Source organism: Streptomyces daqingensis, assembly GCF_014645895.1.
Classification (GTDB): Bacteria; Actinomycetota; Actinomycetes; order Streptomycetales; family Streptomycetaceae; genus Streptomyces; species Streptomyces daqingensis.
On the sequence record NZ_BMMP01000006.1, the window covers coordinates 288358 to 339978 of the forward strand.

Below are 51621 nucleotides of genomic sequence, written 5' to 3' on the forward strand. Positions count from 1 at the left end.
CCCGTGGTCTGCTGGCCGTCCTGGCGAAGCGGCACGGCCTGCTGTTCCCGGCGGGAGCGCTGTGCATCCTCGTCAACGGGCGGGGGTTCGGCCCGCTCTGGTTCACCGGCGTCGCACTGGTGGCGGTGAACCTCGTACTGGGCGCGTTCCTGACGTTCCGCCAGCGCCCGAAGGGCGAGCGGGAGCCGGTGCTGCTGCCGGTATCGCTCACCGGGCGCCTCATGGCCGTCAACGGACCGGGCACGAAGGTGCCGAGCCACACGCACGGCAACGCCCAGACGTACGCCGTCGACCTGCTGTTCACCCCCGCCGAAGACGATGACTCCGCGCAGGCGGCACCGCCCTCCGCACGGTTCCGCCCCCTCGCCCGCCGGCCGGACGCCTACCCCACCTTCGGGACGCCGCTGCCGGCCCCGGTGGACGGAACGGTCGTCGCGGTCTCCGAGGGGCAGCGCGACCACCTCACGCGCACCTCACTGCCCGGCATGGTCTACCTCTACCTGGAGGGGTACGTGCGCGGCGCGGGCCACCCGCGCCGCGTCTTCGGCAACCACGTCGTACTGGACGTCGGCGACGGCGTGCACGCGGTCTTCGCGCACCTGCGGCGGGACTCCGTGCGGGTCTCGGCGGGCGACCGGGTCACCGCCGGCCAGCAGCTCGCCGAGTGCGGCAACTCGGGCAACTCCTCCGAGCCGCACCTGCACTTCCAGCTGATGGACGGGCCCGACCTGGCCCTCGCGCGGGGTGTGCCCTTCGCGTGGCGCTACCGCGACGACGACGGAGCCGAACACGTGGGAGTCCCCGAGGACTTCACCCACTTCACCCCGGTCCCGGAGGTGCCGGGGACGGAGGACGGCGCCCGGCGCGAAGCGGACGAGCCCGCGGGCTGAGCCGGGGGCGGACGGTCCCTTCCGCCCCCGTCCCGCAGCCTCGGCCGCAAGCCGCCCGGGCGCGGTGCGGGGCACCTGCCCGGGCGGCGGCGGGCGCCGCGTGGGACGCGGAGCCGGGAAGGGCGTACGGCTCAGCTGCCGTTCTCGGCCTGGAACATCCAGCGGTGCTTCTCCAGGTCGCCGGTGAGCTGGATGAAGATGTCCTCCGTCACCGGGTCGGGCTCGCTCACCGACGCCATGCGTTCCCGGGCGCCCGCGATCACCGCTTCGAGGGCGGCGACCATCGTGCCGACGGCCTCGTTGTCGGGCTGCCAGCCCTCCTTGACCCGCTCGATGCCGCTCGCCGACGACACGGTGGACGAGCGGCCGTCCGGCGGCAGACCGAGCGCCGACGCCCGCTCCGCGACCTTGTCGGAGTAGCTGCGGGCTGTGTCGACGACCTCGTCGAGCTGCAGATGTATCGAGCGGAACCGCGGTCCCACCACGTTCCAGTGGATCTGCTTGGCCACGAGGGAGAGGTCGACGAGGTCGACGAGAGCACCCTGCAATGCCTCACCCACGGTCTTGAGGTCGTCGTCCGGAAGCGTGCTCTTCACTGCATACGTCACGGCTGTCTCGCTTTCTCTCGGCCGGCCCTGTGTTCCCACCGACCGTGTAACCGGATGAGCGCGGGCAATTCATACCGCAGCGGACGCCCCGGCCCTGTACTCCGCGTACTCGCCCGAGGGCAGCGGGCCACCGGCACCGGGGCTGGCCGTGCACCGGTCCCGTGACCGAGACTGAGCGGATGACCGACGACTGGACCGGCGCTCTGGACCGCACTTTCGACACCTCCTCCGGCGTCGTCCGCTGGGGCGTCCTCGGCCCGGAGGAGGGGCCGCCGGTGGTGCTCCTCCACGGGACGCCGTGGTCCTCCTACACCTGGCGCGGCGTGGCCCGCGCTCTCGCCCAGCGCTTCCGGGTCCACTTCTGGGACATGCCGGGTTACGGATCCTCCGCGAAGTACGACGGCCAGGACGTCTCCCTCGCGGCTCAGGGGCGCGTCTTCGCCGAACTCCTCGAACACTGGGGCCTGCACGGGGAGGACGCCGCAGGAAGTCGCCGTCCCGCCGTCCTGGCGCACGACTTCGGCGGCTGCGTCGCCCTCCGCGCCCACCTGCTGCACGGCGCGCGCTACGCACGGCTCGCGCTCGTCGACGTCGTGGCGCTGGCGCCCTGGGGCTCCCCGTCGTACCGGCTGCTCGGCGGCCACGCCGGGGTGTTCGAGCAGCTGCCGCCCGCGCTGCACGAGGCGCTGGTCCGGGAGTACATCACCTCGGCCAGCGCGGCCGGCCTCCACCCGAGGGTGCTGGACGGGCTCGCCGCGCCGTGGCTCGGCGAGGACGGGCAGAGCGCCTTCTACCGGCAGATCGCGCAGAACGACCAGCGCTGGACGGACGAGGTCGAGGGCCGTTACGGGGAGTTGGAGCTGCCCGTGCTGGTCTGCTGGGGCACGGACGACACGTGGATCCCCGTCGACCGGGCCCACAAGCTGGCCGGGCTGATTCCGGACGCCCGGCTGCGTTTCGTCGAGGGCGCCGGGCACCTCGTGCAGGAGGACGCACCGGCCGCCCTCACCGCGGCGCTGCTGGACTTCCTCCGCGACTGACCGTACGCACCCGCGGCCCGCAGATCCGCCGGCCCGGGCTCCGGCATCCCGGAAGGTACCCGCAACACCTCGACTCCCCCACCGGAACCGCCGCTTCACACAGAAAAACTTCACACGGCGCGGCCCGCTCCTAGCGTGCCGGTCATGCCGCGGGTCGTCGTCGAGCGGGCGCCCCTGCCCCCGCTCCGCACTGCACTGCACCTCCCCCTCCCGCACCCGGACCGCCGGAAACGCCGGACCGCCGGGTGCGGACGCCGCAGGCCGGGCCGGGCGGACGGGCCGGCGGACGCGACCCGTATCTGGACAACGCGAAGTACCTGACGGTCGTCCTCGTCGCCGTCGGGCACGTCTGGGCACCGCTCACCGAGGGCAGCCGCGTCGCCAGCGCCCTCTACTACCTGCTGTACACCTTCCACATGCCGGCGTTCATCGTCGTCTCCGGCTACCCCTCGCGCGGTTTCGAGGGCCGCCCGCGGCAGATCAGGCGGCTGGTCACGGGCGTTCTCGCCCCGTACCTCGCCTTCCAGACGCTCTACACGCTCTACGCCCGCCACGTCACGGACCCCGGCCGCGAACTGCGGTACCAGGAGCCGGGGTTCGCGCTGTGGTTCCTCGTCGCGCTCTTCCTGTGGCGGGTGACGACCCCGCTGTGGAGAGTGCTGCGCCACCCCCTGCCCGTCGCGGTGACCGTGGGCGTGGCGGCGAGCGTGACGCCCAGCGTGGACGACGACCTGAGCCTGATGCGCGTCGCGCAGTTCCTCCCCTTCTTCGTGCTGGGGCTGCTGCTGCGGCCGGAGCACCTGACGGCCGTCCGAGGGCGCCGGGTCCGCCTGCTTGCCCTGCCCGTGGCGGCGTCGGCCCTGCTCGTCTCGTACGCCGCGGTGCCGTTCATCTCCGCGGCGCCCTTGCTGCACGACCAGGACGCGCAGGGGCTGGGCCTGCCCGCCTGGGCGGGAGCCCTGATGACGCTGGGTTCCTACGCGTGCGCCCTGGTGACGACCGTCTGCTTCCTGGCCTGGGTGCCTCGGCGGCGCACGTGGTTCACCGCGCTGGGCGCGGGGACGCTCTGCGCCTACCTGCTGCACATCTTCCCGGTACGGCTCTCCGAGCATCTCGGCTGGTACGAGACGCCGTGGGCCGGCAGTCGGCTCGTGCGGATCGGCGTCACGCTCGTCGCGGGAGCGGCGATGACGGCCCTGTGCACGGCACCCGTACGCAGGGCCGTCCGATGGCTGGTGGAGCCGCGCATGGGGTGGTTCTTCGGCGGCCCGGCCCCCCTCGCCGACCCCCCGGGCGCGGCGCCGACGCGGCCCCGCGGGCATGTCCCACCGGCGCCGGCCGCGGAACCCGCGCCGCCCGGGGCCGTCCGGGCGCAGCCGCGTCGCCCCGTCCCGGCCGGAGACGGGGAGACGGCCGCCACCGGCGTCAGCTGACGCGCGGCGCGGACGCGGGGTGCGAGAGGCCCGTCCGCGGCGTCTCAGGCCTTCGCGCGCGCGAGCTGCCGCGACTGGGCCACCAGGCGGTCGGCGCTGTCCCAGATCTCCACGTCCTCCTCCAGGAAGCCCCCGGCCAGGTTCGCGGTGATGACGGAGACGCGGAGGGGCCCGGGCGCGGGACGGGCCCGGACGTGTGCCGTGAGCTCGACGGTGGGCACCCAGCCGCTGAGCCCCAGCTCGAAGGCCGTGGGCGGCAGGGCGTCCACCGCCATCAGCAGGGAGAGCGGGTCGGCGTCCCGTCCGTCGGCGAGGCCGAACCAGGCACGCATCTCGCCGCGGCCGCTGGGGGCTCCGACCGCCCAGCCGCAGGTGGCGGGGTCGAGCCGGAGGTCGAGGCGCTTGCCCATCTCGGGGCCGGCTTCCGGTCCGGCCGGGTTGTCGTGCGCGCTGAAGCACTGCTCGCGGGGCGGCATGGCCGGCGGGCGGGCGCTGGTGCGCACGTCGTCCGTGACGGTGTCCAGGTCTCCGTAGGTGGCCAGGACGCGGATGCGTTCGACTTCCCGGCCGTCGGGGCCGGCCTGGAAGAGCCCGGCCGAGCCCGAGGAGAGCGTGCGCCCTGTCCGGGCGGTCTCCGAGCGGACGACGGCGGGGCCGGGGGTGCTCGCGGAGAAGTAGTGCGCGGTGATCGTGAACGGGTCGGGGTGCGGCAGCGTCTCACCGAGGGCCCGCCCGGCGACGGCGAGCAGGTAGCCGCCGTTGAGGGCGTGGCCGATGGCCCAGCCCGCGGAGAGGTGCACGTCGTGGACACCGGGTTCGCGCAGCCTCACGGCGGTGTCCCGGTCGAACTCGCTGAGGGTGGCTTCGGTGCAGGTGTCGGACATACGAGTACCGTACACGGAGAAGTTACCAGTCAGTAAAGCTTGCGGGGTGGCGTACCCGCGCCACCGGACAGCAGACCCCGGCCGCGGCGGACCGGGCGGACCGGGCGGCCCGTCAGGTGTTGGGGCCCGCGTCCTCGACCTGTGAGCGCCGGTGCCAGGCCCGCGGAGCGCGCCAGCCGTACCGCATGGCCAGCAGCCGCACCAGGAACGCGAGAGCGGCCGCCAACGGCATCGTCGTCGCGTTGAGCGCGCCGGCACCCAGCAGCAGCGCCGTGACGGTGGCGCCGATGATCGCCGGCACCGCGTAGAGGTCGCGGTCCCAGCGCAGCAGGGACGGCACCTCGTTCGCCAGGACGTCCCGCAGCACTCCGCCGCCCGCCGCCGTGGCCAGGCCGAGCACGGCCGAGGCGAAGAGACCCAGCCCGTACTCGTGCGCCTTGACCGTCCCCACGACGCAGAAAAGCCCCAGCCCCGCCGCGTCGAAGACGTTGACCGCCTTGTTGATGCGCTCCACGTGCGGATGGAGGAAGAAGACCAGGACCGTCGCGATGAGCGGGGCGTGGAAGTAGCCGGCGTCGGTGAAGGCGGCGGGCGGCACCGCACCGATCACCACGTCGCGGAAAAGCCCCCCTCCGAGCCCGGTGACCTCGGCGAGCACGGCCATTCCGAAGACGTCGAAGTTCTTGCGGACGGCGAGCAGCGCGCCCGAGATGGCGAAGACGAAAATTCCGACGAGGTCCAGCCAGTGCTGCAGATCCGGGTCGAGAAGCTGGAGGTTCACCGGCCCATTGTTACGGGCGGCCGCCGCCCGCGGACGGCCGGGACCCGGCACCGCGGCCCCCGCCGCCACCGCCTCGCAGAGGACCCTCGGACACGCCTCCCGAACACCCCCCGGCGCCGCACTGAATGCGTGTACGGGCGGTCACCGCGCGTCGAAAACGGGCGGCCGGAATGTGAAGCGGCGCATAGGAGCCACGTCACATACCACCCCGCTTAGTAGCCCTCTTCAGGCCCCTTATGCCCGAATAGGTCGCCTCGCTCGGGATGCCCGCGTACGTACTGCCATGGCGTTTAGTACATCCCTTATTTGGACTTGGGCCGAGTGGGCTTTTACCAATGCCAGCGTCGCATTCGCCGGGGACCAGAACTCGGCACCGCAGCCGATCCGGCTCTCCGCGACAACCGGCAAGCGAAAGGTATTTGCTCCTCCATGCGTATTTCCGCTTACACGCGCCTGAACCGGAAGCAGAAGACCACGACCATCGGCCTCGCCGCCGCCGCAGGCATCACGGCGCTGACCGCGGGCATCGCTCCCGGCTCGGACGGCGGTGACGCCGGCCGAAGTCCCGCCAAGCCCGTCGCCGGCCACTCGGCGAACGCGGACGCCGCCGGCGAGAAGCAGGCCACGGCGACGAAGGGCGAGCACGCGAAGGACACCAAGTCGGTGCAGCTGGCCGGCGCCAGCGCGGGCCACCAGACGAAGGCCTACCAGGGCAAGGACGCCAAGGCCGAGCAGAAGAACGAGGCCAAGGCCGACGTCAAGGCCGAGCAGGAGAAGAAGGCCGAGGACGTCCGGGCGGACCGCGGCTCCAGCCGCGCGGCCGACCGCGCCACGAAGGCCGACAACCTGGACGGCTGGATCAAGCAGGCCCAGTCCATCATGAAGGAAGAGGGCATCCCCGGCTCGTACCACGGGATCAAGAAGAACATCATCCGTGAGTCCGGCGGTGACCCCAACGCGGTGAACGACTGGGACATCAACGCCAAGAAGGGCACGCCCTCCAAGGGTCTGCTGCAGACCATCCAGCCGACCTTCGACGCGTACCACGTCGAGGGCACCAAGAAGGACGTCACCGACCCGGTCGCCAACATCGTCGCCGCCTGCAACTACGCGGCCGACAAGTACGGCTCCATGGACAACGTGAACTCCGCGTACTGATCCGGACGGGCCACGAGCGGCACCGCGCGAGCGGTGACGGACGCGAGGACAGACGGAAGGGCGGCTGCCGCACGGCAGCCCCCCTTCCGGCGTCTCACACGCCCCGCCCGGCCGGGACGGGCTCCCGGCCGCGGCTCAGGAGCCGACAGGCTTTGCGTCCTCCGGGTGCTGGTCCGGAGCGTTCTCCGGGTGGTGGCAGGCCGCCTCGTGACCGGGGGCGAGGGCCACGAGCGGCGGCTCCTGCGTCTTGCAGATCTGCGTCGCCTTCCAGCACCGCGTGTGGAAGCGGCATCCGCTCGGCGGCTTGATCGGCGAGGGAACGTCGCCCTGCAGCAGGATCCGCTCGCGTCCGCCCTGCGCCCTGCGGCCCGGGTCGGGCACGGGGACGGCGGAGAGCAGCGCCCGGGTGTACGGGTGCTTCGGGGACGAGTAGAGCGACTGCCGGTCGGTCAGCTCCACGATCTTGCCCAGGTACATCACGGCGATGCGGTCCGAGACGTGCCGGATCACCGACAGGTCGTGGGCGATGATCACGTACGTAAGGCCCAGCTCGTCCTGCAGGTCGTCGAGGAGGTTGATGACCTGCGCCTGGATCGAGACGTCGAGCGCGGAGACCGGCTCGTCCGCCACGACCAGCTTGGGGTTGAGCGCCAGGGCCCTGGCGATGCCGATGCGCTGCCGCTGCCCGCCGGAGAACTCGTGCGGGTAGCGGTTGTAGTGCTCGGGGTTGAGCCCGACCAGGTCCAGCAGCCGCTGGACCTCCTTCCGCACGCCCCCCTCGGGCTCCACGCCCTGCAGCTTGAACGGGGCGCTGACGATGGCGCCGACGGTGTGCCGGGGGTTCAGCGACGAGTACGGGTCCTGGAAGATCATCTGGACGTCGCGCCGCATCGGGCGCATCGCCGCGACGCCCAGACGCGTGATGTCCCGTCCCTCGAACTCGATCTTGCCGGCGCTGGGATCCAGCAGCCGCGTGATGAGGCGGCCCATCGTCGACTTGCCGCAGCCGGACTCGCCGACGACGCCCAGGGTCTCCCCCGCCCGCACGTCGAAGTCGATGCCGTCGACGGCCTTCACCGCACCGACCTGGCGCTTGAGCAGGCCCTTGGTGATGGGGAAGTGCTTCTTCAGGCCGGAGACCCGCAGCAGCGCCTCGCCGGGCTCGGGGTCGGCCTTCGTCATCACCGCGGCCGGCGCCTGCTGGGATGGGATCGTCATCTGCTCGTCCTCACTCACAGCTTCGGCGCGATCTCTTCGTTCCAGATCCGCTCCCGGTCCGCCTTCTCCATGTGGCACGCGGACCGGTGGCCGCCGCCCACGTCGCGCAGTTCGGGGCGTCGGGTACGGGTGACATTGCCCTTGGGCACGTCCGCGTACGGGCAGCGCGGATTGAAGGCGCAGCCGTCGGGGACGTTGATCAGGCTGGGCGGGGAGCCCTTCACCGGGATGAGGCGCTCGGTCTGCTCGCGGTCGATGCGCGGCATCGAGCCCAGCAGGCCCCAGGTGTACGGGTGCTCGGGCTCGTAGAAGACCTGCTCGGCCGTCCCGTACTCCACGCACCGGCCGCCGTACATCACCAGGATGTCGTCGGCGAGCTCGGCGACGACCCCGAGGTCGTGGGTGATGATGATGACCGCGGAGCCGAACTCCTTCTGCAGATCGCGGATCAGGTCCAGGATCTGGGCCTGCACGGTGACGTCGAGCGCCGTCGTCGGCTCGTCCGCGATGAGCAGTTCCGGGTTGTTCACGAGCGACATGGCGATCATCGCCCGCTGCCGCATGCCGCCGGAGAACTCGTGCGGGTAGCTGTTGACGCGCTGGTCGGGCTGTGGGATGCCGACCCGGTCCAGCAGCTCGACGGCGCGCTTCTTGGCCGTCTTCTTGTCCACGTCGTGGTGGACCCGGTAGGCCTCGACGATCTGATGGCCGATGGTGAAGTACGGGTGCAGCGCCGAGAGCGGGTCCTGGAAGATCATCGCCATCTCGCGGCCGCGCAGCTTGCGCACGTGGTCCGGGTCGCTGCTCAGCAGCTCCTGCCCGTCGAGCCAGATCTCGCCGGACAGCTGTGCCTTCCGCCGCCCGTACTGGCCGACGGTGTGCAGGCCCATGATGCCGAGCGACGTCACCGACTTGCCGGAGCCGGACTCGCCGACGATGCCGAGTGTCTTGCCCTTCTCCAGGTTGAAGGAGAGGCCGTCGACGGACTTCACCAGTCCGTCCTCGGTGGGGAAGTGGACCTTCAGGTCGCGCACTTCCAGGAAGGCGCGGGGAGGACGGGCGTCCGCCACCGGCTCGCCGACCGCCGCCGTACCGCTCTTGTGCGTATCCGTCATGCGAGCCTCACTCGGGGGTCGATCACGCCGTACAGCAGGTCCACGATGAGGTTCGCGATGACGACGGCGGACGCGGTGATCAGCGTGACGCCGAGGATCAGCGGCAGGTCCTTCTCACCGATCGCCTTGAGGACCGCCTGGCCTAGGCCGGGGAGGCTGAAGGTGGTCTCGGTGAGGATCGCGCCGCCCATGAGGGCGCCGAGGTCCACTCCGAGGAGCGTGATGATGGGGGTCATCGTGGAGCGCATGGCGTGCTTGCGGATGACGACCGGCTCCCGCACGCCCTTGGCGCGGGCGGTGCGGATGTAGTCCTCACCCATCACCTCCAGCATCGTGGCGCGGGTGAGCCGGGCGTACATGGCGCCGAAGAGGAACGCCAGGGTCACCCACGGGAGGATCATCCCGCTGAACCACAGGGAGAAGCTCTCCTCCATGGGCGTGTACTCGTTGCTGACCAGCCCCAGCCCGTAGGAGAAGATCGCCAGCGACAGCAGGCCGGTGAAGTAGATCGGCAGCGAGACGCCGCTGAGCGCCATGCTCATCGCCGCGCGGTCCCAGAAGGAGCCGCGGCGCAGCGCCGAGACGACGCCGGCGCTGAGTCCGATGATGAGCCAGATGATCACGGCGCCGGCGGCCAGGCCCATGGTGACGGGCAGCCGGTCGGCGAGGATCGGCCAGACGGCCTGCTCGGTCTTGAAGGAGTACCCGAAGCACGGGGCTTCGCAGTGGTACGAGTCGCCGGCGCTGGAGTAGTCGCGTCCGACGAGGATTCCCCTGAAGAAGTCGAAGAGCTGGACGAGGATCGGGTCGTCCAGACCGAGCTTCTGCCGGATACCCTCCAGTGCCTGCGCGTCGGTCTGCTTGCCGGCGAACATCGTGGCGGGGTCGAGCCCGGTCCACTCCGGGATCAGGAAGAAGATGCCGAAGACCGCCAGCATGACGACGACGAGCATCACTGCGACGGCGAAAAGCCGCCTGATGAGATATGTGAGCACTGCTTCCGGCCGGGTGGCGGCCCGGGAACCCTCCGAGTTCGTCGGAGAGTTCCCGGGCCACCACAGCGGCCCTCACCTGCCCTTCGTGCCTAGCGGCGGGTGCGCCGGCGGAGCGGTCGGACGGTCACTTGACACCCAGCGTGGCGTAGTCGTACCTGCCACTGAACGCGTCGGTCGTGGAGATGTTCGTCAGGCGGCTGGAGCGCCAGATGATGTTCTTCTCGAACGTGAAGGGCAGGTAGTAAGCGCCCTTCATGACCTCGGCGTTGATCGCGGCGTACTTCTCCGCGGCCTTGTCCTTGTCGAGCTCCGCGATCGCGTCGGCGAACATCTTGTCGATCTTCGGGTCGTCGATCATGGCGTAGTTGTTGTTGCCGTTGTCCAGGATGTACTTGCTGTGCCACAGCGGCATGCCGTAACCCTGGCCGGACGGGAAGTCCGGGCCCCAACCCATGATGATGATCCCGTAGTTCTTCTTCTTGACGACGTCGGGGTTGCCGATGATGCCCGTCGTCTGCGCGCCGTCGTACTCGTCGACCTCGGCGGTGATGCCGATCTTCTTGAGCGACGCCTGCATGGCCTCGGCGGAGGCGACCTCGACCTGCTTGTTGTTGCGCACGGCGATGGTCGTCTTGAAGCCGTTCGGCTTGCCGCACTTCTTCAGCTCGGCCTTGGCCTTGGCGATGTCCGCCTTGCCCTCGTTCTTGGCGATGCCGTACGGGTCGTACTTCAGGTCCGAACCGGGCACCAGCGCGGGCAGCATGTTCGTGCCGATGTCACCGCCGGCGAGCGGGCCGCCGCGGGCGTTCTGTATCGACTTGTGGTCCGAGCCGTAGATCATCGCCTTGCGGCAGTGGATGTTGTCGAACGGCTTCACCGTCTGCGGGAAGACCGCGTAACGGATGTAGCCCGTGCTCGGGTTGTCGATGTTGCCCTTGTGCTCCTTCAGGGCTGTCTGACGGCCTGCCGCCTCCATGCCGGTGGCGTTGATGTCCAGGTCGTAGTCGCCGTTGATGAGACGCTTGTCCATCTCGTCGGCGTTCGTCAGCAGCGTGACCGTGATCTTGTCCGGCAGCGCCTTGCGGATGTTGTCCGAGGACTTCTTCCACTCCGGGTTGCGGACCAGCGTCAGCTTCTTGTTCGGCGTGTACGACTCGAACTTGTACGGGCCGTTGGAGAAGGGCTTCAGGCCGTACTTGGACTTGGTGTCCTTGTCCTTGCGCACCGGCGAGGCCGACGGCATCGCGAGCATCTGCTCGAAGTCACCGTTGCGCTTCGGCAGCTTGAAGACGATCTTCTTGTCGGTCGGCGTCTCGATGGCGTCGAAGCCGCCCTCGTCCTTGTAGGGACCCTTGTACTTGCCGTCCGGGTCGAGCGTGTCCTTGATGTAGATGGGACCGCCGGACAGCACGTCCTGCGCCCACTGCCGCTCGATGCCGTACTTGATGTCCTTGGAGGTGACGGGCTTGCCGTCCTCCCAGGTGATGCCGTCGCGCAGTTCGTACTCGTACGTCTTGCCGTCGTCGGAGATCTTCGCCTTCGACTTGGCGAGGTCCGGGACGAGCTCCGAGGACTCCTTGCCCGGCGCCGGCTTGCTCGTGATGAGGGTGCGGCTGTAGTAGCGCATGAAGTCCCAGGCGAAGCCGTAGTAGCCGCGCGTGGTGTCCCAGGAGTCGGCGTCCTGGGTACCGATGAACTTGAGCGTGCCGCCCTTCTTGTCCGACGCGTTGGCCAGCTTGCCGTTGGCCGCGTTGTAGCCGGGGGCCTTGCCCTCACTGTCGCTGCCGCTTCCGCCTCCGCAGGCGGCGGTGGACAGCAGCGCCGCGACCGCGACGGCCGACGCGGCGATTCTGCGCCTCGATGTGCGTTGGGTTGTCACGATCTCGAATCCTCCGTGTAGGTCACGGCCCGCACGGCTGCGCAGGCCCCGGGGGTCAGGACCTGCCGGCCCTGTGGGTGGGGGGTCAACGTGTCCCCTTGGGATCGAGCGCGTCGCGCACGCCGTCGCCGAAGAGGTTGAAGGAGAGAACGGTGATGAAGATGGCCACACCCGGCACCACCATGAACATCGGATCCGCCTCGTAGTAGCGCGTGGCCTGGGAGAGCATCTGCCCCCACGAAGCGGTCGGCGGCTTGACTCCCACACCGAGGAAGCTGAGCGCCGCCTCGGTGAGGATGTTGGTGGGGATCATCAGCGTCGTGTAGACGGTGATCGGCGCGATCAGGTTCGGCAGCAGCTCCTTGAAGAGGATGTAGCGCCGCCCTGCGCCGAGGCTGCGGGCCGCCTCCACGTACTCCCGCTCACGCAGCGAGAGCGTCTGGCCGCGGACGATGCGGCCGATGTACGGCCAGCCGAAGAAGCCGATCACCAGGATCATCACGGTCAGCCGGACCCCTGTGCCGGTGAGCCCGAACATCGAGTTCGGCACCACGGAGATCAGCGAGATGATGAAGAGCAGCTGCGGGAAGGCCAGCAGCATGTCCATCACGCGGCTGATGGCCGCGTCCAGCCAGCCGCCGAAGTAGCCCGCGAGAGCGCCCATTACGGTGCCGACGACGACGGCGACCATGGCGGAGAGGAAGCCGACGAGCAGCGAGACACGTGCGCCGTAGACGATGCGGCTGAAGAGGTCGCGGCCGTTGCCGGGTTCGACGCCGAGGAGATGGTCGGCGCTGATTCCGCCGAGCGCGCCCTTCGGGGTCTGGAAGAGCGGGTCGACCAGGTCCTCGTGGTGCTTGTCGGGCGGATGCCCCAGCACGCTCACGATGAGCGGCGCGAGCACCGCGACCGCGATCAGCAACAGGACCACGATGCCGCCGGTGAGAGCCAGTTTGTCGCGCTTCAAACGGTTCCACGCGATGCGTCCGAGAGACCGGCCTTCGATCGCCTTGCCGGTGGAATCGCCACCGAGAGCAGGATCGACGGGCGCGGTTTCCGCGGACGTGTCGTGCAGTGGTGCCGTCATCGTGGGGGACCCTCTCTCGGCCGGCGGTGACCGGCCACGCCCGCCGCTGTAGCGGCCAGTTCGCAAGCAGTGCCTACAGAAGGCCATCGGCCTCAACGGTCGGGAGTCTTCATCGGCCCCGCGATCACCCGCCAGTCCCCCTGGGGAAAGGATGCCTAACTGTGATGTGACGCGTCAGGTTCCGTTATACGAACGGAAGCTGGCGACTATCGGAGCCGGAACGGGCGGCGCACAGCACCCCCCACCTGCGGCTTCTCACCGGCCTCCGACCTCTACGCGCGTCCGCCCGCTCTCCCGCCCGGCGCCTCACGGGCCCCACGGGGCAGGGAAGTTGACCGCCGCCGCGGTCACCTCCGAACCGCTCCCGGAACGGCCTCCATTGGGACGTGGCGAGCCGTCCGGAAGCCCCTCTGCGGGTGCCCCCGGAGGGCACGAACGGGCGGAACGGATGCGCACGACGCACACGAAAACGGACACCGCCGGTGCGCCGCTCCGAGTGGCGGGCGAAGGCTCCCGGCGCGCGTGTAGGTCGCGCGTGGGCACCAGTACGTGCCCCCGGGCGCGGAAGCGCACCGGGCGACAGCGCACCCGGGGCGCCCGTGCGGGCGCGCGGGTCAGAACGGGCGCGGGTAGCCGTAGCCCTGGCCGGGGCCGGCCTGCTGGGCGGCGTGGGCCGCGGGCACGTCACGGTCGAAGAAGGGCCGGGAGTTGCGGCGGAGCCACATCGCCACCGGGTCGTAGTCGTCCGACATCGCGACGCTCGAGACGGGAAGCCCCTCGGGAACTGCGGCCACGGACTCGCGCATCATCTGCTGGGCCGACTCCACGGCGTGACGGCCCGTGTCGTAGAGATCCAGGCCGATCGCGAGATACGCGGCGCCCAGCGCGGGCTGCACCCAGCAGCGCCGCAGCGAGCGCACGGCCGGCGTGCGGTGCGCGTTCTGGCTGAGCAGCGCGTAGAACTGGGCGATGTCCAGGTTCGGTTCGGTGATGCGGAGCGGGCCGGCGGGAAGCTGGCCGAGGCCCTGGGCGACGCGGCGCAGGTCGAGCCACGGGACGCCGACACCGCCCCCCGGCGCGTGCGGGTTCAGCCAGATCCCCCACCGCTCGGGGAAGAGGGCTGTGGCGATCTCGCGGCCTGTCACCACCTCGTGCGCGCGGTCCCAGCCGGACGCCGCCAGCTCCTGCTGCGAGGTCACGCACGGCGCGTAGCCGTACCCTCCGACCTCCATGTTTCCGTACTGGGCGTCGGGGGAGCCCGGCTGGCCGTTCCAGAGCAGCATCCACACCTGGCTCTCGGCGAGCGCATCCAGCAGCGACTCGTAAGTCTCGTACCTCCCCGGCGTCACCTGCCCCAGCAGCTGCTCGAGGCCCGCACCCGCGCTCACCTGGCCGCCCTTTCTCCGCTGCCGCCCCGCCCGCTCGCCGCGCTCGCGCGGCCCGCCGGGAAGCGGTCCTGCTCGATGATCTGCTCCGGGCCCGCGCACGCGGCCCACCCCGTTGTCCCCGTCATCAAACCAGCTTACGAGCAGGGACCGACATCACGCCTCGTCCCGCAGCGCTAGACCTCAGGTGCGAGAAGCGGGTGCGGGGTGGCCTGGTACGGCCGGCGCACACGGTCTCAGGCCCGCGTGTAGAAGGGGCGCACGCACTGCCGCATCCACTCCACGACCGGGTCCTGCGCCGCGTCCAGCAGTACGAGCTGCACGAGCCATTCCACCGGGACGCGGCCCAGCGCGCGGCCCAGCGCGTCGTGGGCGGCCTGGCGGACCCCGGGGTCGAGGTCGTCCAGCTCGATGCCGATGAACAGCGCCGGGGCCTCGCCCTCGGTGCTGGCCAGGGCGCGCCGGGCGGTCCGCACGGCGGGCAGCGTCGAGAACTCGCCGGCGGCGGCGCCGAGGAAGTCCGCCGGCTCCTCCTGCCAGTCCGGCTCGAAGAGCCGCACCCGGGCTCCCCTGGCCACGCCCCAGGACGCCTGCTCGCCGGGGGTGTTGGCGCACAGCTCGGCCACCGCCTCGGGCGGCAGCGGCATCCCCACGGTGCCCTCGGGGTTCACGGCGATGCCCACCTGCGGCGGCAGCCCGCGGGCGAACTCCCGTGCGGGGGCGACCGTGAAGGACATGTGGTTCCCGACCACGTGCAGGAACTGCTGCTCGGAGCTGAAGACGGGGACGTACGGCGCCCCGTCCAGCTCGACCGTCGGCAGGTCCAGCGCGGCACTCGCGGGGCCGCCGCCCTCCGGCAGGGGCACCCAGACGCTGCTGCGGCCGAGTACTTCCAGCAGCCGGGCGCCCGCGTGGGGCACGTCGAGGGAGGCCGCGAGGGTTTCCTCCAGCTCGTTGCCTGGCCAGCCTCCGCCGTGGCCCGGTCCGTACTGCTGCGGAATGGTCATGGCGGCAACCCTAGATGAGCTTTCGAACAGCTCGGTCACAGGGAGCCGTTGTAGATCGACGGGAGGCAGTCGGACGGGTGGCGGACGCCCCTGTGCCCCCTGCGCGGAGGGCGGTCGCGGGCGAACGGGGCCGCCGTACGACGGGCCCCGTTCACGTATGGCCACCCTCCGGTTGCGCAGTGCGACGGGCCTGCGAATCGTGGGCACAGTCCCATCGCCTTGCACCGTTTTCGGAGGAACTGCACAATGCGCGCCACCAACGCGGCGTACGCCGCACTCACCCTCGCGCTCACGGGATCCCTGGCCGCCGGCCTCGCCGGCCCGGCCGCCGCCGCCCCCCACGCCCCGACCGCCTCCGGAAGCCGGGCACACGCGCCCGCGCAGCACGACGCGGAGCACGTCCACGTACTGCGCCTCCGCGCGCTGGGCGGCCTCGGCCGGCTGTCCGGGCTGGCGACCTCGTCCGTCGAGGTCCAGAACAACACCAGGGAGATGACGCCGGAGCAGCGGCGGCAGCTCGACTCGCAGCTGCGGGACGTCCGGGAGTACGTGGCCGGGTTCCGCACCGCGCGGACCCTGCCTGCGACCGGCGAGGGGCGGCAGCGCGACGAGAGGAAGGCCGTCCTCACCACCCGCGCCGCGCACGGCTTCCAGAGCTCACTGGAGCGGCTGTCGGGCCACCGCGCGGGCAGCGCGAAGGACCGCGAAGCGGCGTCGAAGGCCCTGCTCGACCGGCTGGAGGCGCTCAACACGGCGGCGCTGAAGGACCTGGGGATCGTCAGCGAGAAGGACGCCCGGGACGGTTCCGCGCCGAAGTCCGCGGTGACGCGGACGCTGATCGTCCGTCAGGCCCTCACTCCCGACCGTCTGGAGCGGTACGACGACCTGTCCGACGAGGTCGGCGATCTGCTGGAGGACGTCCAGGAATCGCCGGACGGACGGCTCTCCCGGAGGGACGCCGACGAGCACCACCAGGACATCCGGGAAGAGCTGTCGGAACTGCGCGACCGGAGCGGGGACCGCGAGTACGCGGCCCTCGAAGCGCTGGAGCTGCGCGCCGAGGCGCTGCTCGACAGCACGCGGGAAGGTGACACGCGGCGCAGCCGCGCGGAGGCCCGCCGCCTGGCGCGGGAGACGGTGCGGCTTCTCGCCACGGCTCCCGGCGGCCGGGCCGGCGCGTACGGGGACGCGGAGCGGGGCCGCCCGGACGGCTCGGACGAGCCGTCCGGTGTGGACGGCGTGCGGCAGTGGACGGGGAGGCTGCTCTCCTCGCTGCTGGACTGAGGAGGATGCGCCCGGCCGCCCCGTCGTTCCCTGCGGACGGCGGGGCGGCCGGGCGCAACGTTCGGCGGGGCGAGCGGGCGCATCGTTCACGAGCTGGGATTCAGCGCACCCGGCTCACTGCTTGACGGGGCCGCCCCCTGCCGCTCGGCTTGCTGGTCGAAGGCCACCCCGCGCAGCGCCGCGGCGGCTTCCCGGTCCAGCAGCACCACGGACGCGCACCCGCGCGGCAGGCGCCCGGCCTCGGCCTCGGCGAGGAGCTGCCGCACGGCCCTGCGGTGCCGGAGGAAGGCGTAGTCGGAGACGCGCCGCCCCCGCTGCTCCTGTCCGGCCAGGGCTGCCGACGGCGGTACGTCGAGAAGGACGAGATGCATCGCCCGGCCACGCCTGCGCGAGTCCCTTCCCAGCCAGTTGCGCACCCAGCTCTGGCTTCCGCAGTCGTGCACGATGACGCTCGCGCCGGAGGCCAGCGCGGCGCGCAGCCCCGCGTAGTGCGTGAGCCTGACCAGCGGCCGGTAGACGGCGTAGGGGAGCCAGCGGGGCAGCAGGGCCGACCAGCGCTCCCGTGCGTCCTGGGAGTCGATGCGGCGGACCGTGTCCGCCACGGCCACGACGCGGCGGATCAGCGTCGACTTCCCGCTTCCGGGGAGACCGGAGACCACCACCCTGTCGCCGGTCGGGAAGCGCAGCGTCCGTCTCGACGAGGTGCCGCGCAGATCGTGCCGGACGACCGGCGTGGACGCTTTCGTGGCGGAGGCGGCCCGCCCCTGCCGGGAGCCGGCTTGGGAGTATCCCCAGCCCGTCACCGTCGCGTACGTACTGCGCAGGCTGCCCACCTGATCGCCCTCCCCGAATAACGCCGCCGTACGGCGGCTCGCTCCGAGAGTGTCAAGAAACGGTAATGCGCATCAAGGCGGCGATTACCCCCCTGCGGGCGGCTGTTGGCCGTATGCGGCCGACCCTGCCCGCTCCCCCGCTGTTCTGCCCGCTGTCCGCACCGTCGACGCGTCTTCCGCGCCGTGCCATGATGTGCGGGCCAACTGCATACCGGCCGTTTGAATCCACGCGGGAGAGTTCCCGGCCGCGCGCAGAGCGCGGGCCCGCCGGGGCGCCGAAGGAGCAAGTCCTCCCTTGAATCTCTCAGGCACCGATACCGCGCAGGACGAGGCAGATCTGAAAAGCGGGCCGCCGTGCGGCTCCACCCAAGGTGCAAGCCACCCCCGCTCAGGGCTCGTGGCGAACCTCTCAGGTTCCGATGACAGATGGGGAGGACATCCGCGTCACCGAGTCACGGGAGCCTGACATGAGCGACACCAGCGAGACCGCCGCCGCGGGCGGCAGCCCCCGCACCACCGCCCTTGACGCCACTCACCGTGCGCTCGGCGCGACGATGACCGACTTCGCGGGCTGGGACATGCCGCTGCGGTACGGCAGCGAGCGCGACGAGCACGTCGCCGTGCGCACCCGCGCGGGGCTGTTCGACCTCTCCCACATGGGCGAGATCACCGTCGAGGGCCCTCAGGCCGGCGAGCTGCTGGACTACGCCCTGGTGGGCAACCTCTCGGCGCTGAAGACGGGCCGCGCCCGCTACACCATGATCTGCGACGGTCAGGGCGGCATCCTCGACGACCTCATCGTCTACCGCACGGGCGAGCAGCGGTACATGGTCGTGGCGAACGCCGCCAACGCCCAGGTCGTGCTGGACGCGTTGCACGAGCGCGGCACGGGCTTCGACGCGACAGTCCGCGACGACCGGGACGCCTACGCGCTGATCGCCGTGCAGGGCCCCGAGGCCGCCGGCATCCTCAAGGCGCTCACCGACGCCGACCTCGACGGCCTGAAGTACTACGCGGGCCTTCCGGGCACCGTGGCCGGGCGCGAGGCGCTCATCGCCCGTACCGGCTACACCGGTGAGGACGGCTTCGAGCTGTTCGTCTCCCCTGCCGACGCCGTCGCCGTCTGGGAGGCGCTCACCGAGGCGGGCACCCCGGTGGGGCTGGTGCCCTGCGGGCTGAGCTGCCGGGACACGCTCCGCCTGGAGGCCGGTATGCCGCTGTACGGGCACGAACTGTCCACGCGGACCACACCGTTCGACGCGGGGCTCGGCCGCATCGTGAAGTTCGAGAAGACCACCAACGACGGTTCCTTCGTGGGCCGCGAGCCCCTGGAGGCCGCCGCCGCGCGTGCCGAGGAGGCGCCCCCGCGGAAGCTGGTCGGCCTCATCGCGGAGGGCCGCCGGGTGCCGCGCGCCGGGTACGCCGTGGTCTCCGCCGCAGACGGCTCGGTCATCGGCGAGGTGACCTCCGGGGCTCCCTCGCCGACTCTCGGCAAGCCGATCGCCATCGCCTACGTCGACGCGGCACACGCCGAGCCCGGCACGGAGGGCGTCGCGGTGGACATCCGCGGCAAGCACGAGCCGTACGAGGTCGTGGCGCTTCCCTTCTACAAGCGGCAGCGCTGACCCGGCCGGGCCGGAGTCGCCGATCCCACAGTGCCGGGTGTCGTGGCCGCGGCCCCGCCTGGGAAGGATCACCTCCGTGCCCGGCCGCCCCGGTCCGCAGGTCCGCGCGTGCGGCGCCCGTCCCACTGGCCAAGACCGTTTTCCTCCGTCCCCCTCACATCCAGGAGAATCGCACCATGAGCAACCCTGAGCAGCTGCGTTACAGCAAGGAGCACGAGTGGCTGTCGGCCGCCGAGGACGGCGTCTCGACGGTCGGCATCACCGCGCACGCCGCGGACGCCCTCGGCGACGTCGTCTTCGTCCAGCTCCCGGAGGCGGGCGAGTCCGTCACCGCGGGCGAGCCCTGCGGTGAGCTGGAGTCGACGAAGTCGGTGAGCGATCTGTACGCACCGGTCTCCGGCGAGATCACCGAGATCAACCAGGACGTCGTGGACGACCCGGCCCTCGTCAACTCCGCACCCTTCGAGGGCGGCTGGCTGTTCAAGGTACGGATCTCGGACGAGCCGGAGGGGCTGCTCTCCGCCGAGGAGTACACCGCCTTCGCATCCGGCAGCTGACCGCGCGCCGCGCCCCTTCCATCCGCCCGAGTCCCCGTCCACTGCCCGCCACAGTGCCTGCCCGGCCCGCCACTAGGGATGGTTCCATGTCGCTTCTGAACAGCTCACTCCACGAGGTGGACCCGGACGTCGCCGCCGCGGTCGACGCCGAACTCCACCGCCAGCAGTCCACCCTCGAGATGATCGCCTCGGAGAACTTCGCTCCGGTCGCCGCCCTGGAGGCCCAGGGCTCGGTCCTCACCAACAAGTACGCCGAGGGCTATCCGGGCCGCCGCTACTACGGCGGCTGCGAACACGTCGACGCCATCGAGAACATCGCGCGTGAGCGCCTCAAGGAGCTCTTCGGCGCCGAGGCCGCGAACGTGCAGCCGCACTCCGGCGCCTCCGCCAACGCCGCCGCGATGTTCGCGCTGCTCAAGCCGGGCGACACGATCATGGGCCTCGACCTGGCGCACGGCGGGCACCTCACGCACGGCATGAAGATCAACTTCTCCGGCAAGCTCTACAACGTCGTCGCCTACCGCGTCGACGAGGAGAGCGGCCGCGTCGACATGGACAACGTCGAGCAGCTGGCCCGCGAGCACCGCCCGCAGTTGATCATCGCCGGCTGGTCCGCGTACCCGCGCCAGCTCGACTTCGCCGCCTTCCGCCGCATCGCGGACGAGGTCGGCGCGCTGCTGATGGTCGACATGGCGCACTTCGCCGGCCTGGTCGCCGCGGGGGTGCACCCCTCTCCCGTGCCGTACGCGGACGTCGTCACCACCACGACGCACAAGACGCTCGGCGGTCCCCGCGGAGGCGCGATCCTCTCGAAGAAGGAGTACGCGAAGAAGATCAACAGCGCGGTCTTCCCGGGCCAGCAGGGCGGTCCGCTGGAGCACGTCATCGCGGCGAAGGCAGTCTCCTTCAAGGTCGCGTCGAGTGACGAGTTCAAGGAGCGCCAGCAGCGCACCCTGGACGGCGCCCGGCTGCTCGCCGAACGGCTCATGAAGCAGGACGCGGTCGACGCGGGGATCTCCGTGCTCTCCGGCGGCACCGACGTGCACCTCGTCCTGGTCGACCTGCGCAACAGCGAACTGGACGGCCAGCAGGGGGAGGACCGGCTCCACGAGATCGGCATCACGGTCAACCGGAATGCGGTGCCCAACGACCCCCGGCCGCCCATGGTCACCTCCGGCCTGCGCATCGGCACGCCCGCGCTGGCCACCCGCGGTTTCCAGGAGGAGGATTTCCGGGAGGTCGCCGACATCATCGCCGAGGCGCTGCTGCCGACCTTCGACGAGGAGAAGGGGAAGTCGCTGATGGCACGCGTCAGCGCTCTCGCGGACAAGCACCCGCTCTACCCCGGACTGGGCAAGTAGCCGGGAGCGGGTGACCTCACGCCGTAGGGCGGCGCCGTGACGCGGCGCCGCGACCGGAGGGCACGCCGCAGGCATACCGCTGCGGCGCCCCCCGGCCGGCACCGGGGGCGGCCCCGGCCGCTGAAGCCGGGGCCTGCCGCCGCGCTCCACCGCACCGAACCGCTCCGAACCGCACGCAAGGAAAGGAGGCCGCCGCCATGGCGATCTCCGTCTTCGACCTCTTCTCCATCGGCATCGGCCCGTCCAGCTCCCACACGGTCGGCCCGATGCGCGCAGCCCGCATGTTCGCCCGGCGACTGAAGAACGAGGGCGTCCTGGCGCACACCGCGTCGGTGCGGGCGGAGCTGTTCGGTTCTCTCGGTGCGACGGGGCACGGGCACGGCACCGCCAAGGCCGTGCTGCTGGGGCTGGAGGGCGAGACCCCGCGCGACGTCGACGTGGAGACCGCCGACGAGCGGGTGGAGGCCGTCCGCTCCTCGAAGCGGCTGCGGCTGCTGGCGGCGGACATAGGGGACGCCCACGAGATCGCGTTCGACGAGCAGTCCCAACTGCTCCTGCACAGGCGCAAGTCGCTCCCGTACCACGCCAACGGGATGAAGCTCTTCGCCCACGACGCGTCCGGCGGCCTGCTGCTGGAGAAGACCTACTACTCGGTGGGCGGCGGCTTCGTCGTCGACGAGTCCGTGCTCGACGAGGGGGACGGCGCCGCCAGCCCCATCAAGCTCGACGACACCGGGCTGCGCCATCCGTTCCGCACGGGCGACGAGCTGCTCCGCCTGACCCGCGAGACGGGCCTGTCCATCTCCGGGCTGATGCTGGAGAACGAGAAGGCGTGGCGCACGGAGGAGCAGATCCGGGCCGAACTCCTGGAGATCTGGCGCGTCATGCAGGAGTGCGTGCGGCGCGGCCTCACCCGCGAGGGCATCCTGCCCGGCGGGCTCAAGGTGCGCCGCAGGGCCGCGACGGCCGCCCGCCAGCTGCGTGCGGAGGGCAGCCGCGAAGTGCACGCGATGGAGTGGCTGACGCTCTACGCGATGGCGGTGAACGAGGAGAACGCGGCAGGCGGACGGGTCGTCACCGCGCCGACGAACGGCGCGGCCGGGATCATCCCGGCGGTGCTGCACTACTACACCGAGTTCGTGCCCGGCGCCGACGAGGACGGCATCGTGCGGTTCCTGCTGGCCGCGGGAGCGATCGGGCTGCTGTTCAAGGAGAACGCTTCGATCTCGGGCGCCGAGGTCGGCTGCCAGGGCGAGGTCGGCTCGGCCTGCTCGATGGCCGCGGGCGGCCTCGCCGAGGTGCTGGGCGGCGGTCCCGAGAAGGTGGAGAACGCCGCGGAGATCGGCATGGAGCACAACCTCGGGCTGACCTGCGACCCCATCGGCGGCCTCGTCCAGATCCCCTGCATCGAACGGAACGGCATGGCCGCGGTGAAGGCCGTCACCGCCGCCCGTATGTCGCTGCGCGGGGACGGCCGCCACCACGTCTCCCTCGACAAGGCCATCAAGACCATGAAGGCCACCGGCGCCGACATGAAGGTCAAGTACAAGGAGACGGCGCGGGGCGGGCTCGCCGTGAACGTCATCGAGTGCTGAGCGGCCCGATCCCCCGGTGAGCACGGGTCGTCCGGGCGAACCCGCCACCCCCGCTCGGCTCCCTTCGCCGCTCCCTCCGCCTTCGCCTCGGCGGCGCCCGGTGCGTCCGGCCCCTTCACCTCAACGCTCCCGCCCGCCTCGGACCGCGACCGGGGCGGCTGCCGTAGAAACGGGAAGGCCGCCGCCTGCGGCACCCACGGCCCACCACACCCGGGAGAGGCGCGACATGCCGGTGCCACCACTCGACGCGAAGACCGCCGAAGCCCTCGTGGGCGACGCCACAGCGGCCCCGTCCATGCACAACGCCCAGCCGTGGCGGTTCCGTCTGCTCTCCCGCGAGCGCACCCTCCAGCTCCGCGCCGACCTCGAACGCGCCATGCCCCGGAGCGATCCCGACCACCGGGCGCTCCATCTCGGCTGCGGCGCCGCCCTGTTCAACTTGCGCGTCTCCGCCGCCCACGCCGGTCTGGATCCCCGGACCCGGCTGCTTCCCGACGACGAGGACCCCCTGCTGCTCGCCTCCGTCCGCCTGGCCGAGGCCACGGTTCCGGACGCGGGCCTCGCCCGGCTCCATCCCGCCGTCCGCCGCAGGCACACCAGCCGCTACCCGTTCGACGAGCGGGAGATCCCGGCGGCGCTGAAGGAGGCGCTAGCCGACGCCGCCCGCGAGGAGGGCGCACGGCTGGTCTTCCCCGGCCCGTGGCACGTCGAGACCCTCCTCGACCTCGTCCGCGACGCGGAAGGCCACGACACCCTGGACCCGCGCGGTTTCGAGGACGTGGCCCGCTGGACCCGCATCGGCGCCGCCGAGGCAGGCACGGCCACCGACGGCGTCCCCGAGTACGCCTTCGGCCCGCGCAAGCACGACGGCAAGGCCCCCGTACGGGACTTCGCCGGCCGGCGGCGCGTCGCCGACCGGGACACGACCACGTTCGAGCACACCCCGCAACTCGCCCTGCTGGGCACGGGCGGCGACCGCCCGGCCGAGTGGCTGCGCGCCGGGCAGGCCATGGAACGCGTACTGCTCCTGGCCACCCTCGAGGGCCTCGCGACCTCGCTCACCTCGCACGCCCTGGAACGGCCCGAACTGCGTCCCCTGGCCCGCGACTCCCTTTCCGCCGTCGGCAACGTCCAGATGGTGCTGCGCCTCGGCTACGGACCCCAGGGCCCCGGGACGCCGCGCCGGCCGGTCCGCGAGGTCCTCGACGAGCGGTGAACGCCCGGTACGGCGAACCCTTGGACCGGGCAGCCCCCGGTACGGCGAACGCCCCGCCCGGCCGCAGAACGCGGGAGCGCGCGCGATGACCCGGCCGGGGGCGTCTCCGGGTGCGGTGGACCACGCCGCGATGCAGCCTGATACCGGGCGGAACGGCGCCGGCCTCCTCCCCTCCGGCCCCGGGCAGCCGCCCGCAGGAGGGACGCCATGACCCAGTGGAACCGGCCGGACCAGCCCCCGCACCATCCGCACCGCCGCAAGAAGTCCAGCAAGGGGAAGATCCTGGGCTTCGGCTGCCTCGGCCTGATCGCGGTGATCGCCGTCATCGTCGTCATCACCGTCGTAGCCATGGGAGGCGAGGAGAGCGGCGGGCCCGCCCCGGACGAGACGTCGGCGACGCCGACCGAGCGCAGCCCCGAGCCGACGGCCGAGGACACCGCGAAGAGCTACGGCGACGGGGACTACACCGTCGGCAGGGACATCCCGGCGGGCACGTACGAGAGCGCCGGCGCGAAAGAAGACATCGTCGAGGGCTGCCTCATCACGACCGAGCCGAAGGGCGACAAGCTGCCCCAGACCAAGACCGCCGACCGGAACGAGAGGGTCGTCATCACCCTGTCGGCCGCGGACGGGACGCTCACCGTGCAGGGTTGCGAGCCGCTGCGGCGCCGGTGACACCACGGCCGGCCGGGCCCTGCGCGCCCCGTCCCGTCAGTCAGGTTTCCGACGGGACGGAGTGCGGCGCCGATCTCAGATCCAGCCGTAGCGGCGGGCGGCGTGCACGGCTTCGTGCCTGTTGGCGACCTCCAGCTTCCCCATGATGTCCGAGAGGTAGTTGCGCACGGTCCCCGGGCGCAGCGCGGCCCGCTGGGCGATCTCCCCGATCGGGGCCCCGTCCGCGGCCAGGGTGAGGATGTCCGCCTCGCGCCGCGTGAGCGGCGAGTCCCCCGAGGAGAGCGCGTCCGCCGCCATGTCCGGGTCGACGTACTGGGAGCCCCGGTGGACGTCCCTGATGATGTCCGCCAGCCGCTGCGCGGAGGTCGTCTTGGGGACGAAGCCCCGCGCTCCCGCCTCCAGCGCGGACTTGAGGTATCCGGGTGCCGCGTGTGACGTGAGCACCACGCAGCGGGTGGCGGGCACGGCGCTCTGCAGGTCGCGGGTGACGGAGATGCCGTCCTTGCCGGGCATGTGCAGGTCCAGGACGCAGACGTCGGGACTGCGGGTGCCGGCGAGCTCCAGTGCCGCCGTGCCGTTGTCGGCCTCAGCCACCACTTCGATGTCGTTCTCGAGGGCGAGCAGGGCCGAGAGGGCCCCGAGGATCAGGTTCTCGTCATCAGCCAGGAGGACGCGTATGGCCACGGCTCAGTCCTTCGGGGAGTGGGAGCGGGTGCGTTGCGATGGGAGGGCTCGATACGCGGTCGGCAGCACGGACGGCCGGCAGTGCGGTCGTCCGGCATCGTCGCCTCGCGGTCCGGCCCGGCGGTCGTGCCGTCCCCCTGGCCGATGGGGGCGGAACGCACAGCCCGGTCGGTGCCGGGTTCCCCGTGGGCGCGTCCATCCCCGGAACGTGCCGCGAGGATGCGGAGATCGGGGGTGCGGGAGAGCGGTGCTACGGCGTTCCCGCTGCGAGGAGCGCGTGCCCTCGCGTCCCGCCGCCGTGTGCCTGTGAAGGGGCGCCGCCGGCCGGAGGCCCGGCAGCGCCCCGGACGCCCGCTGGACCACCTGACGCCCTTCGCGTGGCGCCGCGGCGCTCCGGGGCGCGGGCTTGTGACGCGTGCTCAGTCTCGGTGGTTTCCACGCGTCAATTGTCGTCAACCGGCCGGATCCGGCGCGTGACGAGGTGCATCAAACGCTTGGCCGAACGTCATAACAAGACCATGACAGATGCCAGTTAACCGGAGGTAGACACTCCGCATATGGCCACGGGAGGTACGTCCAGGGGTCTGGCGTCGGCCTCATTCCGCTCCGCGAAGCGCTGCGACTGAACCTCTGGCATCTCAAATCCCATACTCGAGGCATAAGTTGACCAATGGCGAACCCTGACGCCCGTCACACGCGACCCGTGACCGGCGTCGAAAAGCGGACAGAGGCGGCCATTCGTGCCGTCATCCACGTCATACGCGCCCCAGTTCCCTTCTGCTTCACCCCCTCCGTGACCGGCGTCACGTATGACGGGCTGCTGACCAGGACCGAATACGCGATCCGTGCCGCGAGCGCCATCGCCACCACACTGAGGGACGCGGTGCGTGGCCCGGGCACGGGATGGCGTCTCGCCGGCGTCGCCATGATCGCCACCACGGTCGCCGCTCAGCAACCGCACCAGCTCTTCGACCGCATCCGCACGAAGGACCCCGTTGAGCGCCGTCCCCAACTGGCGGTTCTTCGCCCCGCATCCGGCGGTGCACGACTTCCACCTGCTCTACCGGACCCTCTCGGCCGACGACGGGACGCCGGAGTGGACGCGGCTGTCGCTGACGCCCGACCGCACGGTCCAGCACGCGATCTGGTTCCCCGGCCACAGGCTCGGCAAGGCGATCTTCGACGTGGGCGACGAGATCCTCCGCCACCAGTCGGAGGGCTTCGCGGTCCTGACGAAGCTTCCCTCGTACCGCATCCTCGTGGACTGTCTGCGCCGCGAGATCCGGGAGTCCGCGGAGAGTCCGCAGCCGAAGGGCTTCCGGTTCGCCTTCGCCCGCTCCACCGGCTACGACATGAGCGAGGAGCCGGAGATGATGTTCATCTCCCCCTATACCCCGATGGACCCGGTCCCCAGCCACGTACGGGCGGGTTGACCGGCACTCCTCGGGTAGAGGGGCGCGCGTGGCCGCGTCCCCCGCCCCCGTCGGGGACACACGGAACGCGCGCCCCGCCGGACGCAGCACGTCCAAGGCCCGCGCACGCCGGAGGCGCCGCAGGCGGGAGGCTTCGACGGCCGGCGCCCCGGGCAGGCGTCCGCGGTGCCAGGCTCCGGCCCCGCGGGCCCGTCCGGGATCGCCCCGTTCCTCCCGGTGCGCGGCCTTCACCGGCGGTGTACAGAAGAGGTATGGCGCTAAGTTTCGTTGATCTACGGCGGTCCCTGCGGGCGAGCCGGGCGGCGGTGCTCCTCCCGGTCGCACTGCTGATCACGATCGTGGTTGTCGACGTCCTCGCGCCTCCCCACATCCATCTCGGACCCCTGCTGGTCGCGGCGCCCGCGATCACGCCCGCCTTCGGCGGCCCCCGCCTCACTGCCTTCGTCGCTGTGCTCGCGGTGGCGGCACAGGCGGTCATCGCGCTGCTGCGCGACGAGCGCCAGCTCTTCTCGGCCAACCACCAGGCGCAGCTCGTCGCGCTGGTCGTGGTCGGCGCCAGCCTCGTGCTGTTCTGCCTGCTGCGCGAGCGGCGGAATCGGGAGCTGCGGCAGGTCCGCTACGTCTCCGAGACGGCTCAGCGCCTCATCCTCAGGCCGCTGCCCAGGAAGATCGGCCCGCTCAAGATCGCCTCTCTTTATCTCGCCGCGGATGCCGAAGCGCGTATCGGCGGGGACGTGTACGCGGCCGAGCGCACCGACTCCGGTACGCGCCTGCTCATCGGCGACACCCGCGGCAAAGGCATGCCCACCGCCGCCGATGCCGCGCTGCTTCTCGACGCGTTCCACCTCGCGGGGCACCGCCAGGCGCCCCTCGACGCGCTGGCGGCGCATCTGAACAGCAGCGTCACGTGGAGCCTCGCCGACAGCACCGAGAGCGACGGGCCCGGCGAAAGCTTCATCACGGCCGCGATCCTCGAGATCCCCGACGAGGACGAGACCGTCCGCATGGTCGACTGCGGTCACCCTCCGCCCATCGTCGTGCGCGACGGCCGCGTGTCCACCGTCGAGGCCCCCCGCCCGGCGCCCCCCATGGGCCTCGGCGAACTGTCCGCCGCGCACTTCCACGTGGAGGAGTTCACCCTCGGCGCCGGAGACAGGCTGCTGCTGTACACGGACGGCGTCACGGAGGCCCGCGGCCCGGAAGGGGCCTTCTATCCGCTGGCCGCACGCATGGGCAGCTGGACGGACTGCCACGTGGAGGCACTGCTGCACCACCTGAAGCGCGATCTGCTCGCCCACACCGGCGGGCGGCTCGGGGACGACGCAGCCCTCGTCGCGGTGGAGCGGCAGCGGACCTCCGCGTAGTGGCCCCGCTCGCCGGGCCGGGTGCGCGCGGGGGCGGCCCGTACGGGTGCTCACCGGCGCCGGCGGGGACCCCACCGGCAGCGTGCACGTGGTCGACCTGCCCGGCCCGGAGGCCGCCCGTGCCTTCGCCTTCGACGAGCCGGGATACCAGACGGGCGTGTACCGGGACGTGCTCCTGCGGCGGTGGCGCAACCTGCTCGGTCACACGATGTGGGACTTCCCCGGCGGGCGGAGCGGCGGGAGCCGCTGTCTGGTGCTCGGCCTCGGCGCGGGCGAGGCCGCCGACACCGCCGTACCGCCCGACCGGGACGAGCTGATCGCGTACGGGCCACTGCTGTCCGACGACGGAGGCACCTGGGTGGGCACCGCCGTACTGCTCCGGGCGCCGGGTGGTGCGGCGGCGCGCGCCGTCCTCACTCCGGACGCCTACGCGGAAGTCGGCGTGCACAGCTGGCAGTTCGGGGGGCGCCCCTCCTGACCGGGGCGTCCGTCCGGCGGCGGCGGACCCGGGGCGGGGAAGCGGAGGGCGGCCGCGCACCGGGACGGGAGTGGCCGGTGCGACCGAAGGAGCTGCTGTGTGGGTCTCGTCTCCGTACCGCAAACCCGTCTTCGTGGCCGCTGGGGCCGTGGGTACGGTGGGGCCGCAAGCGCACTGGGCCACTCGGCGCCGTCGTACCGCCACCGCTTCGGGCTGCGCGCGAGCCGGCCGCGTCTCCAGGGATCCGTGCGCGCAGCGAGACTTTCGGAACGCACCGACGAACGATCCCGAGAGGCCATGAGTTTGACGAGCGAGACCGGCACCATGCTCCGCGAGTTCCTGCGGTCGCCCATCGACACCGGCGCAGTGGCCCCCAGCTCCCGCAGACTCGCCGAAGCCGTGACGGCCCCCGTACCGGAACGCGGGGACCCCGTGGTGGTGGAGCTCGGTCCTGGCACGGGTGCCTTCACCGGAACCATCCAGGAGCAGCTGCGCGGACGCGGACGCCATCTCGCGATAGAGATCAACCCGCAGCTGGCCGGCAGGCTCAGCGACCGCTTCCCGCGTGTCGAGGTGCTCAACGCCCAGGCCGCACAGCTTCCGCAGCTGCTCGCAGAGCGGGGCCATGACAGGGCCGACGTCGTCGTCAGCGGCCTGCCCTGGGCCTCGTTCCCGCGGACAGTGCAGTCGGAGACCCTCTCGGCCATCAGCCGGGTGCTGGCGCCGGAGGGCGCCTTCACCACGTTCGGATACCTGCACGCGAGGCGCCTCGCTCCGGCGCTCCGCTTCCGGCGCATGCTCCACGAGGCGTTCGAGGAAGTCGTCGCGGGCCGCACCGTGTGGGGCAATCTGCCGCCCGCGCTCGTCTACCACGGCAGGCGTGCGCGCAAGGCGGCTCCCCTCCTCGGCGCCGCCTCCGGCGGCCCCTCCCCCGTGGGTCTCGCGCCGTTCCCCCGCCGGCACTCCCCGTCGGCCGGCTGAGCGCCCGGACGGCACCGCGCGTATGCCGGCACGCCGTATCCGTGCGGTACGAGTCCCCTCCCCGGGGCGCCGTCCACATCCGGCCGCGGAGCGGCACGACCTTCCCTTCCCGACCGGCCACGAGCCGCGCCGCGCACCGGACCGCACGCGGGCGTCCCCGGCGGCGGGGGCGGACGGCCGCGGCGCGCCCTCCGGGAGCCCCCCGCAGTCCGGAGGGGGAACGGAGCCCTCCGGAGCAGGCGGAAGCAGGCGCGATCGCCGTCGGTCCGGGCCGGATCACACCCCGTCCGGGCATGTAGAACTCTCCGGGCGGCACGGCTCCCCGCACCGGGGCAGCCGGCGGACGCCCTCGCCGGACCACGGAACGATCACGACGAGGAGAGCAGTGGGAATGTCCTTACTCGAAGGAAGAGCGGCACGCGGCACGGCGGCGGCCGTCGCGCTCGCGGGCATGCTGACGGCGTGCGGCCTGGACGAGGGCCCGCCCGACGAGCGCGTCGTCCGGGTGCTGATGGTCGACAACCCGCAGATGCAGGAGCTGGAGAAGCTCACAGCCCGCCACTTCACGAAGAGGACGGGCATCGAGGTCGACTTCACGCCTCTGCCCGAGAACGAGGTGCGGAAGCACATACACGACGACTTCTCCGCGCAGTCCGGCCGCTACGACGTCGCCACCGTCAGCAACTTCGAGACGGAGACCTACGCCGACCGCGGCTGGCTGAAACCGCTCGACCCGTACATAGCGGAGGACCAAGCGTTCGACCAGTCCGACATCCTGCTCCCGCTGCAGCTCTCCCTCAGCGGCGGGGACGGCAAGGTCTACGCGGAGCCGTTCTACGGCGAGTCGTCCTTCCTGATGTACCGCAAGGACGTCTTCGAGCAGCTCGGCCTGGAGATGCCCGCCCGGCCCACCTGGAAGGACGTGGCCGAGCTGGCCGAGAAGGCCGACCGGCCGGAGAAGGGCATGACCGGGATCTGCCTGCGCGGGCTCCCCGGGTGGGGCGAGATGACCGCCCCGTTCACCACCGTCGTGAACACCTTCGGCGGCACCTGGTTCGACAAGCGCTGGAACGCGCGTCTGACGTCCCCCGCGTTCAGGAAGGCCGCGGAGTTCTACGTCGGTCTCGTACGCGAGTCCGGCGAGCCGGACCCGTCCCGTACCGGGTACGCCGACTGCCTGCGCAACATGAAGCGCGGCAAGTCCGCCATGTGGTACGACGCGACCGCCGGGGCCGGTTCCCTGGAGGCCGCCACGTCGCCCGTCAGGGGCAAGATGGGGTACGTGCCCGCTCCGGTCGAGAAGACCCGCTCCTCCGGGTGGCTCTACACCTGGGCATGGGGCATCCAGAAGTCGTCGGACAGGCCCGGCGACGCGTGGAAGTTCATCTCCTGGGCCTCCAGCAAGGAGTACGAGGCCCTCGTCGGCCGCGAGTTCGGCTGGGCCAACGTGCCCGCTGGCAAGCGGAGTTCGACGTACGACCGGCCCCAGTACAGGAAGGCCGCGGGCGCCTTCGCCGAGGTCACCGAGGAGGCCATCCGCGACGCGGACCCGCGGAGCCCGGGCGTGCAGGAACGTCCCGCCCCGGGCATCCAGTTCGTCGGCGTCCCCGAGTTCACGGCCCTGGGCGACAAGGTCTCCGAGGAGCTGAGCGCGGCCATCGCGGGCGAACAGAGCGTCGACGACGCGCTGCGCAAGGGGCAGCGGGAGGCGGAGAGGGTCGGCGCCGGGCACAGGAAGCGCTGACCCTCCCCTCTACGCGCGGGATGCGCGGTGCCGCGGTCACCAGTCGTGCACGGTGCCGTCCGCGAGCCGGTTCACGGGCAGGTACGCGGGCTCGTACGGGAAGCTGCCCGCCGCGTCCAGGTCGAGTTCGACCCCCAGACCCGGGGTGTCCGACGGATGCAGCAGGCCGTCCTCGAAGGTGTAGGAAGTGCGGAAGACCTCCAGGGAGTCCGGCGAGTGGCGCATGTACTCCTGGATGCCGAAGTTGTGCACGGCGAGGCCGAGATGGAGCTGCGCCGCCATGCCCACGGGGGAGATGTCCGTCGGGCCGTGCATGCCGGAGCGGATGCCGTACACGGCCGCCATGTCGAGCAGCTTCTTCATGGCGGTGACACCCCCTGTGTGGGTGACCGCGGAGCGCACGTAGTCGATCAGCCGCTCGGCGAGCAGCGTGGTGTAGTCGTGCACCGAGTTGAAGACCTCGCCGATGGCCAGCGGCGTCGTGGTGTGCTGCCGGATCAGCCGCAGCGCCGCCTGGTCCTCGCCGGGGGTGGCGTCCTCCAGCCAGAACAGGTCGTACGGTTCGAGCGACTTGCCCAGCTTCGCCGCCTGGATCGGCGTCATCCGGTGATGCCCGTCGTGCAGCAGCGGCAGTTCGGGCCCGAACTCCTCGCGGACCGCTTCGAACACGGACGGCACGTGGCGCAGGTACGCCCGGGTGTCCCAGGTCTCCTCCACCGGCAGCACCGGCCCCCCGGTCACGCGGCGCGCGGGCTCGTAGTCGTAGCGCTCGCCCGAGCCCGCCGCGGAGGACGCCACTCCGTAGACCGAGTCGAGTCCGGGGATGCCGGTCTGCACGCGGATGGCGCGGTAGCCGTCCGCCAGGTGGGCCCGTACGGAGTCGAGGAGTTCGGGCACGTCGCGGCCCGACGCGTGACCGTAGGCGAGCGCGCCGCGGCGGCTCGCGCCGCCCAGCAGCTGGTACAGCGGCATGCCGGCCGCCTTGGCCTTGATGTCCCACAGGGCCGTGTCGACGGCGGCGATCGCGGCCATGGTGACGGGGCCGCGCCGCCAGTACGCGCCGCGGTAGAGGTACTGCCAGGTGTCCTCGATGTTGCGGGCGTCCCGTCCGATCAGCAGCGGCGCCACGTGGTCGCGCAGGTAGGAGGCGACGGCGAGCTCGCGGCCGTTGAGAGTGGCGTCGCCCAGACCGGTGACGCCGTCGGCGGTCACCAGTCGCAGGGTGACGAAGTTGCGCCCCGGGCTGGTCACGACGGTCTCGGCGGACTCGATGTTCATCGTGGAGCTGCTCCTCTCCTCTTCGCGGCCGCGGCCGCCGGGCCGCGGCCGCGCGCCTTCAGGCTGTCAGTTCGGCGACGACGACGCCGTAGGGGGGCAGCTCCAGCCTGCCCAGAGGGCCTCCGTCCAGACCGGTCAGCGTGCCGGCCGTCACGCGCGGCTCCGCCGTCAGCGGCTCCTCGTGCTGGCTGACGAACCACACGAACCGCCGCCCGTCCTCATGCGACATCCGTCCCACCATGACGCGCGGATCGGCGACCGTGACGTCGGGAGAGGCGCCCGCTTCGGCCGCGAGCGCCGCGTACAGCCGCCACGTCGGCTCGGGGTTGACCCTGGGGGTGCGGGCCGCCATGTGCTCGACGGGGTAGGTGCACAGCACGAACGCGCCCTCGCCGGTCCGGTGCCGCAGCAGGGCGGGGCGCCCGTGCGCGTCCCGCGCGACGACCTCGGCGCCGTCCGGTTCGACGGGCAGGCAGGCGCGGGAGTTCTCGTTGCCGGCGACGGGGAAGACCAGCTCCTCGCCTGCCGCGATGCCGCCGAAGTCCCGCTCGAAGACCATGCGCACCGCGTCGTCCTCGATCGGGTCGGCCAGTCCGTACCGCAGCTTCTTGACCACGCCGAACGTCTCGTCCAGCTTGGGCCACCAGGGACCGCGCTGAGTGGCGTGCTCGCCTACGTAGAACGACGCGTAAACGGTCGCTCCGGCGTGCGCCAGGCGCCGCAGCTCGCTCCAGCCGGGCGCTGTGAGCTGCTTGGCCGACGGCAGCAGGTACAGCGCGCAGTCGTCGGGCAGCCCGTCCGCCTCACGTGCGACGCCGACGCCCAGGTCCGCCTCGCGGGCCGCCACGTAGGCCTGGCGGGTGTGGGCGAGGACGCAGGGGCCGTCCTCGGGCTCGGTGAACGGGTAGCGCTTCTCCAGGAACGAGGAGACGACGATCGCCACGCGGGCGTCCGGACGCGACAGCCGGGCGGCGTCCGTGCGCTCCAGCACCTCCGTGAACCGCTTGACCTCCCGCAGCTGCTCCTTGGGACGGCCCTCGCAGTCGGTGAGGCCGAAGTGCATCTCGAACGGATGGTGGCTGTAGGGCTCCCGCTCCTCGAGGGCGTCGTAGTCGGTGTTGTTCCAGGGGATCCAGCCGGTGGCGCCGGCGAGCAGCGTGTTGTGCAGGGTCTGCCGGTAGTAGTGCGCGGCGTTCTCCGCCGAGACGTAGTCGGAGGTGAGCCCGAACTCCTCCATGATCACGGGCTTTCCGCCGATGTCGAGGAGTTCGCAGACGAAGGCGGCGCCGAGGTGCTGCCGGACGGCGTCGGTCTCCATGCGGTAGACGTGCGGCCCGTGGAAGTCGATCAGCGGCTCCAGTTCGCGGATGCGGAAGCCGTTGTCTTCGCCGGAGGTCTCGACGCCCCACGCGCCGTCGCCGATGGAGACCGGCTGCCGCGCGCCGGTGGAGCGGACCGCGTCGGTCATGGTCCTGGCCCAGGCGGCGACGGCCGCAGGGTCGAGGGTGCCGATGCCCCGCGAGGGCCAGTCCGCGTAGAGGGGGACCTCGTTCGTCAGCAGCCATCCGGCCACCGCGGGGTGGTCCTTCCACCGGGCGGTCGTCTCGCGCACGTACCACTCCTGCTGCGCGACGAAGGAGGGGTCGCCGAAGACGTCCCGGCCGTCGCGCCACGCCGGGTCCCAGTTCTGCCCGGACATGTGGCCGACGAGGAACGTCGGAATGGTGTGCATGCCCAGCGCCTCGTGGCGGTCGAGGAAGTCGTCGTAGCGCTCCAGCATCACGGGGTCGAGGGTGTTCTCCCGCGGCATGAAGTCGGGCCAGTAGAAGAAGCTGCGCGTGAGGGTGATGCCGTGCTCGCGCATGGTGCGCAGTTCCTCGTCGACCACAACGGGGTCGTAGTCGCGCCACATGAGCGGACCGCCGGTGCGGGACCAGTAGTTGACGCCGACCCAGAGCTGCGGCCGGCCCTCGGGAGTGGTGAGTTTCGCGGAGTTGCGCTGCATGCGCTGCCCTTCCCGTCCCGGCGGGACTGGATCTCGTACGGCTGAGCGGCACCGGTATATCGTTTAACCGCCTTCGCTGTCGACCCATTGATACTCCTCCGAGGCACTGCTACGGTCCGCTGCCAGTCCACGTAGAACGTTTAACTGCTCTGGTACGGCGCTCGGGCGGACCGGAAGGAGAGAGCCGATGAACCCTCGGTGGACGGCCTGCAGGTGCGCGGCCGCGGCGACGGTCCTGTCGGGGCTGCTCTCGGGCTGCGGAGGCCCGTTGGACCCGAAGACGGACGACCCCGGCACCCTCGTCGTCCACAGCAGCTTCTCCCCCGGAACTCCCGGCGCCGACGTGTACGCCGCCTCCATAAGGGAGTTCGAACGCGAGAACCCGGGGACCGAGGTGAAGAACCTCTACAACCAGGGCGAGCTGTTCAACGTGTTCGAGACCGCGCGGCTGGCGGACAAGGAAGCCGACGTGGTCCTCGTGAACCTCTACGACAAGTCCTTCTCCTGGACCGGACTGGGCGCCACCCTCCCCGTCAACGAGTACCTGAAGGAGTGGAACCTCACCGAGCGCGTACGCCCCTCCGCCCTCAAGGCGTGGACGGACCGCGAGGGCCGGGTCCGCGGCTTCCCGTGGTCGGGCTTCAGCTGGCCCGTCCTGTTCAACACCGACCTGCTGGCCAAGGCCGGCGTCGACGAGGTGCCCCGCACGCTGCCCGAACTGCGCGAGGCCGTCGAGGCCTTGCGCGCCGAGGGCATCACGCCCATGGCGATCGGCGGCAACGACTGGTCGGGCCAGAAGCTCCTGATGCAGATCATGCAGGGCTACATGGAACCGCGGGTGGCCAGAAGGGTGTTCGCGAAAGCGGGCTACTGCGCCGAGCCGCAGGCGATGCGCGGGCTGAGACTGTTCACGGAGCTGCGGGACACTGGCCTGTTCGGCAAGGGAGCGCAGGGCTTCACCGCCGACGAGATGAACGCCGAGTACTTCGGCGAGCGCGCCGCCATGATGTCCGCGCTCACCTCGACCATCGCCTCGGTGCCGGAGAAGGTCGCCGAGCACACGGAGGCCGGAGGCCTGCCGATGCCCGCGGACGGCCAGTACGGGAAGCCCTCGGTCTACACGGGCGACACCTCCACCGGCATCTGGATCACGCCCAACGGGCGGGAGAAGATCGACAAGGTGGAGAAGTTCGTGAAGTTCTTCTACCGCAAGAAGTCGGTCCAGCACTTCGTCGACGACAGCGGGTTCAAGCTCGGCCTGCGCGACCAGAAGGGCTCGGCCGGCTTCCCGCTCGTCACCGAGTCGAACGAGGTCTCCGAAGGGGACGACGTCGCGCGGGTGGTGATGCCCGACAGCCACGTCCCCGCCGCCGCGTCGGCACCCCTGAACCGGGCGACGTCCATCGCCTTCTCCCCGGGCGCGAGTCCGCAGCGGATCTGCCGCGCCCTCGACGTCGCCTACAAGAGCTGAGGGATGAGGACCGACATGGCAACCGGCACGCTCCCCTCCCCCGGCACGGAGGGCGGCTCCGCGGGCACGCCCGGCGCCCGTGCGCGGGGACGGGCGCCGCGCACCACCGTGATGGCGGTTCCCGCACTGCTCTGGTACGCGGCCTTCATGATCGGCCCGATCGGCGCCATCTTCGTGATCTCGGTGCTGCGCTGGCCGGGGATGCTGGCGCGGGTCGGCTTCGCCGGCTGGGACAACTACCGCGCGGTGCTGAGCGACGAACTGTTCTGGTCCGCCGTGCGCAACAGCGCCGTCCAACTCGCCGTCGCCGTACCGGTGATGATCGTCTTCGCGTTCATGCTCGGCTACCACGTCTCCACGAAGCCGCGCGGCTACCGGCTGCTGCGCGTCATCATCTTCACACCGGCCCTGATCTCCGCCTCCGCCAAGGCGATGATCTTCTACGGGCTCTTCGCACCCCGCGGCATGATCAACTACGTCCTCGGCGCGGTCGGACTCGACAGCCTCACGCATACCTGGCTCGCCGATGCCTCCACCGCGTTCGGCTGCATCGTCGCCATCGACATCTGGGCGGGCATCGGCTACACCGCGACGCTCTACGCCGCCCGGTTGTCGGCCCTGCCGGAGTCGGTGTACGAGGCCGCCGAGCTGGACGGCGCCGGCCACTGGCGGCGCATGTGGGGCATCGCCTTCCCCATGGTCAAGGACTACGTCGGGGTGACGGTGATGCTGCAGTTCCTGTGGACGCTCTTCACCTCGGCGCAGAACGTCCTGCTGCTCACGCAGGGTGGGCCCGGCAACGCGTCGACGAACCTCTCCTTCCTCGTTTACCAGAAGGCGTTCCTTCAGTCCGACCTCGGCTACAGCCAGGCCGCCGGCGTACTGCTCTTCGTCTTCGGTCTGACCGGCATGCTCGCCATCCGGCGGGTCTTCCGGCAGTCGTACTGAACCCCCGACCACCGACGGCCCGGAGGAGACCGCCATGACCACCGACGCCACAGCCACCGCCGCCCACGGGCGACGCCGCCCTGGCATCCCGCTGGGGCGGATCGCGGCCCAACTGTGCGCCTGGACGTACGCGTTGATGCTGCTGGCACCGCTGTACTACCTGCTCGTCTCGTCCTTCAAGACCAACGCGCAGATCTTCGACTCGCCGCTGAGCCCGCCCACCTCGCTCTCCTTCGGCAGGTTCGCCACGGCGATCAGCGACGCACGGCTCGACCTGGCCATCGCCAACTCGCTCATCGTCACGGTGAGTTCGCTGGTGCTCGTCCTCGTGCTGGCCCTGCCCGCCTCGTACGCGCTCGCCCGCGCGGGAGGCCGGACGGCCAGGGTGATCGAGAGGGCCTTCTCCCTGGGCTTCCTCATCCCCACCTTCGCCGCGCTGCTGCCCACCTTCCTGCTCGCGGCGGAGCTGGGCCTCTTCCAGACCCGTACGTTCCTTATCCTCTTCCTGCCCGCGACCTCGCTGCCGCTGGCCGTCGTCCTGCTCACGCAGTTCATGCGCACGGTGCCGCAGGAGGTCGAGGAGGCGGCCCGCATGGACGGCGCGGGCAGCGTGACGATCCTCGTCCGCGTCTACCTTCCGATGGTGGTGCCGGGCGTCGTCACCGTCGGAATCCTCAGCTTCCTGCAGTACTGGAACGAGTACCTGTACTCCCTCGTCCTCATCGGGCCGGACGAGGCGCAGCGCACGATCCAGGTCGCCGTGCCCCTCCTCCGCTCCTCGCTGGAGACCGATTTCGGCGTCCTCGCCGCTGGTACCGTGGTGACCCTTCTGCCCGTGTACGTCGCCTACGCCTTTCTCCAGCGCCGTATGGAAGGCGCCATGATCGGCAGTGCGGTGAAGATCTGAACGGTGAAGATCCGCGCGGAGAAGAGCTGAACAGGGCACGGAACGGGACACGAGGAGACCGTATGGCCCGGGGGAGGAACTCCGGCAAGGCGACGATCACGGATGTGGCGGCGGTCGCCGGTGTCTCCGTCGCCGCCGTGTCGAAGGTCGTCAACGGCAAGGGCGGCATCTCCGAACCCACCCGGCAGCGCGTCCTGGAGGCCGCGGCCAAGCTCCAGTGGTCGCCGTCGGCCGCCGCTGTGGCGCTGCGGGGCGCGCGGACCCGCACGCTGGGGATGGTCGTCGGACGGACGGCCGACCTCCTCACCGCGGACCCGCACTTCGCGGTCTTCATCTCCGGTATCGAGAGCCAACTGTCCCCGCTGGGTTACGGGTTGCTGCTGCACATCGTCGGCGAGGAGCCGGAGGCGGAGCTGCGCGCGTACCGCAGGCTCGCCGAGGAGCGCCGCGTCGACGGGGTGATCCTCACCGAGAGCCGCATCGGCGACACCCGTTTCGACCTGATGCGCCGCCTGCGGCTGCCGGCCCTCCTGGTGGGGACGCCATGGCAGGACGACCCCATCCCGCAGGTCCAGGCGGCCGGCCAGGACACCGGTCTGCGGGAGGCCGTCGACCACCTCGTGGAGCTCGGCCACAGGCGCATCGCCTACGTCTCGGGCCCCGAGGACCGGGTGCACACCACGTTCCGGCGGCAGGTCATCGAATCCCGGCTCGCCGGACACGGGCTGCGGCCCAGCCACGTCGTCGTCGCCGACTTCACCGCGCAGGACGCGGCGGATGCCGTGGGGAACCTCGTCGAACCGGCCGCCCAGCGCCCCACGGCGATCGTCTTCGGCAACGACACCATGGCGGTCGCCGGTGTCAGCGCTGCCCGGCGGCTCGGCCTGGAGGTGCCGCGCGACCTGTCCGTGATCGGCTACGACGACCTGCCGCTCGGGGAGATCGTCCATCCGCGCCTGACGACGGTGAACCAGGACGTCGAGCAGCTGGGCCGGGCCGGCGCCGCGGCGCTGCTCGCCCTGCTGGGCGAGGCCGGGGTATCCGATGTGGCCCCGCCGCGCCCGCCGAGCCTGGTCGTGCGCGAGTCCACGGGGCCCGCTCCGCGGGGCTGAGCCGTCGGCGGCTCAGCCCCGGTGGCTACTTCTTCGCCGTCAGCTTCGCCACTGCGCTGTCGTCGTCGATCGAGTCGAAGTCGATGATGAGCTTGTCGGTCTCGAGCCTGCCCTTCGTCCTGCCGAGCCTGCCATTGCACTCACCGCCCGTACAGCTCGTCGAGGACACGGACGAACCCCGGGCCTGCATGGCACCGGACCCGGTGGTGAACACCGTCCGCCAGGAGACCACTCCCTTGTTGATCAGCTCGACGGTGAACTCCTGGACGCCGTACGACGTCTTGGGCCGCAGCACGTCTCCCGCCTCGACCACGACCTCGCACTCCGCGTCGCGGCAGGCGCCCGTGTCGCTGCCGTCGGCCGCGTCCGGCGAGGGAGCCGCCTTCCCCGACCCAGGCGAGTCGTCCTTGCCGCCCGAGGCGCTGCCCGCCCCGTTCGTGGACTTCTCGCCCTCACTGCCGCCGCCGGCCTCTCCGCCGCATCCCGTGAGCAGGGCGAGAGTCAGCAACGTCGTGCAAAGGAGCGGCCGCTTCGATCTCGCGTACCGGTACCGCACGGTCATCTGTCCCCGTATCTCTGTCTGGCACAGCGCTGCCCCCCTCCAGGCCGCGCGCCGATAACTCCCGTTCAGCGGCGCACAGTAGCACTGTCGGGGCGTGCTACCGGGGGGTCGCGCACAAAGGTGACACCACGTCAGGAACCGGTGATCCGCATCTCGAACCAGGTGGTCTTGCCACGGGGCAGCAAGTCGACGCCCCACCTGCCGGAAAGGGTGTCGACGAGGAACAGCCCCCGCCCGCTGGTGTCGAGGCCGTGTACGGGCAGGAGGCAGGGCAGGCCGCGAGAGGGATCGCGGACCTCGACGCGGATCCAGTCGCGCCGTCTCATCATGCGCAGCCCGAAGACGTGCGCCCCGGTGTGGCGTACGGCGTTGCCGACGAGCTCCGACACCAGCAGGACGGCGTCGTCCACGAGGGCGCCGGGAAGGCCCCAGTGCGACTCGGTCACCGTACGGGTCATCTCGCGTGCGCAGCGCGCGGCCTCGGGGCGGTTCGGCAGCCGCACCTCCGCGATCGTGGGGTCGCCGAAGAGTTCGAGGACGCTGTTCGCCGAGTCGTCGCTCGCCGGTTCACCCGGGACTTCTGGCACTCGCTCGGTCACGCTCGCCACTTCTCCCTGTCCCGCCATGGCCACCATCATGGCGGGAGCTGGGGAGTCGTGGGGCTGTTACCTCAGATCCCGGCGGCGGAACCAACTGCTCCGCTCCGGTCGCCACTTGACGGCCCGCCACCCGTCCCCGGACCCGCGAGACCCTGCGACCAGGGACGACGCGCCGCAGGAGCGGACCGCCGGACGGCGCGGCGTACGCCTGCGTCACCGGGGGCGAGTTCTCGACCATTCCCCCACAAGGTGGGGCGCACGAGGGAGGCGCCGCGCGCACCGTGGCGCCAGTGCGGGAGAGGCGCCCGCGGGAAGCCCTCCGCCCGGCACCGGAGGCGTGGCGCTCTCCCGGGCCGGACCGGCCGGCGGCTCCGCCGGACGGACACGACCCCCGAAGCCCGGGGCGGTCAGCGGAACTTGGCCTTCCCCGGACCTTCCTCGACGAAGCTGCGCATGCCCGTCGCCCGGTCCTCGGTGGCGAACAGTCCGGCGAACCAGTTCCGCTCGACCGCCAGCCCCGTGTCGATGTCGGTCTCCAGGCCCACGTCGACGGACTCCTTCGCGGCACGCAGCGCGATGGCCGGCCCGGCGGCCAGCCGCGACGCCCACTCCTTCGCCCGGTCGTAGACCTCCTCGTCCGGCACGACCCGGTCGACGAGCCCCATCTGGAGCGCCTCGGGCGCCTTCACCTGACGCCCCGTGAAGATGAGGTCCTTGGCCTTGGAGGGGCCCACCAGACGGGAGAGCCGCTGGGTGCCGCCGGCACCGGGGATCAGGCCGAGGAGGATCTCCGGCTGGCCCAGCTTCGCCCCCTCGCCCGCGATGCGGATGTCCGCGCAGAGCGCCAGTTCGCAGCCGCCGCCGAGCGCGTAGCCGGTCACGGCGGCCACGACGGGCTTGGGGATGCGGGCGACCGCCGTGAAGGAGTCCTGCAGCCCCTTGGACCGCGACACCATGGCCGCGTGGTCCATGGCCTGCATCTCCTTGATGTCGGCCCCCGCCGCGAAGACCTTCTCCCCGCCGTAGATCACCACGGCCCGGACGTCCTCCCGTACGGACGCCTCTTCCGCGAGCTCACGGAGCCGGTCCTGGGTGGCGACGTCCAGGGCGTTCATCGGGGGACGGTCCAGGCGGATCGTGCCGACGCCTTCGGCGACTTCGAGATTCACAGTCATGGGGGAAGGTTAACGGCCGTTACCGGCTGGGCCTCCGGTGCCGTTCCTCACAGTGGGCCGGGGTGGGGGCCGGGGCCGGACGCGAGGCCGGGAGCAGCCGTAGGACCGCCGGCGACCGGTCCGGCCGACCACTTGATAGGAAAGCCGTCACTTTCCTATGCTGGTGGCCGTGGCGGAAGACGTCTTCAAGGCCCTGGCCGACCCCACCCGTCGCCGCATCCTCGACGAACTGGTGGAACGGGACGGCCAGACCCTGTTCGAGATCTGCGCGCGGCTGGTGTCCAAGCACGGCATCGGGCTGTCCCGGCAGGCGATCGGCCAGCACGTGGCCGTGCTGGAGTCGGCGGGCCTGGTCCGTTCGCGGCGCCAGGGCCGCTACAAGTTCCACGACATCGACACCGAACCCCTTGAGCACATCGCGGCACGGTGGCTCAGACCCGACGCACCGGAAGGCACACCATGAGAATCCACCTGTCGAGCGTCTTCGTCGACGACCAGGAGAAGGCCCTGCGCTTCTACACGGACGTGCTGGGCTTCGTGAAGAAGAACGACATCCCCCTGGGCGAGTTCCGCTGGCTGACGGTGGTCTCCCCCGAGGACACCGACGGCACCGAACTGGTGCTGGAGCCCGACGCCCACCCCGCGGTGAAGCCGTACACGTCGGCGCTGGCGGAGGACGGCATCCCGGCCGCGTCCTTCGCGGTGGACGACGTGCGCGCGGAGTACGACCGGCTCCGCGAGGCCGGGGTGCGCTTCACGCAGGAGCCGCTGGAGATGGGGCCGGTCACCACGGCGGTCCTGGACGACACCTGCGGCAACCTGATCCAGCTGGCGCACAGCGCGTAGACGCTGCGCCGCCGGCAGCAGAGGCGCCCGCGGTCTCCACGGAGCGTGGAGAGCGCGGGCGCCTCGCCTGTCATGGACGCCGGTCCCGGGCGGCGGTCTGCGTGCCGCCGGCCCTGTCCGTCAGTCCTGCTCGGCCTTCCACTCGTCCCAGTCCATGTTCCAGCCGTTGAGTCCGTTGTCGGGCTGGATGGTCTTGTCCTTGGAGTTCTTGATCTCCACGACGTCGCCGACGATCGACTCGTTGAAGAACCAGGCGCCGGGCGTCCCCTTGTCGCCCCCGCCCTTCTTGTCGAACAGTCCGACGCAGCCGTGGCTGCCGTTCGTCGCGCCGAACGCGGACTGCGGGAGCCAGTAGTTGCCGTGGATGAAGGTGCCGGAGGTGGACAGGCGCATCGCGTGCGGCACGTCCTTGATGTCGTATCCGCCGTCGTCCTCGTTGCGGCCGAAGCCGACGGTGCGGCCGTCCATCCGCGTCACCTTGTGGCGTTCGCTGATCACCATGCGGCCGTTGTAGGTGGGGTGCTCCGGGCTGCCGGAGGTGATGTCCACCTTCTTGATCTCTTCGCCGTCCCGCGTGACGGTCATCTGCTTCTTCTTCGCGTCGACGACGCTGACCTGACTGCGCCCGATCTCGAAGTTCACGGACTTGTCCTGCTCGCCGTAGACGCCCTCGAAGCCCTCGACGCCGTCCAGATTGAGGTCGAGTTCGACCTTGGTGCCGGACTTCCAGTACTCCTCCGGGCGGAAGTCGAGCCGGCTGTCGCCGAACCAGTGGCCCTCGACTTCGACCTTCGGGTCGGCGGTCACGGATATCGCCTTCTCGACAGCCGCACGATTCTTGATCGCGTGATTGAAGTTGATCGAGACGGGCATCCCCACACCCACCTTGTCGCCGTCCTCAGGCGTGAAGCGGCCTACGAAGGTGCTGCCGGGCTTGAGCGTGGTGAAGGCCGCGCGCTCCGTCTTCTCGCGCCCCTCGGAGTCCTCGGCCAGCGCCTCCACGGAGTACTTGGTGCCCGTGGCCAGATGCGTCTCCGGCTGCCAGGCGGTACCCCGCTTCGCGATGCTGCCCTTTATCCGGTTGCCCTCGGAGTCCTCGACCCGGACCTTCACGAGCTTGCCCTTGGACGCCTGGACCTTCAGCGCGCCGTCCGTGTCGACGCCGTCCGCCCCGTCCTTGGGGGATATGTCGAGGACCGCCTGTGAAGGCTTGTCCTTCTCCTTGCCCTTGCCCTCGTCGCCCGCGGCGCCGCCCGCACCCCCGCAGGTGGTGAGCGTCAGCAGCAGCACCACGGCGAGTGCCACCAGTCCCACTGCCGACCCGCCTATGAGCTGGGCCCTGCTGTCCCCCCGTATCGCCTCAGGGTTCAGCTTCTCCTTGACGTCCTTGGCGACGGCCTTCAGATCCACAGCGGGCTACTCCCCTCGCACGGCTGCTCGCGCACTCAGCGCGCACCCCCCGACGCGATATATACAACTCTCCGGCGCTAGATAATCACACCGTGCTGGCGAGCGGGATCCCCGCGAGTGTCACTGTTCCGTCGCGATTTCCCGGGCTCCGGCGGACCTCACACGTGGTTTGCACGCGACCTCGGACATGACCTCATATATGCCTTCCGGCACGGCGTCCGCCGTCACCACGGGCGCCCCGCCGCACCAGTCGGCGTTGCCTTTCCACCGGTCGGTACGAGGGCCGGAACGCGTCCCCGGTCAGTCGAGAACGGAGCCGGCGGTCCACTCCTGCCACGGCATGTTCCAGCCGCCCAGCCCGTTGCCCGGCGCGACCGTGCGCTCGCCAGAGTTCCGGACCGTCACCACGTCGCCGACGAGCGAGCTGCGGTAGAAGGCACCCGCTGCGCTGCGCGGGTCACCGCCCTTCTTGTCGTGCAGACCGATGCAGCCATGGCTGACGTTGGCCCGGCCGAAAGTACGCCTCGGAGCCCAGTAGTTGCCGTGCAGGAACGTGCCGCTCTCGGTGAGGCGCATCGCGTGCGGCACGTCCTCGATGTCGTACTCGCCGCCGAAGCCGACGGTGCGGGCGTTCATGCGCGTCACCTCGAACTTCTCGCTGACGACCATGTGCCCTTCGTACGTACGGTTCTTCGTCGATCCGGCGGTCACCGGAACCCGGCTCACCACGGTGCCGTCGCGCTGCACCGTCATCATGTGGCGGCCGGCGTCCACGACCGAGCGCTGGTCGCGTCCCACGTCGAAGTGGACGCGCTTGCGCTGCACCCCGTACACGGACGGCGCCGCCCGCACGCCGCGCAGCCGCAGGTCGAGAGTGACGCGGGTGCCGGGCTTCCAGAACTCCCGCGGGCGGAAGTCGAGTCGGGAGTCGCCGAACCAGTGCGGCGCGACGCGCACCTGAGGCTTCGCCGACACACGTACCGCACGCTCGACGGCGGCACGATTCTCGATCGGGCGGTTGAACTTGATCGAGACGATCATGCCGGTGCCGACGGTCTGCCGGTGCTCGGGCGTGAAGAAGCCGATGACACGGCGGGGCTGCGGCTTGGTGGTGAACGTGGTGTGGCGCGCCGCGCGGCGGCCGTCCGCGTCCTCGGCGACCACGTCGACGGCGTACTTGCTGCCGAGACGCAGCCGTCGCTCCTCCGGCAGCCAGGCGGAACCGTCGCGGGAGATGCGACCGGGCAGTTCGTGCCGGGCGCCCCTGCTCCGCAGGGTCACGCGCACCCGCTTCAGCGTGCCGTCCACAACGGAGACGCGCAGCTTCTCACCGGCCGGCACGCGCTTGGCGCCGTCCACCGGCGTCACCTTGATGACCTGGGCCGGGGTGCGGGCGGCCTCGACGAACGTGCCGCAGCCCGCCACCCACACGCCCATCACGCTCAGCAGACCGAACGCGCACGTGCGCAGCCCGGTCCTCCTCACCGCTGCCGTGCCGCCTGACCGCACCGCCCGCCCCACCCGTTCCATGTCCGCACTCCCCGTGAAGCTCGTCCGTAAGGAGACCAACGACCCGCCGCCGCGTGGGAAACGAATCGCTCACGCGGGTGCGCGAGAGGCCCCTGTGCCGGAAGCATCGCGTGTGGACCACCGCCGGGCGAGGACCGACTCGGCCGGGACAAAAAGCAGGTGAAGGACGGGAGCGGTCAACCGTAGTCTCAGCAGCGATGGCTGCCGGTGACGGGACGATCTGTGCGGACAGTACGAATGGCACGAGCGGCGGAGCGGTGAGCGGCACGGGGGACGGCCGAGCCGGGGAGGACGGCGCAAGCACGGGGCGGGGGAAGAGATCCGCGGTGCGCTCGCTGCTGCGCCTGTGGCCGTACGTACGCCCTGTGCGGGTACGGATGTTCGCAGCCGCGTTCGTGGCGATCCTGGGCTCCTGCACCGGCCTTGCCATCCCGCTCGTACTGAAGTGGCTCGTGGACGGCCCCGTGGCGGACCGGGACACCGCGGGCGTGTGGCTGGGCGGAGCGCTCCTGCTGGGCGTCGGCGTGCTGGAGGCAGCGCTGTTCGGGTTCCGGCGGTGGCTGAACGCACGGCCGCTGGCGTCCGTGGAGGCCGCGATGCGAGCCGACGTCTACAGCCGACTGCAGCGTCTCCCGGTCTCCTTCCACGACCGGTGGCCGAGCGGGCAGTTGCTCTCCCGGGCGACGACGGACCTTCAGCTGCTGCGGATGTTCCTGGCCTTCGGTGTGACCTTCCTGCTGGTCAACAGCGTGACCGTGGTGGTGGGTTGCGTCGTGCTGCTCGCCCAGGAGTGGACGCTCGGACTGATCATCCTCGGCCCTGTGATCCCGCTGGTGATGCTGTGCACGCTCTTCGAGCAGCGGTACGCGCTGGCCGCCCGCAAGGCGCAGGACCAGATCGGCGACCTCACGACCGTCGTCGAGGAAGCGGTGCTCGGCATCCGCGTCATCAAGGGCTTCGGGCGGCACCGCAGTCAGGCACGGGCCTTCCGCGCGCTCTCGGAGCGGCTGCTCGACACGGAGCTGCGCAAGGCGCGCCTGCTGGCGGGCATCTGGGCGCTGATCATGACGCTGCCGGAGGTCGCCATCGGTGCGGCGCTGGTGCTCGGCACGGTGCAGGTGTCGGACGGGGAGCTGTCGGCGGGGACCCTGGTGGCCTTCGTCTCCACCGCGCTGACGCTGCGCTGGCCCATCGACTCCTTCGGTTTCCTGCTCGCGATGAGCAACGAGTCGGCGACGGCCACCGACCGCTTCTTCGAGGTCATGGACGAGCCCGTACCGCAGGACGTCCTGCGTGAACCGGGCGGAGTAAAGGGGCCGGACGGCTCCGGGCGCCGCGACGGGCTGAGGTTCGAGGGCGTCCGCTTCCGCTACCCCGACGCGCAGCCCGGCAGCCCGCCCGTCCTGGACGGGGTCGACCTGCACGTCCGTCCTGGGGAGACCATGGCCCTCGTCGGTGCGACGGGCAGCGGCAAGACGACCCTGACGGCACTCGTCCCGCGTCTCCACGAGACGACTGCCGGGCGCATCACGCTGGACGGCGACGATGTCGCGGCGCTCAGCCGGGCCGAGTTGCGCTCCCGCGTCGCCGTCGCGTTCGAGGAGCCCACGCTCTTCTCGGCGAGCGTCGCGGAGAACGTGCTGATGGGGGCGGGCGGTCCGCCGAGCGAGGCGGACGCGGACGTCCCCGAGCCGCGCACGGCGGAACACGGGGGCTGGGGCGCTGCCTCCGGGACCCTCGGCAGCTCCTCCGCGACGGCGGAAGAAGAGGAGCGGGCCGGCCTCCGGAGCGCTCTGCGCGTCTCGCAGGCCGCGGAGTTCGTGGACGCCCTGCCGCACGGCGCGGGCACCCAGGTCGGGGAGCAGGGCCTGAGCCTTTCGGGCGGGCAGCGGCAGCGGCTCGCCCTGGCCCGTGCGGTGGTGGGGCAGCCGGAGTTCCTCGTACTGGACGACCCCCTCTCCGCGCTCGATGTGCACACGGAGGCCGCTGTCGAGGCCGCGCTGCGCGAGGTGCTGGCGACGACGACGGCACTCGTCGTCGCGCACCGCCCGTCGACCGTGCAACTGGCCGACCGTGTCGCGCTGCTGTCGGACGGGCGCATCGCCGCGGTGGGGACGCACCACGAACTGCTGGAGAGCAGCGCCGAGTACCGCTGTCTGATGACGGGCGAGCGTACGGCCGGAGCGGAAGCCGGCGCCCGGGGTCCCGGTCGCCTTTCCGCCGCCGACCCGAACAGCTGTGAGGGGGAGCCGAGTTGACGGGCACTGTGCGACCGGCGGACCGCGACGAGGAGCCGGACGGCCCGGAGCACGTTCCGCAGGCCGTGACGCAGCAGGGTTCGCGGGCGGTACCGGTAAAGGGGAAGGCGGCGGAGGACGGAAACCGCCGGCACCGCCCGGAAGTCCTCGTCCGGCCCGGCGCACCCCCGCGCCCCGCCACGGCCGGAGCGGCGGCCACGGCCGGAGCGGCCAAGGAGGCCGGCTCAGGCGGACCGGCCGGACCGGCAGAACCGGCAGATCCAGCCGACGCGTTCGACAGGGACGTCCTGCCCGCGCCCCCGCACGCCGCCCGCTCCCTGCTGGCCTCCCTGCTGCGCCCACGCCGCGGGAAGGTCGCGGTGGCCGCGCTCGTGCTGCTCCTCCAGCAGGCAGCCGTGCAGGCGGGCCCGCTCCTCGTCGCCTTCGCGATCGACCGCGCCGTCCCCGCCCTGCGCGCCGGTGACAGCGGCCCGCTCGTCGCCGTCGGAGCCGCGTATCTCGGCTGCGCCCTCGCCTCCGGCCGGCTCCAGTTCGCGTTCGTCGTCGCCGCGGCACGGATCAACCAGCGCGTCCTGATGGAGCTGAGAGGCCGCATCTACCGGCACGCCCAGGCGCTCGACGTCGACTTCCACGACCGCTACACCTCGGGACGGCTCATCTCGCGCTCCACCACCGACGTCGAGGCACTGCGCGAACTGCTCGACGAGGGACTGCAGGAGCTGATGGCCATCGTGCTGTCCGTCTTCTACATCCTGGGGATGCTTCTCTGGCTGGACGTCGGCCTCGGGACCGCGGCCGTGGCGAGCTTCGTCCCGCTTGCGCTGCTCGTTCACGACTTCCGGCGCCGCTCCGTGCGCGTGTACCGGAGCAAGTCGACGGCCATGGCCTCCGTCATCGTCAAGTTCGCCGAGACGGTCAACGGCATCCGCCCGGTCCAGTCCTTCCGCCGCGAGCGTGCGAACGACGAGTCGTTCGCACGTCTCAACGGCGTCCACGAACGGGCCAACGGCGACGCGCTGCTGGAGATGGCCCGCTATGTCGTCCTCTCCAGGTTCACCGCGAACGCGGCGCTCGCCGCGATGGTGCTGTGGGGCGCCCACCGCGTCGCCTCCGGTGAGCTCGGGCTCGGCGTGCTCGCCGCGTCCGCTCTGTATCTGCGCCGGCTCTACGACCCGATCGACCGGCTCGGGATGTTCCTCAACTCCTGGCAGTCGGCGGCGGCTTCGCTGGAGAAGATCGCGGGGCTCCTGGCCCAGCGGCCCGCGGTCCCCGAACCGGCCGCGCCCCGTGAGCTTCCCGCCCGTGCCGGAGGGAAGGGGCGCGAAGTCGTCTTCGACCGGGTGGACTTCGGCTACCGCACGGGCGGCGAGGTCCTTCCCGCCTTCGGCCTGACGCTCTCCGCGGGGCAGACCGTCGCCGTCGTGGGCGCCACGGGCGCGGGCAAGTCCACGCTCGTCAAGCTGCTCGCCCGCTTCTACGACCCCACCGGCGGGCGCGTCCTCCTCGACGGCGTCGACCTGCGCGACGTGGAGCCCGGCGCGCTGCGCAGCAACGTCGTGATGGTCACCCAGGAGGCCTTCCTCTTCTCCGGCACCGTCGCGGAGAACATCGCCATCGGCCGTCCCGACGCGACGCGGGAGGAGATCGAGGCCGCCGCGAAGGCCCTCGGCGCCCACGACTTCATCGACTCGCTCCCCGACGGATACGACACGGACGTACGCAAGCGCGGCGGCCGCATCTCCGCGGGGCAGCGGCAGCTGGTGGCCTTCGCGCGCGCGTTGCTCGCCGATCCCGCCGTGCTCATCCTGGACGAGGCGACCTCCTCGCTGGACGTCCCGGGGGAACGCGCCGTGCAGCAGGCGATGCTGACGGTCCTGCGGGGGCGTACGGCCGTGGTGGTGGCCCACCGGCTCTCCACGGTCCTCGTCGCCGACCGGGTGCTCGTGATGGAGGAGGGGCGGATCGTGGAGGACGGTCCGCCGGCGCAACTGATCGCCGGGAAGGGCAGGTTCGCCGGACTGCACGAGGCGTGGCGTGAAAGTCTCGTCCGGGGCGTCCAGTAGGGCGGCACGGCGAGCGCCACAGGTGTAAACCACTCGACGCGCGTCCGACCTGCGGAATGGTCAATTCCCAGGTCACGCGCGTCCGTTATCCGGTACAGGCCGTTGAATCAGCGAACAAAGTTCTGGTCAAGCTGTGAACACTCTCTGCCCGAAACAGTGACATGCACACGTGCTCGATGGCAGGGTGCTTCTTGTTACTCGCGCGTTCGAGTGACGCACACCTATTCATGCCCTAAGTTCCACAGTTCTGCCCGGGCGGCAGCCAGAGCCGCCGTCCGGCCCCCACGGCAGAAGGAGCCACTCCGTGAAGTCCCTCACCAAGCAGCAGCGGATATCCGCGTTCGCCGCGACCGCCGCACTCCTCGTTGCGGGTATCACCGCCGGTACCGCGACGGCCGGTTCGTCCGCCGAGGACTCCGGCATGCGTACCGGCGCCCAGGCCATGAAGCTGTCCGCGGCCCAGAAGACCTCGCTCATCAAGAAGGCCGACACCGCCTCCGCGAAGGCCGCCGACGCCAAGACCCTCGGCCTGGGCTCCAAGGAGGAGCTCCGCGTCAAGGACGTCGTGAAGAACAAGGACGGCGCCACGCACGTCCGTTACGCCCGCACCTTCGACGGCATGCCGGTCCTCGGCGGCGACATGGTGGTGCACAAGACGAAGTCCGGTAAGCACACCGGCGTCACCAAGAGCACCAAGGCGGACATCGCCGTCTCCACCAAGGGCGTGAAGGCCTCCGCGAAGCCGGCCACGCCGAAGGCCAAGGGCAGCAAGGCCCCGCGTCAGGTCGTCTTCGCCCTCACGGGCAAGCCGGTTCTGGCATGGGAGACCGTCGAGGGCGGCCTGCAGAAGTCCGGCGCCCCGAACCAGCTGCACGTCATCACGGACGCGAAGACCGGCAAGAAGATCTTCGAGTTCCAGGGTGTCCACGAGGCCGACGGCACCGGCGCCAGCATGTACAGCGGCGAGGTCAAGCTCACCACCGGCGGCTCGGACGGCGCGTTCACGCTGAGCGACGAGACCCGTGGCGGCAGCAAGACCACGAACCTCGAGAACGGCGAGAGCGGTGACGGCAAGGACTTCACCGACGAGGACAACAAGTGGGGCACCGGCAAGGCCGACGACCCGCAGACCGCCGCTGTGGACGCCCACTACGGCGCCCAGCAGACCTGGGACTTCTACAAGGACGTCTTCAAGCGTGAGGGCATCGCCGGCGACGGCAAGGGTGCTCCCAGCCGCGTCCACTACGGCGACAACTACGTCAACGCCTTCTGGGACGACAGCTGCTTCTGCATGACCTACGGCGACGGTGAGGGCAACAAGGCCCCGCTCACCTCGCTCGACGTCGCGGCCCACGAGATGACGCACGGCGTCACCTCCACGACCGCGGGTCTGATCTACGCGGGCGAGTCCGGCGGCCTGAACGAGGCCACCTCCGACATCTTCGCGGCGGCCACCGAGTTCCACGCCCCGGAGAACCAGGAGGACGTCGCCGACTTCCTCGTCGGCGAGGAGATCGACATCAACGGCGACGGCACCCCGCTGCGCTACATGGACAAGCCGAGCCAGGACGGCAACTCGCTCGACGAGTGGAGCGACCAGGCCGGCGACGTGGACGTGCACTACTCGTCCGGTATCGCCAACCACTGGTTCTTCCTGATGTCCATGGGCAGCGGCAAGTCGGAGAAGAACGGCGTCGAGTACGACTCCCCGACCTCCGACGGCTCGACCATCGAGGGCATCGGCATCACCAAGGCCCAGGAGATCTGGTTCAAGGCGCTGACCGAGAACATGACCGAGAACACGGACTACGCGGCGGCCCGTGAGGCGACCGTCAAGGCGTCCAACGACCTCTTCGGCGCCGACAGCGCCGAGACCAAGGCGGTCGAGGCAGCCTGGACGGCCGTCAACGTCAAGTGACCGTATGACCGCCGCACGGTAGCCGGGAGTCCGCACAGCTCCCGGCCGCCGGAGGCACCGTCGCACACGGACGGGGCGGGAGTCGCGCGCGATACAGCGCCGCGGCACCCGCCCCGTTCGCGCGCGGTGCGGCCACCGCGCCCGGAGCGAGCCCCCCGTTATGTTTTTCGCGGTCCTGCAATGGGGCCGTTGGCCTCCGGGCCCGGCATGACTGTTGCCCCCTGTCGAA

45 protein-coding genes and 1 riboswitch (1 of these 46 only partly in view) are annotated in these 51621 nt (G+C 71.1%); of the genes, 25 read left to right on the forward strand and 20 right to left on the reverse strand.

Annotated features, from left to right (window positions below; translation table 11 throughout):
• Nucleotides 1–890 carry the 3' portion of a murein hydrolase activator EnvC family protein gene (locus IEY56_RS11400; RefSeq protein WP_229711792.1) on the forward strand. Its footprint begins 10 nt before the window's first position, so 890 of the gene's 900 nt are visible here — the last part of the coding sequence; its start codon lies off the left edge, out of view; its stop codon occupies nucleotides 888–890.
• Nucleotides 891–1021: 131 nt separating this feature from the next.
• Here IEY56_RS11400 and IEY56_RS11405 read toward each other — a convergent pair whose 3' ends face one another.
• On the reverse strand, nucleotides 1022–1498 hold the full coding sequence (locus tag IEY56_RS11405; RefSeq protein WP_189037014.1) for a Dps family protein: 477 nt from the start codon (nucleotides 1496–1498) through the stop codon (nucleotides 1022–1024).
• Between the two features lie 179 nt (nucleotides 1499–1677).
• Here IEY56_RS11405 and IEY56_RS11410 point away from each other — a divergent pair, with 179 nt between their 5' ends.
• Both IEY56_RS11410 and IEY56_RS11415 read left to right on the forward strand, forming a co-directional pair.
• Nucleotides 1678–2538 carry an alpha/beta fold hydrolase gene (locus tag IEY56_RS11410; protein ID WP_189037015.1) on the forward strand — a complete coding sequence of 287 codons (861 nt, stop codon included), beginning with the start codon at nucleotides 1678–1680 and terminating at the stop codon, nucleotides 2536–2538.
• A gap of 245 nt (nucleotides 2539–2783) precedes the next feature.
• Nucleotides 2784–3971, forward strand: a complete 1188-nt coding sequence (locus tag IEY56_RS11415; protein WP_189037016.1) for an acyltransferase family protein — start codon at nucleotides 2784–2786, stop codon at nucleotides 3969–3971.
• 44 nt (nucleotides 3972–4015) lie between these two features.
• On the opposite strand, the gene IEY56_RS11420 is transcribed toward IEY56_RS11415, so the two are convergent.
• Entirely contained in the window at nucleotides 4016–4855 is an 840-nt protein-coding gene (locus IEY56_RS11420; RefSeq protein WP_189037017.1) for a thioesterase family protein, read from the reverse strand.
• A gap of 112 nt (nucleotides 4856–4967) precedes the next feature.
• Nucleotides 4968–5636 (reverse strand): trimeric intracellular cation channel family protein, encoded by a 669-nt coding sequence (locus IEY56_RS11425; protein ID WP_189037018.1) that lies wholly within the window; start codon nucleotides 5634–5636, stop codon nucleotides 4968–4970.
• Nucleotides 5637–6065: 429 nt separating this feature from the next.
• Here IEY56_RS11425 and IEY56_RS11430 point away from each other — a divergent pair, with 429 nt between their 5' ends.
• A complete protein-coding gene (locus IEY56_RS11430; protein WP_189037019.1) occupies nucleotides 6066–6794 on the forward strand; it encodes a transglycosylase SLT domain-containing protein in 729 nt (242 codons plus the stop codon).
• 135 nt (nucleotides 6795–6929) lie between these two features.
• Here the strand turns inward: IEY56_RS11430 and IEY56_RS11435 are convergent, their stop codons facing one another.
• The 8 genes from IEY56_RS11435 to IEY56_RS11465 form a co-directional block, all read right to left on the reverse strand.
• The gene (locus tag IEY56_RS11435; RefSeq protein ID WP_308424133.1) at nucleotides 6930–8012 is read right to left on the reverse strand and encodes an ABC transporter ATP-binding protein; all 1083 of its coding nucleotides are present in this window, start codon (nucleotides 8010–8012) and stop codon (nucleotides 6930–6932) included.
• A 14-nt stretch (nucleotides 8013–8026) separates the two neighbouring features.
• Nucleotides 8027–9127 carry an ABC transporter ATP-binding protein gene (locus IEY56_RS11440; protein ID WP_189037020.1) on the reverse strand — a complete coding sequence of 367 codons (1101 nt, stop codon included), beginning with the start codon at nucleotides 9125–9127 and terminating at the stop codon, nucleotides 8027–8029.
• Complete coding sequence (locus tag IEY56_RS11445) at nucleotides 9124–10122, reverse strand: ABC transporter permease (RefSeq protein ID WP_189037021.1); 999 nt, start codon at nucleotides 10120–10122, stop codon at nucleotides 9124–9126. Before IEY56_RS11445 ends, IEY56_RS11440 begins: the two co-directional genes overlap by 4 nt.
• Before the next feature lie 124 nt (nucleotides 10123–10246).
• On the reverse strand, nucleotides 10247–12001 hold the full coding sequence (locus tag IEY56_RS11450) for an ABC transporter substrate-binding protein (RefSeq protein WP_189037022.1): 1755 nt from the start codon (nucleotides 11999–12001) through the stop codon (nucleotides 10247–10249).
• Between the two features lie 85 nt (nucleotides 12002–12086).
• Complete coding sequence (locus IEY56_RS11455) at nucleotides 12087–13088, reverse strand: ABC transporter permease (protein WP_189037023.1); 1002 nt, start codon at nucleotides 13086–13088, stop codon at nucleotides 12087–12089.
• Nucleotides 13089–13702: 614 nt separating this feature from the next.
• The gene (locus tag IEY56_RS11460; RefSeq protein ID WP_189037024.1) at nucleotides 13703–14476 is read right to left on the reverse strand and encodes an enhanced serine sensitivity protein SseB C-terminal domain-containing protein; all 774 of its coding nucleotides are present in this window, start codon (nucleotides 14474–14476) and stop codon (nucleotides 13703–13705) included.
• Complete coding sequence (locus IEY56_RS28830; protein ID WP_268241322.1) at nucleotides 14473–14601, reverse strand: hypothetical protein; 129 nt, start codon at nucleotides 14599–14601, stop codon at nucleotides 14473–14475. The genes IEY56_RS11460 and IEY56_RS28830 overlap by 4 nt, the downstream gene beginning before the upstream one ends.
• 108 nt (nucleotides 14602–14709) lie before the next feature.
• Complete coding sequence (locus IEY56_RS11465; protein ID WP_189037025.1) at nucleotides 14710–15480, reverse strand: enhanced serine sensitivity protein SseB; 771 nt, start codon at nucleotides 15478–15480, stop codon at nucleotides 14710–14712.
• A gap of 246 nt (nucleotides 15481–15726) precedes the next feature.
• Between IEY56_RS11465 and IEY56_RS11470 the strand changes: the two genes are divergently transcribed.
• On the forward strand, nucleotides 15727–16764 hold the full coding sequence (locus IEY56_RS11470; protein WP_189037026.1) for a hypothetical protein: 1038 nt from the start codon (nucleotides 15727–15729) through the stop codon (nucleotides 16762–16764).
• 86 nt (nucleotides 16765–16850) lie between these two features.
• Here IEY56_RS11470 and IEY56_RS11475 read toward each other — a convergent pair whose 3' ends face one another.
• The gene (locus IEY56_RS11475; protein WP_373292068.1) at nucleotides 16851–17588 is read right to left on the reverse strand and encodes an AAA family ATPase; all 738 of its coding nucleotides are present in this window, start codon (nucleotides 17586–17588) and stop codon (nucleotides 16851–16853) included.
• A 229-nt stretch (nucleotides 17589–17817) separates the two neighbouring features.
• A riboswitch (glycine riboswitch) is annotated at nucleotides 17818–17927 on the forward strand.
• A 137-nt stretch (nucleotides 17928–18064) separates the two neighbouring features.
• On the opposite strand from IEY56_RS11475, the gene gcvT reads away from it, so the two are divergent.
• The 6 genes from gcvT to IEY56_RS11505 all read left to right on the forward strand — a co-directional run bounded on the left by gcvT (nucleotide 18065) and on the right by IEY56_RS11505 (nucleotide 24626).
• Nucleotides 18065–19222, forward strand: coding sequence for a glycine cleavage system aminomethyltransferase GcvT (gcvT, locus tag IEY56_RS11480; RefSeq protein ID WP_189037027.1), 1158 nt, complete (start codon nucleotides 18065–18067; stop codon nucleotides 19220–19222).
• A 176-nt stretch (nucleotides 19223–19398) separates the two neighbouring features.
• On the forward strand, nucleotides 19399–19779 hold the full coding sequence (gene gcvH / locus IEY56_RS11485; RefSeq protein ID WP_189037028.1) for a glycine cleavage system protein GcvH: 381 nt from the start codon (nucleotides 19399–19401) through the stop codon (nucleotides 19777–19779).
• 86 nt (nucleotides 19780–19865) lie between these two features.
• Nucleotides 19866–21140 carry a serine hydroxymethyltransferase gene (gene glyA, locus IEY56_RS11490; protein ID WP_189037029.1) on the forward strand — a complete coding sequence of 425 codons (1275 nt, stop codon included), beginning with the start codon at nucleotides 19866–19868 and terminating at the stop codon, nucleotides 21138–21140.
• A 197-nt stretch (nucleotides 21141–21337) separates the two neighbouring features.
• A complete protein-coding gene (locus IEY56_RS11495) occupies nucleotides 21338–22735 on the forward strand; it encodes an L-serine ammonia-lyase (protein ID WP_189037030.1) in 1398 nt (465 codons plus the stop codon).
• A gap of 226 nt (nucleotides 22736–22961) precedes the next feature.
• A complete protein-coding gene (locus IEY56_RS11500) occupies nucleotides 22962–23951 on the forward strand; it encodes an Acg family FMN-binding oxidoreductase (RefSeq protein WP_189037031.1) in 990 nt (329 codons plus the stop codon).
• A gap of 207 nt (nucleotides 23952–24158) precedes the next feature.
• Nucleotides 24159–24626 (forward strand): Rv1352/Rv1906c domain-containing protein, encoded by a 468-nt coding sequence (locus IEY56_RS11505; protein WP_189037032.1) that lies wholly within the window; start codon nucleotides 24159–24161, stop codon nucleotides 24624–24626.
• A gap of 75 nt (nucleotides 24627–24701) precedes the next feature.
• Here IEY56_RS11505 and IEY56_RS11510 read toward each other — a convergent pair whose 3' ends face one another.
• A complete protein-coding gene (locus IEY56_RS11510; RefSeq protein WP_189037033.1) occupies nucleotides 24702–25310 on the reverse strand; it encodes a response regulator transcription factor in 609 nt (202 codons plus the stop codon).
• Nucleotides 25311–26305: 995 nt separating this feature from the next.
• Here IEY56_RS11510 and IEY56_RS11515 point away from each other — a divergent pair.
• The 5 genes from IEY56_RS11515 (at nucleotide 26306) to IEY56_RS11535 (ending at nucleotide 31310) form a co-directional block, all read left to right on the forward strand.
• Nucleotides 26306–26743 carry a hypothetical protein gene (locus IEY56_RS11515; RefSeq protein WP_189037034.1) on the forward strand — a complete coding sequence of 146 codons (438 nt, stop codon included), beginning with the start codon at nucleotides 26306–26308 and terminating at the stop codon, nucleotides 26741–26743.
• 251 nt (nucleotides 26744–26994) lie between these two features.
• Nucleotides 26995–28107, forward strand: a complete 1113-nt coding sequence (locus tag IEY56_RS11520; RefSeq protein ID WP_189037035.1) for a PP2C family protein-serine/threonine phosphatase — start codon at nucleotides 26995–26997, stop codon at nucleotides 28105–28107.
• 46 nt (nucleotides 28108–28153) lie between these two features.
• Entirely contained in the window at nucleotides 28154–28585 is a 432-nt protein-coding gene (locus IEY56_RS11525; RefSeq protein WP_229711794.1) for a YciI family protein, read from the forward strand.
• A gap of 297 nt (nucleotides 28586–28882) precedes the next feature.
• Nucleotides 28883–29566: a class I SAM-dependent methyltransferase gene (locus IEY56_RS11530; RefSeq protein WP_189037036.1), complete on the forward strand. Its 684-nt coding sequence runs from the start codon at nucleotides 28883–28885 to the stop codon at nucleotides 29564–29566.
• A gap of 391 nt (nucleotides 29567–29957) precedes the next feature.
• Nucleotides 29958–31310, forward strand: coding sequence for an ABC transporter substrate-binding protein (locus IEY56_RS11535; protein ID WP_189037037.1), 1353 nt, complete (start codon nucleotides 29958–29960; stop codon nucleotides 31308–31310).
• A 36-nt stretch (nucleotides 31311–31346) separates the two neighbouring features.
• Here IEY56_RS11535 and manD read toward each other — a convergent pair whose 3' ends face one another.
• Complete coding sequence (gene manD / locus IEY56_RS11540; RefSeq protein WP_189037038.1) at nucleotides 31347–32588, reverse strand: D-mannonate dehydratase ManD; 1242 nt, start codon at nucleotides 32586–32588, stop codon at nucleotides 31347–31349.
• A 58-nt stretch (nucleotides 32589–32646) separates the two neighbouring features.
• Entirely contained in the window at nucleotides 32647–34593 is a 1947-nt protein-coding gene (locus tag IEY56_RS11545; RefSeq protein ID WP_189037039.1) for a glycoside hydrolase 5 family protein, read from the reverse strand.
• 187 nt (nucleotides 34594–34780) lie between these two features.
• Here IEY56_RS11545 and IEY56_RS11550 point away from each other — a divergent pair, with 187 nt between their 5' ends.
• From IEY56_RS11550 to IEY56_RS11565, 4 genes are all read left to right on the forward strand, one after another.
• On the forward strand, nucleotides 34781–36064 hold the full coding sequence (locus tag IEY56_RS11550) for an ABC transporter substrate-binding protein (protein ID WP_189037040.1): 1284 nt from the start codon (nucleotides 34781–34783) through the stop codon (nucleotides 36062–36064).
• A 15-nt stretch (nucleotides 36065–36079) separates the two neighbouring features.
• A complete protein-coding gene (locus IEY56_RS11555; RefSeq protein WP_189037041.1) occupies nucleotides 36080–37012 on the forward strand; it encodes a carbohydrate ABC transporter permease in 933 nt (310 codons plus the stop codon).
• 85 nt (nucleotides 37013–37097) lie between these two features.
• A complete protein-coding gene (locus tag IEY56_RS11560) occupies nucleotides 37098–37919 on the forward strand; it encodes a carbohydrate ABC transporter permease (RefSeq protein ID WP_189037081.1) in 822 nt (273 codons plus the stop codon).
• A 62-nt stretch (nucleotides 37920–37981) separates the two neighbouring features.
• Entirely contained in the window at nucleotides 37982–39031 is a 1050-nt protein-coding gene (locus IEY56_RS11565) for a LacI family DNA-binding transcriptional regulator (protein WP_189037042.1), read from the forward strand.
• A 25-nt stretch (nucleotides 39032–39056) separates the two neighbouring features.
• Here IEY56_RS11565 and IEY56_RS11570 read toward each other — a convergent pair whose 3' ends face one another.
• The 3 genes from IEY56_RS11570 to IEY56_RS11580 all read right to left on the reverse strand — a co-directional run bounded on the left by IEY56_RS11570 (nucleotide 39057) and on the right by IEY56_RS11580 (nucleotide 41367).
• Nucleotides 39057–39539 (reverse strand): hypothetical protein, encoded by a 483-nt coding sequence (locus IEY56_RS11570; protein WP_189037043.1) that lies wholly within the window; start codon nucleotides 39537–39539, stop codon nucleotides 39057–39059.
• A 185-nt stretch (nucleotides 39540–39724) separates the two neighbouring features.
• Entirely contained in the window at nucleotides 39725–40231 is a 507-nt protein-coding gene (locus tag IEY56_RS11575; protein ID WP_189037044.1) for an ATP-binding protein, read from the reverse strand.
• A 368-nt stretch (nucleotides 40232–40599) separates the two neighbouring features.
• Entirely contained in the window at nucleotides 40600–41367 is a 768-nt protein-coding gene (locus IEY56_RS11580) for an enoyl-CoA hydratase/isomerase family protein (protein ID WP_189037045.1), read from the reverse strand.
• Between the two features lie 169 nt (nucleotides 41368–41536).
• On the opposite strand from IEY56_RS11580, the gene IEY56_RS11585 reads away from it, so the two are divergent.
• Both IEY56_RS11585 and IEY56_RS11590 read left to right on the forward strand, forming a co-directional pair.
• Nucleotides 41537–41830, forward strand: a complete 294-nt coding sequence (locus IEY56_RS11585; protein WP_189037046.1) for an ArsR/SmtB family transcription factor — start codon at nucleotides 41537–41539, stop codon at nucleotides 41828–41830.
• On the forward strand, nucleotides 41827–42213 hold the full coding sequence (locus IEY56_RS11590; RefSeq protein ID WP_189037047.1) for a VOC family protein: 387 nt from the start codon (nucleotides 41827–41829) through the stop codon (nucleotides 42211–42213). Before IEY56_RS11585 ends, IEY56_RS11590 begins: the two co-directional genes overlap by 4 nt.
• Before the next feature lie 120 nt (nucleotides 42214–42333).
• On the opposite strand, the gene IEY56_RS11595 is transcribed toward IEY56_RS11590, so the two are convergent.
• Together IEY56_RS11595 and IEY56_RS11600 are read right to left on the reverse strand one after the other, a co-directional pair.
• Entirely contained in the window at nucleotides 42334–43623 is a 1290-nt protein-coding gene (locus tag IEY56_RS11595; RefSeq protein ID WP_189037048.1) for a L,D-transpeptidase, read from the reverse strand.
• 300 nt (nucleotides 43624–43923) lie between these two features.
• On the reverse strand, nucleotides 43924–45153 hold the full coding sequence (locus tag IEY56_RS11600) for a L,D-transpeptidase (protein WP_189037049.1): 1230 nt from the start codon (nucleotides 45151–45153) through the stop codon (nucleotides 43924–43926).
• 326 nt (nucleotides 45154–45479) lie between these two features.
• Between IEY56_RS11600 and IEY56_RS11605 the strand changes: the two genes are divergently transcribed.
• The 3 genes from IEY56_RS11605 to IEY56_RS11615 all read left to right on the forward strand — a co-directional run bounded on the left by IEY56_RS11605 (nucleotide 45480) and on the right by IEY56_RS11615 (nucleotide 51392).
• Nucleotides 45480–47411 carry an ABC transporter ATP-binding protein gene (locus tag IEY56_RS11605; protein WP_229711797.1) on the forward strand — a complete coding sequence of 644 codons (1932 nt, stop codon included), beginning with the start codon at nucleotides 45480–45482 and terminating at the stop codon, nucleotides 47409–47411.
• On the forward strand, nucleotides 47408–49474 hold the full coding sequence (locus tag IEY56_RS11610) for an ABC transporter ATP-binding protein (protein ID WP_229711798.1): 2067 nt from the start codon (nucleotides 47408–47410) through the stop codon (nucleotides 49472–49474). Before IEY56_RS11605 ends, IEY56_RS11610 begins: the two co-directional genes overlap by 4 nt.
• 304 nt (nucleotides 49475–49778) lie before the next feature.
• Nucleotides 49779–51392, forward strand: coding sequence for a M4 family metallopeptidase (locus IEY56_RS11615; protein ID WP_189037051.1), 1614 nt, complete (start codon nucleotides 49779–49781; stop codon nucleotides 51390–51392).
• Nucleotides 51393–51621 lie beyond the last annotated feature (229 nt).

Excerpts from the sequence above, each read along its gene's own strand:
- gcvH (WP_189037028.1), top strand. The coding sequence starts at position 19,399 with ATGAGCAACCCTGAGCAGCTGCGTTACAGCAAGGAGCACGAGTGGCTG.
- IEY56_RS11435 (WP_308424133.1), bottom strand. The coding sequence starts at position 8,012 with ATGACGATCCCATCCCAGCAGGCGCCGGCCGCGGTGATGACGAAGGCC.
- IEY56_RS11530 (WP_189037036.1), top strand. The coding sequence starts at position 28,883 with ATGAGTTTGACGAGCGAGACCGGCACCATGCTCCGCGAGTTCCTGCGG.
- IEY56_RS11420 (WP_189037017.1), bottom strand. The coding sequence starts at position 4,855 with ATGTCCGACACCTGCACCGAAGCCACCCTCAGCGAGTTCGACCGGGAC.
- IEY56_RS11565 (WP_189037042.1), top strand. The coding sequence starts at position 37,982 with ATGGCCCGGGGGAGGAACTCCGGCAAGGCGACGATCACGGATGTGGCG.
- glyA (WP_189037029.1), top strand. The coding sequence starts at position 19,866 with ATGTCGCTTCTGAACAGCTCACTCCACGAGGTGGACCCGGACGTCGCC.
- IEY56_RS11575 (WP_189037044.1), bottom strand. The coding sequence starts at position 40,231 with ATGATGGTGGCCATGGCGGGACAGGGAGAAGTGGCGAGCGTGACCGAG.
- IEY56_RS11440 (WP_189037020.1), bottom strand. The coding sequence starts at position 9,127 with ATGACGGATACGCACAAGAGCGGTACGGCGGCGGTCGGCGAGCCGGTG.
- IEY56_RS11410 (WP_189037015.1), top strand. The coding sequence starts at position 1,678 with ATGACCGACGACTGGACCGGCGCTCTGGACCGCACTTTCGACACCTCC.
- IEY56_RS11550 (WP_189037040.1), top strand. The coding sequence starts at position 34,781 with ATGAACCCTCGGTGGACGGCCTGCAGGTGCGCGGCCGCGGCGACGGTC.
- IEY56_RS11600 (WP_189037049.1), bottom strand. The coding sequence starts at position 45,153 with ATGGAACGGGTGGGGCGGGCGGTGCGGTCAGGCGGCACGGCAGCGGTG.
- IEY56_RS28830 (WP_268241322.1), bottom strand. The coding sequence starts at position 14,601 with ATGACGGGGACAACGGGGTGGGCCGCGTGCGCGGGCCCGGAGCAGATC.
- IEY56_RS11455 (WP_189037023.1), bottom strand. The coding sequence starts at position 13,088 with ATGACGGCACCACTGCACGACACGTCCGCGGAAACCGCGCCCGTCGAT.
- IEY56_RS11545 (WP_189037039.1), bottom strand. The coding sequence starts at position 34,593 with ATGCAGCGCAACTCCGCGAAACTCACCACTCCCGAGGGCCGGCCGCAG.
- IEY56_RS11590 (WP_189037047.1), top strand. The coding sequence starts at position 41,827 with ATGAGAATCCACCTGTCGAGCGTCTTCGTCGACGACCAGGAGAAGGCC.
- IEY56_RS11500 (WP_189037031.1), top strand. The coding sequence starts at position 22,962 with ATGCCGGTGCCACCACTCGACGCGAAGACCGCCGAAGCCCTCGTGGGC.
- IEY56_RS11555 (WP_189037041.1), top strand. The coding sequence starts at position 36,080 with ATGGCAACCGGCACGCTCCCCTCCCCCGGCACGGAGGGCGGCTCCGCG.
- IEY56_RS11465 (WP_189037025.1), bottom strand. The coding sequence starts at position 15,480 with ATGACCATTCCGCAGCAGTACGGACCGGGCCACGGCGGAGGCTGGCCA.
- manD (WP_189037038.1), bottom strand. The coding sequence starts at position 32,588 with ATGAACATCGAGTCCGCCGAGACCGTCGTGACCAGCCCGGGGCGCAAC.
- IEY56_RS11535 (WP_189037037.1), top strand. The coding sequence starts at position 29,958 with ATGTCCTTACTCGAAGGAAGAGCGGCACGCGGCACGGCGGCGGCCGTC.
- IEY56_RS11470 (WP_189037026.1), top strand. The coding sequence starts at position 15,727 with ATGCGCGCCACCAACGCGGCGTACGCCGCACTCACCCTCGCGCTCACG.
- gcvT (WP_189037027.1), top strand. The coding sequence starts at position 18,065 with ATGAGCGACACCAGCGAGACCGCCGCCGCGGGCGGCAGCCCCCGCACC.
- IEY56_RS11580 (WP_189037045.1), bottom strand. The coding sequence starts at position 41,367 with ATGACTGTGAATCTCGAAGTCGCCGAAGGCGTCGGCACGATCCGCCTG.
- IEY56_RS11430 (WP_189037019.1), top strand. The coding sequence starts at position 6,066 with ATGCGTATTTCCGCTTACACGCGCCTGAACCGGAAGCAGAAGACCACG.
- IEY56_RS11505 (WP_189037032.1), top strand. The coding sequence starts at position 24,159 with ATGACCCAGTGGAACCGGCCGGACCAGCCCCCGCACCATCCGCACCGC.
- IEY56_RS11495 (WP_189037030.1), top strand. The coding sequence starts at position 21,338 with ATGGCGATCTCCGTCTTCGACCTCTTCTCCATCGGCATCGGCCCGTCC.
- IEY56_RS11520 (WP_189037035.1), top strand. The coding sequence starts at position 26,995 with ATGGCGCTAAGTTTCGTTGATCTACGGCGGTCCCTGCGGGCGAGCCGG.